Origin of the sequence: Anaerocolumna aminovalerica, assembly GCF_900115365.1 — a bacterium.
GTDB classification, from domain to species: Bacteria; Bacillota; Clostridia; order Lachnospirales; family Lachnospiraceae; genus Anaerocolumna; species Anaerocolumna aminovalerica.
Genome location: NZ_FOWD01000002.1, coordinates 57672 through 115342, shown reverse-complemented (window position 1 = coordinate 115342; position 57671 = coordinate 57672). Strand labels below are relative to the sequence as shown.

General features: G+C 36.2%; 41 protein-coding genes (1 of these 41 only partly in view). 35 read left to right on the top strand and 6 right to left on the bottom strand.

What is annotated here, in order from left to right; translation table 11 throughout:
* The first annotated feature begins 152 nt into the window (after positions 1-152).
* The 6 genes from BM183_RS01585 to BM183_RS01560 all read left to right on the top strand — a co-directional run bounded on the left by BM183_RS01585 (position 153) and on the right by BM183_RS01560 (position 14877).
* Entirely contained in the window at positions 153-710 is a 558-nt protein-coding gene (locus BM183_RS01585) for a TetR/AcrR family transcriptional regulator (RefSeq protein ID WP_091683937.1), read from the top strand.
* A gap of 307 nt (positions 711-1017) precedes the next feature.
* Complete coding sequence (locus tag BM183_RS01580) at positions 1018-1593, top strand: HdeD family acid-resistance protein (RefSeq protein WP_091683935.1); 576 nt, start codon at positions 1018-1020, stop codon at positions 1591-1593.
* A 23-nt stretch (positions 1594-1616) separates the two neighbouring features.
* Positions 1617-3686: an efflux RND transporter permease subunit gene (locus BM183_RS01575; protein ID WP_091683933.1), complete on the top strand. Its 2070-nt coding sequence runs from the start codon at positions 1617-1619 to the stop codon at positions 3684-3686.
* 93 nt (positions 3687-3779) lie between these two features.
* Positions 3780-5873, top strand: coding sequence for a hypothetical protein (locus tag BM183_RS01570; RefSeq protein ID WP_091683931.1), 2094 nt, complete (start codon positions 3780-3782; stop codon positions 5871-5873).
* Between the two features lie 815 nt (positions 5874-6688).
* A complete protein-coding gene (locus tag BM183_RS01565; RefSeq protein ID WP_091683929.1) occupies positions 6689-12571 on the top strand; it encodes a CehA/McbA family metallohydrolase in 5883 nt (1960 codons plus the stop codon).
* 275 nt (positions 12572-12846) lie between these two features.
* The gene (locus BM183_RS01560) at positions 12847-14877 is read left to right on the top strand and encodes a hypothetical protein (protein WP_091683927.1); all 2031 of its coding nucleotides are present in this window, start codon (positions 12847-12849) and stop codon (positions 14875-14877) included.
* A 124-nt stretch (positions 14878-15001) separates the two neighbouring features.
* Here the strand turns inward: BM183_RS01560 and BM183_RS01555 are convergent, their stop codons facing one another.
* The 5 genes from BM183_RS01555 to BM183_RS01535 form a co-directional block, all read right to left on the bottom strand.
* Positions 15002-15433, bottom strand: coding sequence for an Hsp20/alpha crystallin family protein (locus BM183_RS01555; RefSeq protein WP_091683925.1), 432 nt, complete (start codon positions 15431-15433; stop codon positions 15002-15004).
* 287 nt (positions 15434-15720) lie between these two features.
* On the bottom strand, positions 15721-16380 hold the full coding sequence (locus BM183_RS01550) for a potassium channel family protein (RefSeq protein WP_091683923.1): 660 nt from the start codon (positions 16378-16380) through the stop codon (positions 15721-15723).
* Positions 16381-16672: 292 nt separating this feature from the next.
* On the bottom strand, positions 16673-17323 hold the full coding sequence (locus BM183_RS01545; RefSeq protein WP_091683921.1) for a potassium channel family protein: 651 nt from the start codon (positions 17321-17323) through the stop codon (positions 16673-16675).
* A gap of 19 nt (positions 17324-17342) precedes the next feature.
* Positions 17343-20156, bottom strand: a complete 2814-nt coding sequence (locus BM183_RS01540) for a cation-translocating P-type ATPase (RefSeq protein ID WP_207650119.1) — start codon at positions 20154-20156, stop codon at positions 17343-17345.
* A 317-nt stretch (positions 20157-20473) separates the two neighbouring features.
* Positions 20474-20794, bottom strand: a complete 321-nt coding sequence (locus BM183_RS01535) for a hypothetical protein (RefSeq protein ID WP_091683919.1) — start codon at positions 20792-20794, stop codon at positions 20474-20476.
* A gap of 460 nt (positions 20795-21254) precedes the next feature.
* On the opposite strand from BM183_RS01535, the gene BM183_RS01530 reads away from it, so the two are divergent.
* The 21 genes from BM183_RS01530 to BM183_RS01430 all read left to right on the top strand — a co-directional run bounded on the left by BM183_RS01530 (position 21255) and on the right by BM183_RS01430 (position 48213).
* Positions 21255-22217 carry an ABC transporter substrate-binding protein gene (locus BM183_RS01530; protein ID WP_091683917.1) on the top strand — a complete coding sequence of 321 codons (963 nt, stop codon included), beginning with the start codon at positions 21255-21257 and terminating at the stop codon, positions 22215-22217.
* A gap of 221 nt (positions 22218-22438) precedes the next feature.
* The gene (locus tag BM183_RS01525) at positions 22439-23371 is read left to right on the top strand and encodes an ABC transporter permease (protein WP_091683915.1); all 933 of its coding nucleotides are present in this window, start codon (positions 22439-22441) and stop codon (positions 23369-23371) included.
* The gene (locus BM183_RS01520; protein ID WP_091683913.1) at positions 23371-24165 is read left to right on the top strand and encodes an ABC transporter ATP-binding protein; all 795 of its coding nucleotides are present in this window, start codon (positions 23371-23373) and stop codon (positions 24163-24165) included. Before BM183_RS01525 ends, BM183_RS01520 begins: the two co-directional genes overlap by 1 nt.
* A gap of 233 nt (positions 24166-24398) precedes the next feature.
* Positions 24399-25427, top strand: coding sequence for an HD-GYP domain-containing protein (locus BM183_RS01515; RefSeq protein ID WP_091683911.1), 1029 nt, complete (start codon positions 24399-24401; stop codon positions 25425-25427).
* 158 nt (positions 25428-25585) lie between these two features.
* Positions 25586-26917: a type I glutamate--ammonia ligase gene (glnA, locus tag BM183_RS01510; protein WP_091683909.1), complete on the top strand. Its 1332-nt coding sequence runs from the start codon at positions 25586-25588 to the stop codon at positions 26915-26917.
* Positions 26918-26962: 45 nt separating this feature from the next.
* Complete coding sequence (locus BM183_RS01505) at positions 26963-27499, top strand: ANTAR domain-containing response regulator (RefSeq protein WP_091683907.1); 537 nt, start codon at positions 26963-26965, stop codon at positions 27497-27499.
* A gap of 73 nt (positions 27500-27572) precedes the next feature.
* Positions 27573-28406, top strand: a complete 834-nt coding sequence (dapF, locus tag BM183_RS01500) for a diaminopimelate epimerase (protein WP_091683905.1) — start codon at positions 27573-27575, stop codon at positions 28404-28406.
* Positions 28399-29613: an LL-diaminopimelate aminotransferase gene (locus BM183_RS01495; RefSeq protein ID WP_091683903.1), complete on the top strand. Its 1215-nt coding sequence runs from the start codon at positions 28399-28401 to the stop codon at positions 29611-29613. Before dapF ends, BM183_RS01495 begins: the two co-directional genes overlap by 8 nt.
* 391 nt (positions 29614-30004) lie before the next feature.
* The gene (locus tag BM183_RS01490) at positions 30005-31018 is read left to right on the top strand and encodes a S66 family peptidase (RefSeq protein WP_170847854.1); all 1014 of its coding nucleotides are present in this window, start codon (positions 30005-30007) and stop codon (positions 31016-31018) included.
* A 64-nt stretch (positions 31019-31082) separates the two neighbouring features.
* Positions 31083-33383, top strand: coding sequence for an LTA synthase family protein (locus BM183_RS01485; protein WP_091683899.1), 2301 nt, complete (start codon positions 31083-31085; stop codon positions 33381-33383).
* A 713-nt stretch (positions 33384-34096) separates the two neighbouring features.
* Positions 34097-35437, top strand: a complete 1341-nt coding sequence (gene aspS, locus BM183_RS01480) for an aspartate--tRNA(Asn) ligase (protein ID WP_091683897.1) — start codon at positions 34097-34099, stop codon at positions 35435-35437.
* Between the two features lie 129 nt (positions 35438-35566).
* A complete protein-coding gene (gatC, locus tag BM183_RS01475; protein ID WP_091683895.1) occupies positions 35567-35854 on the top strand; it encodes an Asp-tRNA(Asn)/Glu-tRNA(Gln) amidotransferase subunit GatC in 288 nt (95 codons plus the stop codon).
* A gap of 40 nt (positions 35855-35894) precedes the next feature.
* Complete coding sequence (gatA, locus tag BM183_RS01470; protein ID WP_091683893.1) at positions 35895-37331, top strand: Asp-tRNA(Asn)/Glu-tRNA(Gln) amidotransferase subunit GatA; 1437 nt, start codon at positions 35895-35897, stop codon at positions 37329-37331.
* A 91-nt stretch (positions 37332-37422) separates the two neighbouring features.
* On the top strand, positions 37423-38850 hold the full coding sequence (gatB, locus tag BM183_RS01465; RefSeq protein ID WP_091683891.1) for an Asp-tRNA(Asn)/Glu-tRNA(Gln) amidotransferase subunit GatB: 1428 nt from the start codon (positions 37423-37425) through the stop codon (positions 38848-38850).
* A gap of 163 nt (positions 38851-39013) precedes the next feature.
* On the top strand, positions 39014-39355 hold the full coding sequence (locus BM183_RS01460; RefSeq protein WP_091683889.1) for a pilus assembly protein PilZ: 342 nt from the start codon (positions 39014-39016) through the stop codon (positions 39353-39355).
* A gap of 407 nt (positions 39356-39762) precedes the next feature.
* Positions 39763-41145, top strand: coding sequence for an ABC transporter substrate-binding protein (locus BM183_RS01455; protein ID WP_091683887.1), 1383 nt, complete (start codon positions 39763-39765; stop codon positions 41143-41145).
* 106 nt (positions 41146-41251) lie between these two features.
* The gene (locus BM183_RS01450) at positions 41252-42172 is read left to right on the top strand and encodes a carbohydrate ABC transporter permease (RefSeq protein ID WP_330392276.1); all 921 of its coding nucleotides are present in this window, start codon (positions 41252-41254) and stop codon (positions 42170-42172) included.
* A 98-nt stretch (positions 42173-42270) separates the two neighbouring features.
* Positions 42271-43098, top strand: a complete 828-nt coding sequence (locus BM183_RS01445; protein ID WP_091683885.1) for a carbohydrate ABC transporter permease — start codon at positions 42271-42273, stop codon at positions 43096-43098.
* A 76-nt stretch (positions 43099-43174) separates the two neighbouring features.
* Positions 43175-44815: a type 2 periplasmic-binding domain-containing protein gene (locus tag BM183_RS01440; protein WP_091683883.1), complete on the top strand. Its 1641-nt coding sequence runs from the start codon at positions 43175-43177 to the stop codon at positions 44813-44815.
* A gap of 25 nt (positions 44816-44840) precedes the next feature.
* The gene (locus tag BM183_RS01435; RefSeq protein ID WP_091683881.1) at positions 44841-46769 is read left to right on the top strand and encodes a sensor histidine kinase; all 1929 of its coding nucleotides are present in this window, start codon (positions 44841-44843) and stop codon (positions 46767-46769) included.
* Positions 46747-48213 carry a response regulator transcription factor gene (locus BM183_RS01430; protein ID WP_091683879.1) on the top strand — a complete coding sequence of 489 codons (1467 nt, stop codon included), beginning with the start codon at positions 46747-46749 and terminating at the stop codon, positions 48211-48213. Before BM183_RS01435 ends, BM183_RS01430 begins: the two co-directional genes overlap by 23 nt.
* A gap of 89 nt (positions 48214-48302) precedes the next feature.
* On the opposite strand, the gene fliK is transcribed toward BM183_RS01430, so the two are convergent.
* Complete coding sequence (gene fliK / locus BM183_RS01425) at positions 48303-50237, bottom strand: flagellar hook-length control protein FliK (protein WP_091683877.1); 1935 nt, start codon at positions 50235-50237, stop codon at positions 48303-48305.
* 470 nt (positions 50238-50707) lie between these two features.
* Here fliK and BM183_RS01420 point away from each other — a divergent pair, with 470 nt between their 5' ends.
* The 8 genes from BM183_RS01420 to BM183_RS01385 all read left to right on the top strand — a co-directional run.
* On the top strand, positions 50708-51001 hold the full coding sequence (locus tag BM183_RS01420; protein WP_091683875.1) for a Dabb family protein: 294 nt from the start codon (positions 50708-50710) through the stop codon (positions 50999-51001).
* A 67-nt stretch (positions 51002-51068) separates the two neighbouring features.
* Positions 51069-51995, top strand: a complete 927-nt coding sequence (locus BM183_RS01415) for an NTP transferase domain-containing protein (RefSeq protein WP_091683873.1) — start codon at positions 51069-51071, stop codon at positions 51993-51995.
* A gap of 250 nt (positions 51996-52245) precedes the next feature.
* The gene (locus BM183_RS01410; protein WP_207650118.1) at positions 52246-52908 is read left to right on the top strand and encodes a hypothetical protein; all 663 of its coding nucleotides are present in this window, start codon (positions 52246-52248) and stop codon (positions 52906-52908) included.
* A 17-nt stretch (positions 52909-52925) separates the two neighbouring features.
* Positions 52926-54122: a thiolase C-terminal domain-containing protein gene (locus BM183_RS01405; protein WP_091683871.1), complete on the top strand. Its 1197-nt coding sequence runs from the start codon at positions 52926-52928 to the stop codon at positions 54120-54122.
* 87 nt (positions 54123-54209) lie between these two features.
* The gene (locus BM183_RS01400; protein WP_091683869.1) at positions 54210-54581 is read left to right on the top strand and encodes a Zn-ribbon domain-containing OB-fold protein; all 372 of its coding nucleotides are present in this window, start codon (positions 54210-54212) and stop codon (positions 54579-54581) included.
* A gap of 24 nt (positions 54582-54605) precedes the next feature.
* Positions 54606-55496 (top strand): oxamate carbamoyltransferase subunit AllH family protein, encoded by an 891-nt coding sequence (locus BM183_RS01395; protein ID WP_091683867.1) that lies wholly within the window; start codon positions 54606-54608, stop codon positions 55494-55496.
* 69 nt (positions 55497-55565) lie between these two features.
* On the top strand, positions 55566-57125 hold the full coding sequence (fdrA, locus tag BM183_RS01390) for an acyl-CoA synthetase FdrA (RefSeq protein ID WP_242960798.1): 1560 nt from the start codon (positions 55566-55568) through the stop codon (positions 57123-57125).
* Positions 57126-57137: 12 nt separating this feature from the next.
* Positions 57138-57671, top strand: partial view of a YlbE family protein gene (locus tag BM183_RS01385; RefSeq protein ID WP_091683865.1) — the start only. 891 nt of this gene lie beyond the right edge of the window; only the first 534 of its 1425 coding nucleotides appear in the window; the start codon lies at positions 57138-57140; the stop codon falls past the right edge of the window.

The following is a 57671-nucleotide window of genomic DNA, read 5'->3' as shown; positions in this document are numbered from 1 at the left end:
ATTATAATTACACCGAATCCATACTGGGATAATTTATTATGTATAAGTTCTATATGCATAAAGTATACATTTAACAGCAATGTGGAGTAGTGATTTTAATTGCTCCCCTAGGTGACAAAATAAATTAAATGCAGGAAAAGGAGAGAAAGAATATGGCTTCTTTTACAAGAAAAGCTATCATAGAATCATTTCTGAAGTTACTTAATGAACGTCCGTTGAATAAAATTACTATAAAGGATATTGTAGAGGATTGCGGTATCAACCGTAACTCTTTTTATTACCATTTTGAAGATATGTCATCATTGGTAGAAGAAATCATGGTGGAAGAAGCCGACAAAATCATAGAGAAATACGGAGATATCAGTTCTCTTGAAGAATGTCTTTGTGTTGCCATAGATTTTGCCGTAAAGAATAAAAAGGCAGTTATGCATATCTACAGTTCTGCCAGCCGTGAAGCATATGAAAGGTACTTAAACAGGGTATCTGAATATGTTGTAACGAAATATATAGATACCTTTGTAGATATTCCGGCCAAAGAGGAAGATAAAGAAATAATAATCAAATTTTTCAAATGTGAACTAATCGGATATATACTGGACTGGATGTCTGACGGTATGCGGTATGATATAAGAAATCAAGTACGGCGTATATGTGAACTCTTTGAAGATACAACAAGAATTGCTTTTGAAAGAAGTGCTGGAAAGCTATAAATACCAAATCATGAGCAAAAATGTATTAATGATTGTGCTCCGCTGAGAAATCGCAAGTAACCGGATTTCCCAGCGGAGCTTTCTGATATTATAAATTAGACAAACAAGAAGTTTTGTCTGCTTTTTCACCATTGCCTTGTAAATGTCTATATTTTGGTCATTCCACGCCCCGTGCCTAGTTTTAGGGCACGGGGCTTTTCTTGCCTATTTTATTTTTCCAAAAACTTCATTAAAATAGATTTCAGTTTGAAAACAGCTAGTTTGTTTGAACACTAATAAATTACAGTTAAGAAAGGAAGTGAACCTGATGCATTCAACAAAGCCGATCCAGACTGCAAAAACCGGATATATTGTTATGTCTTTGCTGCTTTGCATCCTCGGGATAGTAATCATTATACACCCTGAGGTTTCTGCCAACACACTCTGTATTATGATTGGTGTGCTGCTTATTTGTTATGGAATATTCAAAGTAATTGGGTACCTGTCAAAAGACTTATTCCGTCTTGCATTTCAATTTGATCTGGCCTTTGGTCTGTTGGTTGTAACCGTAGGAATTATTATGATTCTGCGCCCTACTCATATGATTACATTGGTTAACTTTGTTCTTGGTATCATCATTTTGTCTGATGGGCTTTTTAAAGTGCAGATTGCCATAGATTCCAAAAAATTTGGCATTCGTAAATGGTGGTTGATTACAATTCTTGCGGTTATCGCTATTGCTTTCGGTATACTTTTAATGATCGATCCCTTTACCAGCACAAACCTGCTTATGATTATGCTTGGAAGTGCATTGCTGGCTGAAGGATTTCTTAATTTCTGTGTCATGCTATTTACAGTTAAAATCATTAAAAATCAATACCCGGAAGCCAATAATAATCAATAGGAAATGAAGGAGGAAAATAGATTATGAAATTTGGGAAAGTGGTTGTAAAACACCGCATACCAATTCTGATTATTGCTGCCATTCTGATGATTCCCTCTATTTTCGGTATGGCATCTACCAGAATTAATTATGATATGCTTAATTATTTGCCGGAGGACATGGATACGGTCATCGGCCAGAATGAGCTTCTGGATGATTTCGGAAAAGGTGCTTTTTCATTTGTAATATTAGAGGATATGTCAATAAAAGATGTATCCGCATTAAAAGCAAAAATTGAGAAAGTGGAACATGTTGAAACTGTGCTATGGTATGATAGCATGCTAGATATTTCGATTCCTATGGAATTATTGCCGGAGAAGGTTTATGATGCCTTCAATTCGGAGAATTCAACTATGATGGCCATCTTCTTTAATACTTCTACTTCATCTGATGATACCATGGATGCCATCCGGGAAATTCGTTCCATTGCCGGAGAGCAGTGTTTTGTATCCGGCATGTCCGCTTTGGTAACGGATCTTAAGGATTTGTGTGAGAAAGAAGAACCGATTTATGTGGCTATTGCTGTTATTCTTGCCTGTATAGCCATGATGGTATTCATGGATAGCTGGCTGATACCCTTTATTTTCCTGGGGAGCATTGGCATATCCATACTGCTGAATATGGGTTCCAACTATTTCCTTGGAGAAATCTCATACATAACCAAAGCCCTTTCAGCTGTTCTACAGCTTGCGGTTACTATGGATTACTCCATTTTTCTATGGCATAGCTATAACGAACAAAGATCCCGCTATTCAGATCATAAGGAAGCCATGGCAACAGCCATTAATGAAACTCTCATTGCTGTAATTGGAAGTTCTATGACTACCGTAGCAGGATTCATTGCACTATGCTTCATGAGTTTTACTCTTGGAAAGGACCTTGGCATTGTAATGGCTAAAGGTGTTCTTCTAGGGGTGTTAGGCTGCGTTACAATTCTTCCTTCAATAATAATTTTGATGGATGGACCTCTGCAGAAAACAAAACATAAACCGTTGATTCCCAGTATGGATAAACTTGCTCACAAGGTAACCAAGGTGTTTCCGGTATTTCTTGTAATCTTTGCAGTTCTTATTGCGCCTGCTTATTATGGATACAGTAAAACCAATAAAGAAGTTTACTATGATATGGGTGAGAGTTTGCCTGAGGATATGAAGTATGTCATAGCCAACTCAAAACTCAGTGAAGATTTTAATATAGCATCTACCCATATGCTTCTTGTAGATTCCAATCTGCCGGATAAATCCGTCAAGGCCATGATAAAGAACATGGAAGGTGTGGAAGGAGTAAAATATGTACTAGGCTTAAAGTCAGTATTAGGTTCCCGGGTTCCGGAGGAAATTCTCCCAGAGTCCTTAACAAGTGCTTTAAAAAGTAACCAATGGGAATTATACCTTGTTAACTCCGAATATAAGGTAGCCAGTGGTGAGGTAAATGAACAGATTGATAAGATGAACAAGATACTGAAAGAATATGATAAAAACGGTATGTTAATTGGTGAAGCTCCCTGTATGAAGGACATGATTGAAACAACCGACAGAGACTTTAAGGTAGTAAATGCAGTTTCTATCATTGCAATATTTATCATTATTGCATTAGTGGAAAAGAGTTTTACGCTGCCTTTTATACTGGTTGCAGTTATAGAACTGGCTATTTTTATAAACCTGGGCTTGCCCTATTATTTTAACCAGTCTCTGCCCTTCATAGCGCCTATATGTATCAGTACCATTCAGCTTGGAGCAACGGTAGATTATGCAATTCTCATGACTACAAGATATAAAGCGGAACGTCATAACGGCTGTGATAAGCATGATGCTATAACAACTGCCCTTGCGGCATCAATTCCATCTATTATTGTAAGTGCCATGGGTCTGTTTGCAGCCACCTTTGGGGTTGCAGTATATTCTGACATTGACATTATAAGTTCCATGTGTATGCTGATGGCAAGAGGTGCAATTATCAGTATGTTATGTGTAATCTTTATACTACCTTCTGCTTTTATGCTGCTGGATCGGTTTATTTGTGCCACAAGTATGGGTTTTAAACCGGAAAAATAAGAAAAGTATAATCTTGTAGATAAAGGTTTATGTAACTAAGGAGTCATAAATTTCTAATTATAATACTTTAAATATAGATTTGGAGGCTTAAACATGAATAAGAAAAAGAAACATCTGGTGAAGACTTTTTCACTGTTATTAGGATTTTTCGTTTTGTGTGGCGGCATAAGCATTGCAGTATATGCCACCGGTGGAAATAATACAAAAATCGATGAGAAGTTAAATATAAATAAAGAGGCAGTTGCTGATGAGAACGCTGAAATAAGCAAAGATGAAACTGTTTATGTTATTGCCGGTGCCAATGGTACTGCAAAAAAGATTATAGTCAGCGAATGGATTAAAAATGCCATTGCCAGCGAGAAGATTCAGGACGAAACAGAACTTGAAAATGTCATTAACATCAAAGGTGATGAATCCTATACTACAGAGGGGGATAACATTCATGTATGGGACGCACAAGGTAATGATATCTATTACCGGGGCAATATTAAAAAAGAACTGCCTGTAAATATTGATATCAGTTATAAGTTAGATGGCAGTGCTATCTCAGCTGAGGAACTGGAAGGAAAAAGCGGTAAAGTAACAATCCGTTTTGACTATACGAATAATCAATATGAAATGATGAATATAGACGGTAAACAGGAAAAGATGTATGTACCTTTTTCCGTACTTACCGGTATGGTACTTAACAATGATAATTTCAGAAATATTGAAGTTACTAATGGAAGATTGATGAATGATGGTGACCGTACCGTCATTGCAGGAATTGCTTTCCCGGGTCTTTCCGATAATCTGAATTTGAAAAAGGACACTTTTGAGATTCCTGATAATGTGGAAATTACTGCGGATGTTACTGACTTTGAAATGGCTGCAACCATAAGCATAGTTACAAATGAACTGTTCCATAACGTGGATTTGGATAATGTAGACAGCCTGGATGACTTATCCGGCTCTTTGGATGAATTAACGGATGCCATGAATCAGCTTATTGATGGATCTTTCGAACTTTATGATGGATTGTCTACTTTGCTTGATAAATCCGGTGAAATGGTTGATGGAATCAACCAGCTTACTACAGGAGCAAAGAAGCTGTCTGAAGGAACCGGAGAGCTTGGGGATGGTGCCGCAAAATTACAGGATGGTGCCGCAAAACTAGCTAGTGGACTTGACACTTTGTCTTCCAATAACACCACTCTGAATGCCGGAGCAAAGCAGGTATTTGAATCTTTACTTTCCATGGCAGATTCACAGTTGGCCGATGCAGGGCTTACTGTAAAAAAACTTACTATAGATAACTATAGCACGGTTTTGAATGGCGTTATGTCTTCATTGGATGGAAAAACCGTCTATAATATGGCATACAACAAGGCATACAGTCAGGTAGAGTCAGCCGTACGTGCACAGGAAGCTGCCATAAGTTCTAAAGTAGAAGCAGCAGTTCGGGAAAAAGTTTTGGAAGGTGTACTTAAAGCCATAGGTCAACCAATGACTGCAAAAGAATATGAAGCAGCAGTCAAAGGGGGAAAGCTTTCTGGTGAGACACAAGCAAAAATCACAGGAGCAGTGGAAAAGCAAATGTCTTCTTCAGAAATTAAGGATGAGATTGCTAAAAATACAAAATTACAGATTAAGAATTTAACAGATGAAAAAATGAAATCCAATGAAGTAAAATCACAGATTACTAAGGCGGTAGAAAGTGCCAAGTCAGGAGCATCCGGAATTGCTGCACTTAAAACACAGCTGGACAGCTACAATCAGTTCTACCAGGGTCTGCTGGCTTATACAGACGGTGTGGCAGAAGCAAGCTCCGGTGCGAAAGAACTAAAGAACGGGACAGAATCTCTGAAAAAAGGTACAGACGGACTGAAAGACGGAGCGAAAGAACTATATGCCGGCCTTAATACGTTAAAAGAGGGCAGCAATGCACTGGTAGACGGTGTGACACAGCTAAAGGACGGAGCTAAGAAGCTTTCCGACGGACTGAAAGAGTTTAATGAGCAGGGCGTGGAGAAACTGATAGATGCTGTTGACGGAGATTTGAACGGCCTGATTAACAGGTTACGTGCCACTGGGGAAATCTCCAGAGACTATAAGTCATTTGCAGGTATCAGCCAGGACATGGATGGCAGTGTAAGATTTATTTACAAAACCGATGCCATTGAAACATCTCATAACGAGACCAAATAAACGGATAATATAAATGAGTGGAGTTTTTAAGAAAAATATCCGGGAAGAATAGAATATAGATTATTAAATTGAAAGCGCTTGGCATATGTCAGGCGCTTTCGAATTTATAATTGAATAAGTCAGGTCCTTCATAAAGTATTACTCAGTAGAAAAAAATAGCTAGATTGTGAATATACGAATAAATTCTCATTTTATAGGTTTTGTATATTGAATTATAATTTTATAATTATCAATTAAAACCCCATAGATATTTAAGTTTTATTCTGCTCAGTTATTGGTATCAAGTAGAATATAAACTAAAGTATGAATAAAAACATAATATTGTTAGTTAATATACATAAGAAATGTGATAATACAATCATATTTACTAAAAATGTTAAAAAAACAACAAATTGATTTTAAAAATGTTTTGAGAATAACAAAAATCTATTGATTTTTATGGACGAATATGGTAATATGAATAAAACAAATTAATTTTACATCCCCCTTTTATCAATAAGATTTTTATACAAAAGAGAGATAGGAATAAAACGAAAACTATAATTTTTTAATTATAGTTCTTTTTTACTTGATTCATTTGTATAAGAAGTATTAGGTAGTATTGATAGAATACTATCATGATAAAAGGGGTCATTCCCATAGAGGGCGTGACTTATTCAGTTACGCTCTTTTTTTATTTAAATTAATCTAAACAGTTTCATCTTAAGTACTAACATTAGGAGGCAAAATGAATTGCAAGATGTGTTGGGGGATGCGTCAAAGCATTTCGAGCCGCTTCCTGATGTTTTACTATATAATGTAAGGAGGATAAGCAAATGAAAAGCATGAACAAAGTGAAACGTAAGTGGATTGCGCAAATTCTTGCTGTAGTAATGGTATTATCTACATTATTTACAGCTGCAACTCCACAAAATGTTTTAGCAGAAGGTTCCCCGGTAACATTGGAGACGGAAACTTCTGCTGCCGTAACAGACAGCAAGATTACCGCTAATGTATCAGATGGAAGCGAAATAACAATTTCTACTCCCATAGAATTAGATACTACGGCAACTGTTACAGGTGCTGCAATTAGTTTTAAAGTAAATGATGGACCTGAAAAAGAATATGATAAACCATTTACTTTAGAAGAGAACGGTGTAAGCAGCGAAGATGACAGTGCAACTGTTACGGCATACACTTATTCCACAGAAGATGAAAGTATTAGAAGTTCCAATACTATATTTACATACACTATTAAAGAAGAATCAGCCAATAAACAGTTAGTGGGAGCAGCGGAAGATTTATTCTTCTCAGAGTATATCGAGGGCAGCAGTAATAATAAGGCAATAGAGATATACAATGGAACAGGCGCGGATGTAAATTTATCCGGCTATTCTGTTATCCTTTATGCTAATGGCGCAACAGCACCAACTAATACAGCTAATCTAAATGGTATACTGGGAAATGGTAAAACTTATGTAATATATAATTCCAGTTCAGTTCAGGCAATAAAGAATGTAGGACATTTGGCTTCTGCAGTTGCTAATTATAACGGTGATGATGCATTGGAATTACGTAAAAACAATGTTCTGATAGATATTATCGGTGAGGTTGGAGTCCGCCTTAACGATTATGCAGATAAAACCCTGGTTCGTAAATCAAACATTATAAAAGGAAGCACTATTTTTTCCTTTAGTGAATGGGATACATATCCAATAGATACATTTACTTATCTAGGTTCCCATACCATGGATGGCGGTACAGGCAGCAATGACGTCGCAGCGGTAATAGGTCATCCAGCCAGTGGAAGTATGATATCAGAAACACAGGAAATAACCCTTTCCTGTCAAACTGAAGGAGCTTCCATTTTCTATCGATTTAGTGAAACGGATCCTTGGGTAACTTATTCTGATAAGATTACCTTAAATACCACGGATAAACAGATTACTATCTATGTAAAAGCAGAAGCAGATGGTAAAAACACTTATAATGGTACACTTACCTATACGATACAAAGTGAAAACGATATAGTTACAATAGCTACAGCCAGAGCAGGGAGTGAAGGAACAAATTATCTGGTTAAAGGTGTTGTTACTTTTGTAGACAGAAAGAGTGTATATATTCAAGATGCTACAGCTGGTATTGTTGCAAGGTTTGCAGCAGATCAGACATTCAAACAAGGTGATGAAATCGTTGTTTATGGTTCATTATCTACATATAACGGTCTTCTTCAATTAAATAATGCGGTATTGAATGGAAGTCCGGCAGCATCTGTATTACCGGAACCACAAGTAATAACCCTTGCAGAAGCAGTGGCTAATTCAGAAGAATATGAAACTGAATTAATCAGAATCAACAATGTTGTTCTTGGAGAAATCAATTCAGGCGGTAATACTGAGATTTCAGATGGCATTAATACAATGAATATTTATTTGATACCTGTACCAACTGTTGCTAAAAAGGGTGATACAGTTGATATAATTGCCATAATGTCACAGTTTACTACAACTGGAACCGGTGGTTATCAGCTTAGAGTGGTTAACCCATCTGACATCATATGGGTTAGCAGCCCTGCGGTAGCAGAAGTTACAGCAGCACCAAGCAGCGGTGAAGTAACAAGTGGGACAAAAATTACACTAGCATGTATAACAGAAGGGGCAACTATTTGGTATAAATTAAATGGGGGAACCCTTACAGAATATAAAGGGCCATTTGCAATTACCGAAAGAACCACTATTGAAGCTTATGCTAAGAAAGACGGAATACAAGGTATAACGAATACATTTACCTATACAATAGGCGATGGCAAAACCAGTATTGCAGAAGCAAGAGCTATCTTTGCCGATCCTAAGGTTCCGGATAAAAAAGTAACAGTAACCGGTGTTGTTACATTTATTGACGGTAACAATGTATTTATGCAGGATAATACTGCCGGAATAGATGCTTATTTCAGTGGAGGAATATCAAAGCCATCCGGTGTTGCAATTGGTAAAGAGCTGACGGTTACTGGTGAATTAATAGAATACAACGGCTTATTGGAAGTTACGAAAATGTCAGCAGCTAAAGTAGGAGAAACCAAGCCTCTTCCGGAACCCAAACTGGCAGATTTAAATAAGTTAGACGGGGCAGGTTTTGAAGCTTTAGAATCCCAGAGAGTACGTTTTGAGGGAGTCACCATTGGAACTATTAATACAAGTGGTGATACTCCAATTACATCTACTGAAGGTAAAACATTGAATATATATAAGATACCGGCAGTAGAGGGTATTGTTGCAGGGGATATTATTAATGTTATTGGAATTATTGGACAATTTAATAATTATCAATTAAGAGTAGCTGACAAAGCTCATGTCACGAAAGCTGCTGATAAATTTGGTCCTGTAATAAATACGGATAATTTGAAAGATGTTCAAAAGGGAAAAGACTATCGTGTAGTTGTAGTTGTTACTGACAGTACCGGTGTAAAAGAAGTTAAATTATCTTACATAGCGGATGGAGTAACAGCAAAAGAGGTAATCTTAACAGAAAAAGCAGCCGGACAATATGAATATACCATTCCGGCAGCGGAACTAACGGGCACGAAACTAATTCTTAACTTTACAGCAACCGATACGGTGGTACCGGCTAATGTAAGTAAGGTAAGCGTGGAAAAACCGATTGTTGATTTACCTCGGATACTCAGTGTATTACCTGCTGATGGTTCCAGTACAGGTGAAGACTTTAAACCTTCCATCATTGTTACTTTTGATAATGCAGGGGAAGCACCGGTTGTAGTTATGAAATTAGATTCCACTGTTATTAGCCCTGAGCTAACCAAATCAGAAGATGTATATACAGCAACTTATAATCCTCCTGCAAATCTTACAGAGGGAACCCACAAAGTTGAAATAAACATTACACGTAAAGATACAAAATCACTTACTTATACTTGGAGTTTCTATATAGGTAAACAGGAATATAACATTTACTTCGGACAGCTTCATGCCCATACGAATTTATCCGACGGTGCCGGTGAAGTGGAAGAGGCCTTTGAATATGCAGCAAAGAAAGCTAAAAACATAGACTTTTTAGCAATTACAGACCACTCTAACTGGCTTGAGGATGTTGCAGGTACCAATAATATTTCTGATGCCAGAAAGAGTACTAAATGGAATAGAGGAAAGAAAGCAGCGGCAGACATTACTAAAGAAGTAGATGATTTCGTAGGTATTTATGGATACGAAATGACTTGGTCGGGTGGAAGTATTGGACATATGAATACTTTTAATACACCTGGCTTTGAAAACCGTAATAATGCTCCATTTAAGACCACAACGGCTTTAAAGACATATTTTGAAGCATTAAAGACCCAACCTCAGTCAATGTCCATGTTTAATCATCCGGGAAAAACTTTTGGTGACTTTGGTGATTTCTCCTATTGGGATCCCGGCGTTGATAATCTGGTTAATTTAATTGAAGTTGGTAATGGAGAAGGCCCTGTTCGCGGAAGCGGATATTTCCCATCCTATGAGTACTATGTACGTGCTTTGGATAAGGGATGGCATATAGCTCCTGCTAACAACCAGGATAACCATAAAGGCAAATGGGGAGATGCCAATACGGCAAGAACCGTTGTATTAGCTTCAGAATTAACAGAAGAAGCAATTTATGATGCCGTACGGAACAAAAGAGTATATTCATCAGAAGATAACAACTTAAATATTGTCTATACCTTAAATAATAGTATTATGGGAAGTATCGTTAGTGACACGGAGGGACCGGTTAACATATCTGTGGATATTAGCGATCCGGATAAAGAAGCCATCGGTAAGGTAGAGGTAGTTGTAAACGGTGGAATGGTTGTAGATAGCAAAAATGTAACAACATATGATGAAACTGTAGAATTCACCATACCTTCCAACTATTCTTATTATTTTATTAGAATTATCCAACCGGATAAGGATATAGCAGTAACTGCTCCTGTATGGGTTGGCAATGTAGAAAAATGCGGTATTTCCAAATCTGAAGTTAATAAAGAACTATGTATGAAAGGTGAAGAAATTGAAATAACCACATCCTATTATAACAATGAGTCCCTGCCTTTAATAATTAATAAATTAGAGTATTCTATTGATGGAAAAGTGATTCAAACAGTAACTGGTTTAGAAGCTGTTCCATCCTTAGGTCAGGGAAAAGCTACCATTAAATATACCAGTCCTGTTGCAGGCAGTGTAAATATTGATGTGAAGTTATATGCAATTTTGGACGGAGTAGAAAAAGTATTTACAGATGTTGTGAAAATAGACTTCCAAGATCCTAGTATCGTAACAAAGGTTATTGTAGATGGTACCCATTTCAATGATTATGTATATGGATATTATTCAAATAACATGGGTAATTTAGTAAAAATTGCAGCGGAAGAAATGATTCAGGTACAAGTGGTTACAGATAAGATAACACCTGAAATGCTTACGGATGCAGGTATGTTGATTATATCAGTGCCGGCAAGATGGTCAGGGCATTATAACTATGAAAATAAACCTGTAGTAGTTTCACCATTTAGCGATGAATTTATTGCCATGGTTAAAGATTATGCAGATAAGGGCGGAAATGTAGTAATCTGCGGTATATCTGACAGAGAAGACAGATCCAGCGAAGTAGGAACACAAGCTTCTACCCAGATAAACAAATTATTAGCTGGTATCGGATCTACCACCAGAATTAACAGTGATGAAGGAACAGACTTTACAACCAATAGCGGTCAGGAATACAGATTACACTTTACAAACTTTAATATGAAATCTGAATTCTTAAATGGAGTGGTAGAAGGTCAAAAATACAGTATGTATAAAGGCTGCTCCGTAATCCTTGATCCTGCAGCAGTAGCATCAGGAAAAGTGCAATGGTTAGTAAAAGGCCACTCAACAACGGAAACCAAGAATATTACAAATTATGACGGAAATTATGTTCCCCAAACCAAAGGTAATGTGGTAGTATTAGCCAGTGAGCAATTAAATGGCGGAGGCTTCCTGCTTGTTGGCGGTTCCGTATTCATGTCTAATTTTGAGGTGCAGGCTGAATTAGATAACTTTGGTGATTTACAAAATTCAAACTATAATATTATGCTAAATGCATTACAGAAATCTAAAAAAGAAATCACCATTACACCAATAGCAGAAGCCCGCAAAGGAAAATTAGGTGAAGTATTTACTATAGAAGGCTATGTAACAGCAGGTACAGAAACCGGCAATGCATTCTTTGATACTATTTATATTCAGGATGCAACAGGCGGTATGGATATCTTCCCTATTAATGAACAGGGTATTAAATTAGGCCAAAAAGTCAGAGTTACAGGTACCTTAGCTGAATATGAAAACGACCTGGAATTAATGGTTATAAATGCTTCTGTAATAGATACTAATATTAATCTGATCGAACCGGAATTGGTAACTACAGCAGATGCTGCCAATTATGAAAAGACAGGCGGCAAATTAATTAAAGTTCATGGCAAAGTAACCAAAGTAGAAAGGGTAGAGGGTACAGTATCTTACTTTATAGTAGAAGATGAAAGCGGAGTTCCGATCCGAGTATTCATTAATGGATATATCTTAAGCTCAACTGGTGTGGATCCTACAACCAAACTTAATGAAGGTGATACCGTTACAGCAATCGGTTTATCTTCCATGGATACGGAAGGTGCTGTTGTCTTAAGATTCCACCTGTTATTATCACCCATATAGCGGAAGTACGTAAAGGTAAAGTTGATGAAGTATATACAATAGAAGGTTATATAACAGCAGGAACAAAAGCTGGTAATGCTTTTGCTGATACCATTTATGTTCAGGATGCAACTGGCGGTATTAGTGTAAATATCCTTCTTCTTGATAAGCTGGAAATCAAGCTTGGTCAAAAGGTAAGAATTACAGGCAAATTAAATATACATGAGAATGACCTGGTATTAACCGCTTCTAAAGAAGAAATAATCGATTCCGGTATTAACCTGAAAGAAGCGGAATTGGTAACTACAGCAGATGCTGCCAATTATGAAAAGACAGGCGGCAAATTAATCAAAGTTCATGGCAAAGTAACCAAAGTAGAAAGGGTAGAGGGTACAGTATCTCACTTTATGGTAGAAGATGAAAGCGGAGTTCCGATCCGAGTATTCATTAATGGATATATCTTAAGCTCAACTGGAGCGGACCCTACAACCAAACTTAATGAAGGTGATACCGTTACAGCAATCGGTTTATCTTCCATGGATACGGAAGGTGTTAGAATTCGTGTACGTGACCGTGCTGAAATTGTATTAGAGGATATTCCACCTGTTGTTATCACCCATATAGCGGAAGTACGTAAAGGTAAAGTTGATGAATTATATACCGTTGAAGGTTATATAACAGCAGGAACAAAAGCTGGTAATGCTTTTGCTGATATCATTTATGTTCAGGATGCAACTGGTGGTATTAGTGTAAATATCCTTCTTCTTGATAAGCTGGAAATCAAACTTGGTCAAAAGGTAAGAATTACAGGCAAATTAAATATATATGAGAATGACCTGGTATTAACCGCTTCTAAAAAAGAAATAATCGATTCCGGTATTAACCTGAAAGAAGCGGAATTGGTAACTACAGCAGATGCTGCCAATTATGTAAAGACAGGCGGCAAATTAATCAAAGTTCAAGGTAAAGTTACCAAAGTAGAAAAAGTAAAAGATGTTGTATCGTACTTTATAGTAAAGGATGACAGCGGTGTTTCTGTCAGAGTATTTATTGATGGATATATTTTAAGTTCCACCGGTAAGGATCAAACAACAAACCTTAAAGTAGGTGATATGGTTAAAGTAGTTGGTTTAGCTTCTATGGATAGGGAAGGTGCTAGAATCCGTGTACGTGACCGTGCTGAAATTACTATAACCAAACCAACGGACCCAACGGATCCGGGAGTTCCGCCTGTTAATCCATCAAGTGGAACAGGATCTGAAAGTAATGTTTCTGTAAAGCAAAACATTAGTGAAGATGGAACCAAACTTGAAATTATAACCACAAAAACATCCATAGACAGTAAAGGCAATCAAATACAAGACATTACGAAAGTAATTATGGATCGAAAGACCAACAAAATATTAGAGACCGTTAAAGAGACTAGAATAACAGACAGTAAAACCAGTTCTGTATTAAGAATGGTTGTTACAAAAGGTGAAAAGAAAGATGATATTAAGAGAGATATATTTATTGAAGCAGGTATCTCTGCATCTTCCATAAAAGACAATAAAGCCATGGTTACATTAAACATTCTTCCTGAATATATAATAGAACAGTTTAAGGCATTAGGCGGAAAAGTAAAAGTTAACGTATCTGTTGGAATGAATACTTCCAAATTAACTGCATTATTAAAAGAAAAGAACGTGAATGAAGTAATCATAACAATTCCAATTCCAGAAGAAATCACTTCCCAGGAAAAGATTATATTTAATGAAATTATCTTAGGAAAAGATGTAATCAATGAAGCCAGAAAGCAAAATAAAACAATCCGTGTTGTAATAACGGATGATAAGAAACAAGAAATCTATTCCATAACTTTTGATGGTAAAGCATTAGGTAAATCAAAAGAAGTATTAAAGGATGTAAATGTATTACTACAAATTCTGCAACCTAATAAACGAAATAAGATATTTAACTTAATTAACTCCACAATTCCTGATAATGCAAAACACAGAGGTCTGGTTCTGGAATTGAAAGAAAAAGGTGTTCTGCCTGTTACAGCAAAAGTTAGAGTATATGTTGGAAACCAAAAAGGATTTGAAGCTGGAGATAAAGAGTATATATACCTGTTTAATGAAAAGTCTCCAGTTGGTAAGAATAGTTATGACTTCCGATTGGAGGAAACAACTACTTCATCTGTAGTAATTGGTAAAGGCGGATTTATTGAAATTAATATTTCAAAGGGCGGTAGTTATGTGCTAATGCCGAAGAAAGCAAAACAATCTATCCTGGCTGTTAACACAAATAAAGCTGCTGATATTAAAAAAGACGCTAAGACAAAATAGTCTGTTGATTATAAAGGTCTACAGACAAACAAGTAATCCTTTCAGGGATTATATAAGTGTAAAAAGAAGAGGCTGCTGCAAGTTTGCAACAGCCCCTTCTTTAAGTGGTTTTTAAAGGTTTTCATTATTCAATAGGGATATATTTTTGCTCTTCTATATTATTCTGGCCTTTTTCTTTTGGAAATACAACGGATAAAATACCGTCTTTAAAGGAAGCTTTAAAATCTTCTTCTTTTAAGCTTTCACCTACATAAAAACTTCTTTGGCATTTACCGCTATAGCTTTCTTTGCGGATGTATTTACCATTTTCATCTTTTACTTCGGTAGCAGACTGTCTATCCGCAGATATTGTTAAATAACCGCTGTTTAATTGTGCCTGTATGTCTTCTTTCTTATAACCCGGCAGTTCAATTTCAAGTTGATAATCGTTTCCCAGGTCTTTTACATTAGTACTCATCCATCTGGAAGAAGATACGTTGAAAGCTGATGGGAAAGAAAACATATCATCGAAAATATTGTCTACAAATTTGTCATTAAAAAGTCTTGGTAATAACATATACATTCCTCCTTGAAAAATTTATTTATGAAGCTTATGTAATTATAAGCTTTATTATATTTGTTCTATATGTAATATAACACCTCTAATTAGCACTGTCAAGAGTTGAGTGCTAATTTCACAAAAAGTTCACAATTAATAGGAAAGGCTGCCCCAAACTATCATTTTGAGGGTAAATTCAGTATAACTGTATTTGCATTCTTAATGATAGTTTACGGCAACCTTTTAAAATTATGCATTCGAAATTATATTACAACCTCTGAAATACTTCGGTCAGGTATTATTCATTACCCGAATATTTCTTTTAATGCATCACGGCTTTTTTCATCAGTAAGTAGTAATATGTCATCATCCACTAATATCTGTGTATCTCCTTTGGGGATAATAACGGATTCATTACGTGTTACTGCTATAATAACGGTTTCCTTTGGAATGGATAGATCTTTTACGAATTCATTAGCTGCTTTTGCATGCTGGCCAACTTTAATTTGGATTATGGAATAATCTCCACGGCTAAGCTTCAACAATGTGAACATATTCTTTAAGTCCATTTCCTCTACAACAAGATGTGACATTATTTCTGCTTGATTTACATAGACGTCTACACCCATTCCATCATTGTATAACCAGGTATTCCTAGGATTATTTACTCTGGCAACTACTCGTGGTACTCCAAATTCCATTTTAGCCAGAGTGGAAACTACTAAATTAATTTCATCAGCACCGGAAACGGCTGCAACTACATCTGCATTTTCTATGCCAGCTTGCTTTAAGATTTCAGGATCAGAGCCACTGCCAAATATAATTGATTCTTTTGGTAATTCGTTTTCCAGTTTATAAACGATGTCTTCACGGTTATCAATAACTTTTATCTCATGACCATTTGATATTAATAAGGAAGCAAGGTAGGATCCCACTTGTCCTCCACCTATTATTATGACTTTCATCTTAACCTCGATTCTGGCGCTTTAGCGCCTTTTTAATACAATAGCAATTTGTGTTCCCAACGCACATTGCTTTTTTTATTAATTTGTTTTTCATCTTAACCTCGATTCTGGCGCTTTAGCGCCTTTTTAATACAATAGCAATTTGTGTTCCCAACGCAAATTGCCTGGTTGAAAAACTTGTTTTTCAACCTAACCTCGATTTTGGCGCTTTAGCGCCTTTTTAATACAATAGCAATTTGTGTTCCCAATACAAATTGTCTGGTTGAAAAACTTGTTTTTCAACCTTCTTCTTTTATACTATGTCCAACATGGATTTCAATTTACTTATAGCAGAGGAAATAAGGGAAATATAAAGAACATCATCAGCTTCCAAAATGGTTCCGGAAGTAGGGATGAATGTTTTATTAATTCTACTAATGGAAACTACATGGATTTCACCAAGGGAGGTTATTTCATTTACCCTATGGCCGACTAAAAGGGCTGGAACTTCAATACGCACTAAGTTTACATTGCCATTTCCCATTTCAAACACACTGTCTAAGCGATTAAAAGTTATAATTTCGGTTGCTCTTTCGATTCCCCAGGTAGTTGTTGAAATAGTCTGTATACCTAAACGACGGTAGATATCTGCTTTACTTGAATCATAGAGCCTTGCAATGACTCGGGGGACACGGTAAATATTTTTAGCGATTCTTGCAACAACAGCATTTACTTCATCACTTTGAGTACAGGATACAACAGCGTCCACCTGATTAATTTTGGCTTTACTTAATATATCACGGTCAAATCCAAAGCCTAAAATTTTTGAACCTTTAAAATCGGGACCTAAATCATCCAAAGTTTCCTGCTTATAGTCAATTGCAGTAACCTGATGCCCTTTTTTCACTAGATTAAGGGCTAAACCTTTACCCATTCTACCTAAACCTACAATAATTACTTTCATGATAATTCACCTCTCTATTTTAATAGTCCTTACCACTTTTTTTACGAAGCATTGCTTTTCTTGCCTCTTCAATAAATAAAATTAACGGAGGCCAAACACATAATAACAGCCAGTCTGTTATATTAAGGGGGGCAGTATGGAATATAGTTTGAAATGGTGGAAAATATACTAAGGCTGCTATTAAGATTATTTCAAATATAATTCCGAAGTTTACTTGTTTATTACTGAATAAACCCACTTTAAATACAGATTGTATTTCTGTTCGGCAGTTGAATACAGCACCAATTTGGCCAAATACTATTGCAGCAAGTGCCATGGTAGTGGCTCTTACATATACAGGATCAATTCCTCCTGCAAGAGGAACATTTGGCCATCCATTTTGCATATTTACAAAGAAATAGGAAATGGTAGAAACAATAGATCCTAGTAAGCCATACCATAAGAAGGCCTTAATAATTAATTTTTTATTTAAAAGAGGTTCTTTCTGATTACGTGGGGGCTGCTCCATAATGCCTTTTTCCGCTTTTTCTGTACCTAGACCTAATGCCGGCAGCATATCAGTACCTAAGTCAATGGTTAATATTTGCATTACTGTTAAGGGAAGAGGAATAGTGCCTCTTGAAAACAGGTATAAAGCGGATGGAACAGCTTCTGCCATATTGGAGTTTAAAATGTACAGTAAAAACTTACGTATATTGCTGTAAACTGCACGGCCTTCTTCTATAGCATGAACAATAGAAGCAAAGTTGTCATCTGTTAGTATCATATCCGCAGCTTCTTTTGCTACGTCAGTTCCTGCAATACCCATGGCCACACCAATATCGGCCTTTTTAAGGGCTGGTGAGTCATTTACACCATCACCTGTAACTGCTACGATCTCACCCATTTCCTGAAGGTTAGATACCACTCTTAGTTTTTGCTCCGGTGCAACCCGGGCAAATATAATTTCATCTTTTAAGTATTCTTTTAGCTGCTCATCAGATAGTTCTTCCAACTCCATACCGGATATCACACGTGGATGAGTACCTTTTACAATACCAATGCGTTTTGCAATACTTTCGGCAGTTAATCCATAGTCACCTGTAATCATTATGATACGGATTCCCGCACGGCGGCATTCCTCTACGGCAGCAGCCACTTCAGGACGGGGAGGATCAGCCATAACCACTAAGCCAACAAATATTAAGTCCTGTTCAATAATTTCAGGTGTATATTCACTTAGCGCAACAGGAATCTTATCATCTTTGTGAAGTAAACGGTAGGCAACAGCTAAAACACGCAAGCCATCCCGTGCATAAGTATCATTTGCATCCATAATTTCTTTTCGCATCTGTTCCGTAAGTGGTTCAACTTTTCCGTCTATACGAATGTTATTACTTAATTTTATAATTTCTTTTGGAGCACCTTTTACATAAGCAATACGTTTTGTTCCTTCTATAGGCTGTTTCAGCTGATGTATGGTGGTCATCCTTTTACGGCGCGATTCAAAAGGCAATTCACGTAAACGAGGTGTTTCTTCCATTTGTCTGTGTACATCAATACCTGCTTTTTCTGCCGCCACACCTAAACAGGCTTCTGTGGGATCGCCTAATACAGTAAACCGTGGAGACTCTTCACTAGGTGGTAATAATCTTGCATTGCTGCATAGGGCTGCACCTGTGAGCAGCAGGTTCAGATCTTCATTATCATCTGCAGTCACTTTTTTACCACCATGTAGGATATTCCCTTCCGGTCCATACCCTACACCGGATACTTCATATTGTGTACCTGCTAACCACAAATGGTTAACGGTCATTTCGTTTTGTGTCAATGTACCTGTTTTGTCAGTACAGATAACCGTAGTACTTCCTAAGGCTTCAACAGAAGAGAGTTTTTTTACTAAAGCATTGCGTTTTGACATCCTTTGTACCGCCATAGCAAGTGACAAGGTAACCGTTGGCAATAAACCTTCCGGGATAAATGCCACAATCATGCCTAAAGCAAATATAAATGCTGAAGCAACCGGTTCCTTAACTAAAAATAAGGCAGCTATAAAAAAGAATACGCCAAAACCGATTGCAATCACGGATATTTGTTTTGTTAACCGGTCTAACTCTTTTTGCAGAGGGCTTTCAACTTTCTCCATGTTCTGAGTTAAGCCTGCAATTTTACCAAACTCTGTTCTCATGCCAATTTCCATAACGATAGCTTTACCATTACCTTCTGACACACTGGTACCAGCAAAGATTAAGTTGGGAATTTCTGCTTTTGTCAGGTCATCTTTTAACACAGCATCTCTTGTTTTACGGACAGGATTAGATTCTCCGGTAAGGGTTGATTGATTCACCTGTAAATCACTGGTTTCAATCAAGCGGGCATCCGCAGAAATTTTATCACCTTCTTCTAAAAGAATTATATCACCAATTACCAAATCCTGTGCTAAAATCTTTTGCTCTTCTCCATCACGAATAACACGGGAATAAGAAGGCAGCATATTTCTTAAGGCATCTGTTGCTTTACCTGCCCGATGTTCCTGCCAAAAGCTAAAAACACCATTAATGATATTTACCATAAATATAGCAATACCTAACTGAGGCATATCTGCAAAAATAGCTACGGCACCGCCAATCCATAATAAAATCGCCATTAAGTGGGTAAAGTTACCAAGGAAGATAAGCAACGAAGATTTTTTCTTCTTTTCTTCAATTAAATTTTTACCTTGTTCTTTCTGCTTTTCTTCCACTTCCGTTTGTGCAAGTCCCCCCGGCCTGGTTCCAAGTGCTTCATAGACTTCACTAACAGGAAGTTTAAAAATAGATTCTTTTGCATTTGAAACAATGTCTTTATTACTCAATTTTCACCAATCCTTCTTTCTATAATGTAAAAAAATATGCTAAACTTTTGAAAGCAAATGTGGATTATACTACTTTAATTTGGGGATTACAATTGATATTAAGAAACCTTAACACAATCTTTATACCCTTTAAAAACCGTGCATAATACTACGATTTCACATGGTATAGTTATCTTTGGCTTAAAAGAATTTTTTCATTCATGTGGAAGTAGTTAGAAAGTAAAGAATTTATAGATAAAAAGAATCTGGAACTGTGAAATAAAAAAGATATCTCCTATAAAGCCAGGAGATATCCATATTTTTTATGATTGAATCAACTATTCTTTTTCTTCTTTAATTTTAATATAGATATTTGTAAATGTTTCATACATTTTTTCATATTCATCACTGCTTATTATTTGATGTTTTATGGAATATTCACATAGAAAACTGGAATATGCCACAAATTTAATAAATTGGGCAAGTAAGTTATATCGTTCTGCTTCATAATATTTTCTTATAATATCGTAATTATACAGGGTTATTTCCATAATAGTACTATCTGCTATTTTATCAAGAACTTCTTGCATTCTATCAAATTTGGAATCTACGAATAATTCTTTTAGATCTGTATTCAGATTATTAATTTCTTCTGTCAAGTTATACCTTCTTTCTATTTATATGTATATATAGGGAATAGTAATTTGCCTATTTATTATATCATGAACGTAAAGCTTGTTCATGGATCTTGGGACTCCACTCAGAAAATTCAAGCAAGCTTGCATTTTTCTCATTCCGTTTTTATTATATCATATCAGCCTTCTATTTCAAAGAAAAATAAATCAGAATTATATACAATGGGCTGGTGGTGAAAAGTAATAAAACTACAGGAAAGTTGCTGAAAAGTAATTGACAAAAATAAATTTTTATAGTAGACTTTATTAAGTGAAAGCACTAAAGCTTTAAAGCGACTATGTGCTAAAGACAGGGGTAATTAAGGCGCGCTAAAGCGCCAAATCTAGGTCAGGTTGAAAAACAAGTTTTCAACCGGCAATTTGTCCATAACACAGATTGCTATCATTATTTAAAAGGCGCTAAAGCGCCGGAATTGAGGTTATTATGAAAAAAAGGAATAAAACATTGGTAATTTTATCAATTTTAGGACTAATTAGTACTGCACTTACTGGCTGCGGTAAGAAAGATGGGGTATTCACAATAGGAGTAAGTCAGTATGTAGAACATGCCGCATTAGATGCATCTTATAAAGGATTTGTAGATGCATTGGCAGAAGCAGGGTATGTTGACGGTGAAAAGATAAAGATAGATTATCAAAATGCCCAGGGGGATCAATCCAATACCAATACCATTGCAACTAAATTAGTAAATGATAACAATGATTTAATATTAGCAATTGCAACACCTTCCGCTCAAGCAGTTGCGAATGCTACAAAGGATATACCCGTATTAGTAACAGCTGTTACGGATCCCTATGATGCAGGTTTGGTAGAATCCAATGAAGCACCAGGGGGAAATATATCCGGAACTTCCGATTTAACACCGGTTCGAAAACAATTTGAGTTATTAACACAGTTAATTCCTGATGCTAAAAAGGTTGCCATTCTATATACATCAAGTGAAACTAATTCTAAAATTCAAGCACAGATAGCAAGAGAAGCAGCAGAAGAATTTGGATTGGAAACTGTAGATGCTACCGTATCCAATACCAACGAAATTCAACAGGTAGTGGAATCCCTAATTGGAAAAGTGGATGCTATCTATGCTCCTACGGATAATCTGATTGCAAAGGCTATGCCAACGGTAGCTATGGTTGCAAATTCCAGTGAACTACCGATTATTTGCGGTGAAAAAGGAATGGTAGAATCAGGTGGATTGGCTACATACGGAATTGATTACTATGAACTTGGTAAGTTAACCGGTCAGCAGGCTGTTCAAATTATTGAGGGAAAAGCAAAAACGGAAGATATGCCAATTGGCTATCTGGCTGAGGAAGATTGTGAATTAACTATTAATGAAGATGTTGCAAAACAGCTAGGTATTGAAATTCCTGGAGATTTAAAATAAATAGAAATTTAATGTAAGAAGAATCAAATAGTAAAATTAGTTCAATAAATATAATTGGATTGAAAAAAGATTTTGCATTGCAAAGTCTTTTTTCGCTGTCTTATAGAAAAGAGAAAACAAGGTCCTATAGAAAAGAAGAATAAGGCATTATAAAAAAGTAAAAATAAGGCAGATTCAAATGAACGTAAGGGCAGTATTATAGCTGCAGAAAAGAGGTAAATATGAATTTATTACTGGCAATACTGGGTGCCATGTCCCAGGGATTATTTTGGGCCATTTTAGCATTTGGAATATATATTACATTTCGAATATTAAATTTTGCGGATATGACTTGTGAAGGAAGTTTTGCAACGGGAGGAAGTGTATGTGCATTATTAGTGGCAGGATTTAACTGGAATCCATTTTTAAGCCTGATTGTGGCAACTCTGGCCGGAATGGCGGCAGGTGCTATAACCGGTCTACTACATACAAAATTAAAGATACCTTCCATTTTAGCAGGTATTTTAACCATGATTTCCTTATATTCAATAAACTTAAGAATTATGGGTCAATCCAATACACCCTTTTTACGTGATAAAAGCACAATTATTACTTTGATAAAAGATTTATTACCACCGGCAAAAGAATTAGGCATGAAAGATTCCACACTACAGATTTTGGTTGTCATAGTATTAGGAGTTTTATTCTCTGCTCTAATGATCGGATTTTTATATTGGTTCTTTGGAACAGAGATGGGCTGTGCCATAAGGGCTACCGGTAATAACGAAGCAATGGTAAGAGCACAAGGAGGAAACACCAATAAATACATTATCATAGGGTTGGTTGTCAGTAATGGGCTTATCGCATTATCTGGAGCTTTGGTTGCACAAAGCCAGGGATATGCGGATGTAACTATGGGTGTTGGTGCTATCGTAATCGGCCTGGCCTCCATTATTATAGGTGAAGTAATATTTCACAAAAAGATTTCATTTGCTCATAAATTAATAGCCATTATAGTAGGCTCCATCATATACCGTATTATAATTGCCTTAGTGTTGCATATAGGATTAGACACCAGTGATTTAAAACTTTTAACTGCAGTTGTTGTTGCCATAGCCCTTTCTATTCCGGTACTTAGAAAGAAAAAAGTTGTAGTTATACAGGAGGAAGAATAATGCTTAGAATAGAAAAGGTATATAAAACATTCAATCCCGGAACTATTAATGAAAAAAGAGTTTTAAAGGGATTAAGCTTACATCTGAATCCTTCTGATTTCGTAACTGTTATAGGAGGTAATGGTGCCGGTAAATCAACTACACTAAATATGATTGCCGGCGTACATGTACCTGATGCAGGTAACATTATATTAGATGGAGTAGATATAACAGGAATGCCCGAATACGAAAGAGCAAAATATTTGGGAAGAGTTTTTCAGGATCCTATGATGGGAACTGCTGCGAATATGGAGATTCAGGAAAATCTTGCTTTGGCTTTCCGCAGAGGAGAAAAGCGAGGACTGAGATGGGGAATCTCCAAAGAAGAGAAAATAAAATATACAGAGGCCTTAAAGATTCTGGATTTAGGATTAGAAACAAGATTAACATCCAAGGTAGGACTTCTATCCGGTGGACAAAGGCAGGCACTAACCTTACTTATGGCAACTTTACAAAGACCAAAGCTGTTACTATTAGATGAACATACCGCAGCACTGGATCCTAAAACTGCTAATAAAGTACTGGAAATAACAGAGCATATTGTGGAAAGCAATAAACTTACTGCATTAATGGTAACCCATAATATGAAAAATGCAATTCAGTATGGAAACCGTTTAATCATGATGCATGAAGGAAAAATTATATACGATGTCTCAGGAGAAGAAAAGAAAAATCTAAAAGTAGCCGATTTATTAGCCAAATTCGAAAGTGCAAGCGGCGGTGAATTTGCAAATGATAGAATGATTCTTTCATAAGAATAAAAAGTTACAAACTCGTTACAATACATACAGAGGCTGTCGCAAAATAATACACTTTGCGACAGCTTTTGTATTATGTGAACCATTTTTGGTTGTTTATAATATTTTTTGTATATAAATAAAAAAAATATGTACCATTATTTGACTTCATGTGATATAATGTAACAGTATATGACAAAAAAGGTATTTTAAGGTGGAGAACATAAGCGAAATCTGGAGGATATATTGTAATGAGATTTCTTTCAATAGATAAGGTAATGTCCGGTACTAAATTAGCTAAACCTATTTATGGAGCACATGGATTAGTTTTAGTTCGAGAAAATTTTGAGTTAACAGAAGGAATCATATGCCGGTTAAAGGGACTTGGTTATCAAGGTGTTTACATTGAAGATGAGATATCGGAAGATATTGTTATTAATAATATAGTTGATGATGAAATCAGACTGGAAGCAGCATTCCGATTGGAAGAGATGTTAAGAAATAAAGGAAATTTAGATACATTAAAACCCTTAATATCTGAAATAGTAGAAAGTGTCATTGAGAGCAAGGATGTAGTGATTAATTTAAACCGCCTGTGCGGACATCATCAATATACTTTTATGCATAGTGTGAATGTTGGAATATTATCTACCTGTATTGGCGCTAAAATGAAGTATAGCCGAAAAGAACTGATTGAGCTGGGGACTTCCGGTATGCTTCATGATGTTGGAAAGAAATACGTACCTTTGGATATACTTGATAAAAAGGGGAAATTAACTAAGGAAGAATTTGATGTAATATTGAAACATCCGGAAAAAGGATACGATATGTTGTCAAGCTCTTATAACCTTAATTCAGCAACAAAAGTGGGTGTTTTACAGCATCATGAAAGATTTGACGGAACCGGATACCCCAGAGGTCTAAAAGGTGAGGAAATATCACCCTTTGGTAGAATTCTTGCTGTAGCAGACACTTATGATGCCATGACTTCCGACCGTTCTTACCGAAAAGCATTTGAAGCTTCGGAAGTTCTGGAATACTTGCTTGGAGCAGGAAATACAGGATATGATTATAATATTGTAGATCATTTTACAAAATGTATTGCAGTATACCCTATAGGAACCTGTGTTGCATTAAGTGATGGTACCCAAGGTATTGTTATGCATAATTATTCTGATTGTATTTTAAGGCCGATTGTCCGCAATATTCATAATAAGCAAATCATTGATCTGAAAAATGATCCCAACTACTTGGATGTTTGTATTAATGGCGTTATGTAGCGAAATAAATAAATGAAAACTGATTGACAAAAAATAGTTAGATTGTTATCATAAATACAGCATGGCAAAGGTGTTCTGTAATAGAATAGGAAAACCTTTGCTTTTTTCGTTTACGTATATCAGTACAATAATAATATGAATGAAGGAGCGAAAACAATATGAGGCACTATACAAAACAAGATATTTATAGATTGGTAGAAGAAGAGGATGTGGAGTTCATCCGCTTACAATTTACCGATATATTCGGTAACCTGAAAAATGTTGCTGTAACTACAAGTCAATTGGGAAAAGTGCTGGATAATGAATGTATGTTTGACGGTTCTTCCATTGAAGGCTACGCCCGTATTGAAGAGTCGGATATGTATCTTTACCCGGAACTTGATACTTTTGAAATTTTTCCATGGAGGCCTCAGCAAGGAAAGGTAGCCAGATTTCTATGTGATGTATATAAGCCGGATGGAACACCATTTGAAGGAGATCCAAGAAATATATTGAAAAAGGTTGTAAAAGAAGCGGAACAGTTAGGATATACCTTTGATGTGGGACCGGAATGCGAATTCTTTTTATTTGACCTGAAAGAAAATGGGGAACCTACCAATAGCTCAAAGGAACGAGGAGGATATTTTGATGTAGGCCCATTGGATTCCGGTGAAAATGCAAGGCGTGAAATGGTACTTACATTAGAAGATATGGGTTTTGAAATAGAATCTTCCCATCACGAAGTTGCGCCGGCACAGCACGAGATTGATTTTAAATATGATGATGCTGTTAAAACCGCAGATAATATAATGACTTTTCGAATGGCAGTAAGAACCATAGCAAAGAGACATGGACTCCATGCTACCTTTATGCCAAAACCAAAGTATGGAATTAATGGTTCAGGAATGCATATTAATATGTCTATTAAGAAAGACGGGAAAAATATATTTGATAACCCTGAAGGTAAGCTGGGCTTAAGTGAAGATGCTTATCATTTTATAGCCGGATTGATGAAACATATGGAGGGAATCACTGCCATTACCAACCCAATCGTGAACTCTTATAAGAGACTGGTTCCAGGTTATGAAGCGCCGGTCTATATTGCATGGTCCGCCACCAGCAGAAGTCCTTTGATTCGTATTCCTTCATCCAGAGGGATTAATACCAGAGTGGAATTGAGAAGTCCGGATCCGGCTGCAAACCCATATTTGGCATTGGCAGTGTGCTTAGCTGCCGGTTTAGATGGTATTAAGAATAAACTTACCCCTCCGGAAAGTGTGGATAAGAATATTGTGGCTATGACAAAAGAAGAGATGGAGCAGTGCGGAATTAAGTACCTTCCTGCTAATTTAAAAGAAGCAACGATAGCTCTGGAACAAAATGAATTTATTAAAAATGTACTTGGAAATTATATATTTACCAAATATGTTCAAGCAAAGAAAGAAGAATGGAATCAATATATTATTCAAGTGTCTCAGTGGGAAATTGATCAATACTTACATCGTATTTAATAAGAGAAAGCAAATCAGCATAATAAGCGATGGAGGTGATCGGATGTGCTGAGTATTATAGTTGCATTTCCAAAGATAGATGATGCGAAAAGTATTAAAAATACTCTTATTAAAAACGGATTTGAAGTGAATTCTACTTGCACTACAGGTGCTCAGGTAATTAGTATTACAGATCAATTGGATGGAGGAATTGTAATTTCCGGGTATCGGCTTTCCGACATGTATTATAATGAACTGAATAACTATCTTCCAAAAGGTTTTGAAATGCTTTTGATTGCTTCGCCAACAAAATTAGCAGAAAGTAAGGAAAGTAATATTGTTTGCCTTAAAATGCCTCTAAAAATCAATGATTTGCTTAATACGCTGCAAATGATGACCTATAACTATACAAGGCGTAAGAGGAAAGAAAAGCAAAAGGGCAGAACAGAAGAAGAAAAAGCTGCTATCAATAAAGCCAAGCAAGTGCTTATGGTTAGAAATAATATGACAGAAGAAGAAGCACATCGATATATACAAAAAAACAGTATGGACAGTGGAATTAATATGGTTGAAATGGCTGAAATGATTTTGAATTTACTTTAAAAGAATGAGGTTACACATTCCAGCTATTTGTTAATATTTATAAATTGCAGATATTCCAATATAGGAGGCACACATGAAATTTACAAAGATGCAAGGCTGCGGCAATGATTATGTATATGTAAATTGTTTTAAGGAATCTGTGGAGGATGGATCCAAAGCAGCAATTAAGGTTAGCAACAGACACTTTGGAATTGGTTCGGATGGGCTTATATTAATTAAACCTTCTGATAAAGCAGATTTTATGATGGATATGTACAATGCAGACGGTTCCCGGTCACAAATGTGCGGTAATGGCATACGCTGCGTTGCAAAATATGTTTATGATTATGGTTTGACAGATAGAAAAAATATATCAATTGAAACCGGTGCAGGTATAAAATATCTGGATTTAAAAGTAGAAGAGGGCCGTGTAACAGAAGTTACGGTAGATATGGGAACACCTATTATAGTTCCTGAATTAATTCCTGTGGTTTCGGACAGGGAAAGGATTGTTGCTATGCCTATAACAGTGGGCGGGATTTCATACGAAATGACCTGTGTTTCTATGGGTAATCCCCATGCAATTGTATTTGTAGACAATACAAAATCCATTGATATTGAAAAAATAGGTCCTTTGTTTGAACACCATGCTATGTTTCCGGAGAGAACAAACACGGAATTTATTCATGTAATTGATAGGCATACAATTGATATGCGGGTTTGGGAGAGGGGTTCCGGTGAAACCTTAGCATGTGGAACAGGAGCCTGTGCCAGTGTATATGCCTGTATTCTAAATGGATTAACAGAGGATGAAGTAAGGGTAAGATTATTAGGCGGTGAACTTAAGGTAAAATATGACAGGGAAAAGAACACTATATTTATGACAGGGCCTGCGGTAACTGTATTTGAAGGAGAAATTTATGTTTAAAATAAATGAAAATTATTTAAAATTACCTGGAAGTTACTTGTTCTCTGATATTGGTAAAAAGGTAAAAGAATTTACAGAAGCAAACCCTGATAAAAAGATCATCCGCCTTGGTATTGGAGATGTTACCCTACCACTGGTGCCGGCAGTAATTGAAGCACTGCATAAAGCTACGGATGATATGGCAGTTAAAGAAACCTTTAAAGGCTATGCACCTGATCTTGGCTATGAATTCTTAAGAAGTGCCATAGGGGAAAATGATTTCAAAAAAAGAGGGGTTGACATAGCTGTTGATGAAATTTTTATCAGCGATGGTGCAAAAAGTGATTCCGGTAATATAGGAGACATCTTTGATGCAGACAATAAAATTGCGGTTTGCGATCCGGTTTATCCGGTTTATGTAGATACCAATGCTATGGAAGGAAGAGCCGGTAATTATCTGCCGGAGCAGGGCAAATGGAGTAATGTTATTTATATGCCTTGTACCAAGGAAACTAATTTTGCACCGGAACTGCCTAAAGAGGAACCGGATATTATATATTTGTGTTTTCCAAATAACCCCACAGGAGCAGCCATTAATAAAACAGAACTGCAAAAATGGGTTGATTACGCCAACAAAACAGGGGCTGTAATCATATATGATGGGGCTTATGAGGCTTACATTTCTGAAGAGGATGTGCCCCACTCTATTTATGAATGTGACGGTGCTAAGACCTGTGCCATTGAAATCAGAAGTTTTTCTAAGAATGCTGGCTTTACCGGAACAAGACTTGGTTTTACCGTAATTCCAAAAGAATTAAAATGTGGCGGTGTAATGTTGAACAGTTTGTGGGCAAGACGGCACGGTACTAAATTTAACGGTGCTCCTTATATAATTCAGGCGGCAGGTGCTGCTGTTTATACAGAAGAAGGTAAGAGACAGACCAAGGAACAAATTGCTTATTATATGAAGAATGCAAAAGTAATCCGTGAAGGTTTAACCGCAGCAGGTTACAATGTATCCGGTGGTGTTAATGCTCCCTATATCTGGCTTGAAACACCAAAGGATATGACATCATGGCAATTCTTTGATTATTTATTAAAAGAGGCTAATGTAGTGGGAACTCCGGGCTCCGGTTTTGGCCCAGGGGGAGAAGGATATTTTCGTCTAACTGCATTTGGTACTTATGAGAACACCCTTGAAGCAATAGAAAGAATTAAGAAGCTATAATGTTATAAATCAAATTATATTATATTTGGAAAAGGGAGTAATCACTATGAGAGTACTAGTGAATAACTCCCTATTTCTGATGATTACAACTTCCTATATACCTTGGGGAATAATTATATGGCGATTGGTTTGGAATATTTGTATAAAAATTAAATTATTATGGGTAAATATTTAGATAATTTTTGGTTTTATAATGGAAAATCTTATGTGATTCATGTATAATGTATTGGTACGGAATATTGGATTTGTCCTTAGAATACATTTAAAATATAATGTTCTGTAATAAATAGGTTTATTTTAATAGTATCTTTAAAAACATTTACAATGCCACATATTTAATAATTTGATTAAAACATAGAAAATAATATATCTGAAAGGAATGAAATACATTATGATATATCCGGAATACGTGAAGAAAGGTAATGTAATTGGAATCACTGCACCCTCAGAGGGTAATAAAAAAGAGACAGATTTTACAAGGCTTAATAATGGTAAGGAACAATTAAGGAAAAGAGGGTATGAGGTCATAGAAACAGCACATGTCCGAACCAGTAACAAAGGAAGAAGTACCGATGCAGGGACAAGAACAAAAGAATTGGCTGAACTAATAAATAATGATAATGTAAAATGGATAATATCTGCAAAAGGCGGCGACTTTCTGCTGGAAATGCTTCCTTTAATGGATTTTAATCATATAAAGGCTAACCCTAAGTGGATACAGGGATATTCTGATAATACAGGTTTAACTTATACCATAACTACCCATTGTGATATAGCTACTCTTTATGGCTGTAATTTTAATGATTTTGGAATGGAAGTGTGGCATAAAGCCATGGAAGATAACCTTCAATTAGTGGAGGGAGATATAAATACAGTGCATAGTTTTGATCAATATGAAGACGGTTTTTATGACAGGATTACCGGATTAGAAGGCTATCAACTTGAAAAACCTGTCTGTTGGAGAAATTTACAGGGGGAAGATGAAATCAGCATGACAGGCAGATTATTAGGGGGCTGCCTGGATGTGTTACTTCATATGGTAGGTACAAGATTTGATAGAACGAAGGAATTTATTGAGAAGTATAAAGAAAACGGAATTCTTTGGTATTTAGAAAGTTTTGCACTGGATAGTGAAGCTATAACTTTAGGATTGTGGCAATTAAAAGAAGCCGGATGGTTTCAATATACAAAAGGTTTTATTTTCGGAAGACCTGCTTTTTTTAATCCGAATTATGATATTTCCTATGATGAAGCGGTTCTGTCTGTATTAGAGGAATTCCATGTTCCTATTATATTAGATGCAGATATTGGACATAAATTACCTCAGATGACTATAGTTAACGGAGCTATGGCCAAGATACACAGTAAAGATGGAAAAGGTACTGTGAGTTATGATTTTATTTAGGAAATAAGAAAGAAATAGAATTTTCTTTTAGAAATGAATCAATGGTGATTGGGGGGCGCAATTCATGAGCAATAACAAAGAGATAGATTCAAAGAAAGGGAAGGAATCTATCTCCGGTGATAATCCAAAAAAGAATGGATTGACACAAAAGAAAATTCGAATTGAGATCAGCCCAAAAGATAAACTGCTTTCTATAGTTCATAAAATTAAGAATGGAAATTTTATAAAAGAAGTAGAAAATAACATTTTTAATCAGGAGAAAAAGGAAAGTAATGGGGATGAACAGGTTTTACATGTGGCTATTTTAAAAAGCATACATAACCTATGGAATGGTAAAGGCCATTTGTTCCAAATAACTTGTTTTTACCAGCTAATTATAATTTATCTGGAAGTGGTTTTCCATCTTCTAACCTTTCAAAGCTTGGATGGCAAAATACTATTACCCATAGTATTTGCCATACCGGTGGGGGCTGTACTTGGATTTATCAGCGGAATATTTGGCAAACAGCTAAACCAAGTGCTTATATGGATTTTTACCACTGCTTTATGTTTAATATTCAGCACCCAGCTTGTTTATAACTATGTCTTTAAAACCTTTCTTTCTATCTATTCCGTTGGAGTGGTTGGGAAAGACGTGTTAGAATTCTTTGATCAGATTTTAGCGGCCATTGGAAATAATCTGATTGGAATCTTCTTATTATGTACACCTCTGATTATCTTAAAAATACTCATGAAAAAGAAACAAATTGATATGAATAGCAAACCTATAGGTTCTCAAGTTACGGCGTTAACTTGCTTTATTGTTGTGCAATTTTTTGGAGTGCTTATCCTTCCTATCTTTGGTAAGGAAACCTATTCTCCCTATGATATATATCATAGAACCTGGGTTCCGGAAATGAGTGTAGAACAATTAGGAGTGTTAACAAGTACCAGATTTGATGTGAAACGGTTGATTGTCAAAGAAGCCGGTACTACCCTGAACACGGGGCTGCTATTAGATAATAGTCCCAAAACAATAGCAGCAGGTATTAAGGAAAATAAGAAAGACACAGTTAACAATAAAAACAGCAAAGAAAAAGATGTGGTAAAAAAGGCAATACCAACGCCAACTCCCATTGATACATCACCTAATATATTGGCCATTGATTTTGAGGCTTTAGCAAAAGAAGAAACCAAGGAAACCGTAAAAATGATGCATCAATATTTCGCTTCAACAGAACCTACCAGGAAAAATAAATATACAGGGATGTTTAAAGGCTATAACCTAATTATGTTGACAGCGGAGGGATTTTCTCCATGGGCTGTGGATAAAGAAATCACGCCTACGTTGTATAAACTTATTCATGAAGGATTTGTTTTTGAGAATTTTTATACTCCTTTATGGTGGGCAAGTACCATAGATGGAGAGTATGTAGCTTGTACAAGTTTAATACCTAAGTCCGGAGTTATCAGTTTTTATGAAAGTGGAAGCAATATTATGCCCTTTGCCTTAGGAAACCAGTTTAATAAAATAGGTTACAGCACCCGTGCTTATCATAATCACACTTACACTTATTATAAGCGTCAAATATCTCATCCTAATATGGGATATGATTATAAAGGAGTGGGAAATGGTCTTGAAATAACAGAAAGCTGGCCGGAATCCGACTTGGAAATGATAGAAGTTACCATGCCGGAATATATAGATGACCAGCCTTTTCATACTTATTATATGACAGTAAGCGGACATATGAACTACACATTTCATGGGAATCAAATGTCTACTAAAAATAAAGAGGCAGTAGATCATTTACCCTATTCTATGGAAGGGAAAGCCTATATAGCCTGCAATATAGAATTGGACAGAGCTTTGGAAAGGCTGATTGGGGAATTAGAAAGGAAAGGAATTGCAGATAAAACCGTGATTGCCCTCAGTGCAGACCATTATCCCTATGGGCTGGAAAAGGATAAAATTGATGAACTGGCAGGACACAAAGTAGAGGAAAACTTTGAACTTTATAAAAATCAATTTATCCTATGGTCCGGAAGTATAAAGAAACCAATTTTCATAGATAAACCATGCTCCAGCCTGGATATTATGCCTACCTTGTCTAATCTCTTCGGGCTGTCTTATGATTCCAGATTATTTATGGGTAAGGATATTCTTTCGGACTCTCCTCCGCTAGTTATATTTTCTAATCGAAGCTTTATTACGGATAAGGTTATGTATAACAGTAAAACAAAAGAAATAATAAAATTGTCTGAAGAAGAACTCCCTGAAGATTATATCAGTACTATGAACAAAATAGTAAACAATAAGTTCCTTATATCAGAAAGTATATTGGATGAAGATTATTATAGTTATATATTATCTATAATTAAATAAATATTGTTAATAATATTAACACAACTCATTAAAAATAAATTGTAAAAATAACAATGTGTAAAAATTGCTCTTGAAATATATAATGTTATATGTTAATATAAGTCAACAGCAAAGGCGTTGAATACACAAACAGACAATACCTTTGCCTTTTTGTATATTTTTAAAATCAAATATAAAATAAGCTGTGAAAGAGACTGACCTATGTGGATTGCATTTATAGACAGGAATGGTGTGTCACCGACTGAGAGCATACCTTTGATGATAGACGTAGGAAGGAACACTCTGGAGCTCACGAATTGAATGGGAAGTTAAGACTGACTGTAGTAGGTTCGTGCGTGACACGCGTTAAGTGAAAAGAGAGGAGAATTTCGATTCTCAAAGCGGGTGGTACCGCGGGAAATAAATCTAAAAGAGTATCCCGTCCCGAGTATATATGTTGCAGATTAAACACTGTATCCTATATACTCGGGACTTTTTTATTTGTTTCGGGTATATATCCTAAATTATTTTTGAATTGAAATCAAGGACAGATTTATAAAAGAAACTTATTATGTTATGAAAAATCAATTTGTCGGATGGTAATGTAGGATAAGGATCACAGAAACAGGTGAAAGGAGAAGATTGAAAAATAATGTTTTTCAATGGCAATTTGTGCTGGAGCACAAAGCTGCTGTCATTATTAAAGGCGCTAAAACGCCAGAATCGAGGATACTATGGATTATATAAAAGGTTTAGAAGAAAAAAGAATATTTGAGATCAGTGACGTTTTATCCGGTGATTGGATAGGAAAGGAAATTACTATAAAAGGAGCTGTTCATACCATTCGTGATATGAGCCAATTTTCTTTTATTATTCTTAGAAATTATCAAGGATTGGTTCAATGTGTATTGGAAGAAGGTAAAGTACAGGATTTCCAATTAAAAAATATAAGAGAAGGTGCAACGGTGGAAGCAAAAGGAATCCTATCAGCAGAAGACCGTGCACCAAACGGATTTGAAGTAAGATTAACAGATATCCGCATATTATCAGTACCAGCAGAGGACGCTATAATGCCTCTTCCTATTAGTAAATGGAAATTAAATACCTCCTTGGAAGCAAAATTATCTTTAAGACCGATTTCCCTAAGGAACATTCGGGAGAGAGCTATATTTAAAATTCAGGAAGGTATTGTGAGGGCCTTTCGTGATTTCCTGTTTAAACAACATTTTACAGAAATACGGACACCGAAAATTGTTGCCGGAAATGCAGAAGGTGGAGCCAATGTATTTAAATTAGAATATTTCGGTAAAAAAGCCTTTTTGGCTCAAAGCCCTCAATTTTATAAGCAAACAATGGTAGGTGTTTATGATAGAGTATTTGAAGCAGCACCGGTATTTCGTGCAGAAAAGCACAACACTGCAAGACATTTGAACGAATATACCAGTCTGGATTTTGAGATGGGATATATTGATGGATTTGAAGATATCATGAATATGGAAGGGGCTATGCTAAAATATATCTTTGCGTTCCTGAAAAAAGAATACCCGAAAGAAATTAAAATATTAGGTATTAACATTCCGGAGGCTTCTCATATTCCGGCAGTACGTTTTGATGAAGCAAAAGTTCTCATATCTGAAAAATATGATAGAAAAATAAAAGATCCTTATGATTTAGAACCGGAAGAAGAAACTTTAATCGGAAAATATTTTAAAGAAGAATATAACAGTGACTTTGTATTTGTAACACATTATCCCTCCAAGAAAAGACCTTTTTATGCTATGGATGATCCAACTGATCCAAAGTTCACATTAAGTTTTGACTTATTATTTAAGGGGATGGAAATTACAACTGGCGGACAAAGAATACATTCTTATGAAGCACAAGTGGATAAAATGATAAAAAGGGGTATGGACCCGGAGGAATTTAGTAACTATCTAATGATATTCAAACACGGAATGCCCCCTCATGGCGGATTGGGGATAGGATTGGAACGTCTTACTATGAAACTCCTTGATGAACAAAATGTAAGGGAAACAACTTTATTCCCCAGAGATGTATCCAGATTGGAACCTTAGAAGCAGTAATGGGCAGATACTATAATGTTACAAAAAAATGTTATAAATGAGATAATGTAATTAAACTATAAACACTTAAGCTTATATAAATGAATCATAATAGTCATAAGCGCGGAAAGGAAGAAATTTATGAATATTACAGATGAAACCATTGAATATGTGGCAGCTCTGGCAAAATTAGAATTAAACAGGGAAGAAAAAGAAAAGGCTAAAAAAGATTTAGGAAGTATCTTAGAATATATGGATACCATGAATGAGTTGAATACTGATAATATTGAGCCTATGTCACATGTATTTCCGGTCAAGAATGTATTTCGAGAAGATATAGTGACCAACGGACCAAACAGAGACATCCTGCTAAGCAATGCACCTAAACAAAAGGATGGCTGTTTCATGGTTCCTAAAACTGTTGAATGATTGTAGTTAAAAGCGCTAAAGCGCTGGAATTGAGGTAAATATGGACTTAACAAGTTTATCTGCTCTGGAACTGGGCAGGAAAATTAAGAATAAAGAAATAACAGTGGAAGAAGCAGTTAGAGCTCAATTGGAACAAATTAAAGCTAAGGATAAAGAATATAACTGCTATATTACTGTTATGGAGGAAGATGCACTTGCCCGTGGAAAAGAAGTGCAGCAGCTAATTGATAAAGGAAAAATTGATTCACCCCTTGCCGGTGTTCCTATGGTTATAAAAGATAATATTTGTACAAAAGGGACGAAAACCACTTGTGGATCAAAAATCCTTTATAACTTTATCCCGCCCTATAATGCAACGGTGGTAGAAAAATTATTAAATGCTGGTGCAGTGGTTATAGGTAAGGCAAATATGGATGAGTTTGCTATGGGAAGCACCACAGAAACTTCTTATTTTGGTGAAACGAAGAATCCTCATAATACGGAATACGTACCTGGTGGTTCCAGCGGCGGTTCTGCAGCCGCAGTAGCAGCAGAAGAAGCCTTCTATGCTCTGGGTTCTGATACCGGAGGCTCTATTCGCCAGCCCAGCAGCTTTTGCGGAGTAACTGGAATAAAACCAACTTACGGTACAGTTTCCAGATACGGTTTAATTGCTTATGCATCCTCTTTGGATCAAATCGGACCAATGGCCAGAAATGTATCCGACTGTACGGCAGTACTTGATATTATATCCGGCTATGATAGCAAGGATTCAACCTCCCTGGAGGGAGAGAATTATAACTACACAGAAGCTTTGGTTGATGATGTAAAAAATATGAAAATAGGTATTCCAAAGGGATACCTTGGAAAAGGCTTAGATGAAGAAGTACGGGCAGGTATTCTTTCAGCAGCTAATGTGCTAAGAGAAAAAGGCGCTATTGTAGAGGAATTTGAACTTGATGTGGTAGACTATGCCATTCCGGCCTATTATGTAATAGCATCTGCTGAGGCAAGTTCTAATTTATCCAGATATGATGGTGTAAAATACGGATACCGCACAGAGGACTTTGAAGGACTTCAGGAATTATATAAGAAAACAAGAAGTGAAGGCTTTGGAAATGAGGCAAAACGCAGAATGATGATTGGTGCCTTTGTATTAAGTTCCGGTTACTATGAAGCGTATTATAAGAAGGCATTAAAAGTAAAAGCGCGTATTAAAGAAGGCTTTGATAAAGCCTTTGAAAAATATGATATTATTCTTGGTCCTACCGCTCCTTCTACTGCACCGAAACTGGGTGAGAGTTTATCAGATCCTTTAAAAATGTATCTTGGAGATATTTACACAGTATCCGTTAATCTGGCCGGACTACCTGCTATCAGTCTTCCTTGCGGAACAGACAGCAAAGGGCTTCCCATAGGCTTACAGTTGATTGGAAAACATTTTGGAGAAAAGGATATTATTCGTGCAGCCTATAGTTATGAGCAAAGTAAGGGCTGATATTATTATGAGCAAAATAAATGCTAATGCCATTCTTGGCCTGTAGGTATGAATAAGATAAGCATTGTAAGTTGGAAAGGAAGATTCGCGTATGAAGTCATATGAAACGGTTATTGGTTTGGAAGTTCATGTGGAATTGGCAACGGAAACCAAAATATTTTGTGGATGTACCACACGATTTGGCGGAGACACCAATACCCATTGCTGCCCGGTGTGTACTGGAATGCCGGGAACACTTCCGGTTTTAAATAAAAAAGTTGTAGAATATGCAATGGCAGCAGGTCTTGCATTGAATTGTAAAATAAATCAACAGTGTAAATTTGACCGTAAAAATTATTTTTATCCGGATTTACCAAAAGCATATCAGGTATCCCAGTTATATTTGCCTATTTGCCACAATGGGGGAATAGAAATTGAAGTGGATGGGGTAAAAAAGGTTATTGGTATTCATGAAATCCATATGGAGGAGGATGCAGGTAAGTTAACCCATGATCCCTGGGAAGATTGTACTCTGGTGGATTACAATAGATGCGGTGTACCTTTAATAGAAATTGTAAGTGAGCCGGATATGAGGTCTGCTGAGGAAGTAATAGCCTATTTAGATAAATTAAAATTGATATTACAATATCTTGGAGTATCCGATTGTAAGATGCAGGAAGGCTCCCTTCGTGCAGATATTAACCTTTCTGTTCGGGAAACAGGGGCAAAGGAATTTGGTACAAGAACAGAAATGAAAAATATGAACTCCTTTAAAGCCATAACCAGAGCCATTGAAGGAGAAAGAAAACGTCAAATTGAACTATTGGAAGAAGGAAAAGCTGTGGTTCAGGAAACAAGACGCTGGGATGACAATAAAGATACCAGTTTTGCCATGCGTTCCAAAGAAGATGCCCAGGATTATCGTTATTTCCCGGAGCCTGACTTAGTACCAATGGAAATCAGTGATGAATGGATAGATGAAATCAGAAACCGCCAGCCAGAGCTTCGTGATGAAAAAATGCTTAGATATGAAAAGGAATATGATATTCCGGCTTATGACGCAGGAATTATTACCGGTTCCAAAAGACTGGCAGATATTTTTGAGGAAACCGTCGCCATATGTAAGAAACCAAAGGAAGTATCCAACTGGATTATGGTAGAAACTATGAGATTATTAAAAGAAACGGAAATGGAGCCGGAGGATATTCATTTTACTCCTGATAATCTGGCAAAATTAATTGCACTGATCCATGATGGTAAAATCAACCGGACCGTTGCCAAAGAAGTATTTGAGAGTGTTTTTAAAGATAATACAGATCCGGAAGCTTATGTAAAAGAACATGGATTAATGATGGTAAATGATGAAGGTGAATTGCGCAGTGTGGTTGAAAAGGTTCTTGCTGTTAATCCCACATCAGTTGCAGATTATCGCGGCGGCAAAGAGAAGGCCCTTGGCTTTTTGGTTGGACAGACTATGAAAGAAATGAAAGGTAAAGCAGATCCGGGAATGATAAATAAAATATTGAAGGAATTATTATAAATAAAATAATAATCATAATAAGTTTATTCTAATTAAAGACGTTCCCAAATTTTCAACATTTTGCATTAACAGGAAAGGATTTCTTGCCTAATAATTTATTCAGCGATATAATATATATAAGTTACTAAAGTATAAAACTAATAAAAAAGTAGAGGTATCTGGTATGGAAGAAAAAAGGCATAATAAACGCTTTCCTGTTAAATTGGAACTGGAAATATCATCTTTATTTAAGCAGGATAATGTAAAAGTAGATAATATTCATGCACCAATTGAAGTTACTAATATATCCAGGAATGGAATCGGATTTCGTTCCGGAAGTATATTACCTTTAAATTATTATTTTAATGCTAAGATCCAATTGGGAAATTCCGATTCTTCTCTTTATACAGTAGTTAAGATTATAAGACAACAATTAATAGAAGAGAACCTGTATTTCTATGGATGCGAATTAGTGGGTATGCCGTCTGTACTAGATTATATTTTTGATGAATTTGAGGAAAGATGAATAGTGATTTGTAAGATATTTTCAATATCAGATTTATACTAATTAATCTTAATATGGAAACTAATATTAGAGAGATATTAAAGACAATGGAATAAAAGTAAATTGATTAAAAAGTAAATAATAAATTAAACATTGTATGGAAATAAATGGTATGTTGAGTTAATTCTGATTTTTCAGAGCTAATTTAACATACCATTTTTATTTGTCAAATTGCAGGGGAAGTGACACTAAAATGACGGGAGTCAAAATGCCGGGTTCAGTTAGCAGGGCAGTCAATGAACTTACAGCAGGTAGGCAGAAATCAAATCTAAAAAAATGACACCATTTCAAAAAAAGGACAATTAAACTTAAAAATAATAAAAGTTACAATAAGTATGTAAAGAATATATTTAGATGGAGGAAAAGGTATGAAATTGAAAAAAGTTATTGCTTTGTTTCTTACGGGAGTAATGGTCCTATCATTAGCTGCATGCGGCAAGACCGGCAAAAAAGCAGATGCTCCTGCTGGTACGAAAGGAGAAACAGACACGAAGAATAATGATTCGGGGGAACCAAAAAAATTAGAGGGTAAACTTGTAATATGGACTCTTGCAGAAGATTTGAAAACTTTTGCAGACAAGTTTATGGAAGAAAACTCAGGCGTAAAAATTGAAACAGTTGTAATTGCTCCGGCAGATTATCCTACTAAACTTACAGCAGCTTTAAGAGGTAAAGCAAAAGAACCGGATATTATTGTTGGAGAACCTCAGATGCTTCCTGATTCCTTTGATGCAGGCTTCTTTGAAGACTTATCACAGGAACCTTATAGTGCGGAACAATATAAAGATTCAATCGTTGATTATATATATGATGCAGGTAAAGATTCTTCAGGCACTGTTAGAGCATTAAGCTACCAGGTAACTCCCGGTGGAGTATATTACCGCAGGGATATTGCACAAAAAATATGGGGAAATGATGATCCTGCCTTCATTTCAGAAAAATTCAAAGACTATAATACAATTACTGTTACAGCAAAGGAAATTAAAGATGCAGGATACCGTATCTTTGGTGATACCGGCAATTTAAGATGGTTTGCTAATGGCGGCGGAGCTTGGGTTCAAGATAATAAACTGGTGTTATCACAATCCAGACTTGATTATATGGATGCTGCGGTTAAATTATATCAGGATAAATTAGTTGCATTTTCACCGGAATGGTCAGCTGCATGGTATGCTTCCATGTCAGGCACAATTCCTACAAATGCTGAGTGGGCTGCTGCGGAAGATTTAGAAGGCCTTGGGGGAGATAAGACAGAGGTATTTGCTTATGCACTTCCATCTTGGGGTTCTTTAATCATTCGCGATAATGCAGGAGATAATGCAGGCAGCTTTGGTGTTGCCTCCGGACCTTGTTCTTTCTTTGGCGGCGGAACATTTGTTGGTATTAGCTCTTACAGTCAGAGAAAAGATCTGGCATGGGAATTTGTTAAATTCACTACCTTAAACGAAGAAACCTCCAAGTGGTGGACCGACATTTCAAAGGGTGACATTGTATCCATGAAATCTGTTCTTGAATCGGTAAAAGATGTTGAGAATGAAACATATGGCAATCAAAAGACATATGAATATTTCCTGAATGAAGCACAGAATATTAACTATTCTTTAATAACAAGATTTGATACTCAAATCGAAAATTACTGGGGAGCTGCCATTACAGCTGTTCAGACGGGTGAAAAGACGAAGGAGCAAGCAATAGATGAATTCTATACCAATGTTCAATCTATTTATCCTGAACTGGAAATAACGAGATAGTTAGGTTCTGCTCGTTGCTTTCTCGAAAATAATTTCTCTGGGGCGGAGTTCATTTGATTGAATTGTCCGCCCCATTTCTTTTAAATAGACAAGAGAGGTGAAAAGAATGGTTATGCCCAGTAATGATATTATTAGGACAAGAAAAAGAAATATAAATAATATAGCGTATTTATACGTACTTCCATTTGTATTTGTATTTATTATGTTCAGTATCTATCCGGTCTTTAAAACGCTATATTTGAGTTTTACTCAATATAAGGGGTATGGTGAACCAATACCGGTGGGAATTTCCAACTATAAAAGAGTTATATCGGATGCTATGTTTTGGCGTGCATTAATAAATACCATAAAAATCTGGAGTGTTAATATTGTTTTGCAGTTAGGTTTGGCATTCCTTCTTACTATTATATTTAATGATTTAAAATACCGTATAAAAGGTATTGGACTATTCAGAGCATTATTTTATCTGCCTAACCTGATTGCACCTGCTTCTGTTGCTTTCCTTTTTGCTGCTTTATTAGACTGGCAATTTGGAACATTAAATCAACTACTGATAGATGCAAAGTTAGTAAAAGTCGGTATTAACTGGTTTGGGCAGCCGGGAACAGCACAACTTGCGGTTTCTGTTATTGGAGCATGGATGTGGTTTGGCAATTCCTTTATCATGTTAATGGCCGGTGTTCAAGGTATCTCTAAAGACTATTTTGAAGCAGCGGCTATAGACGGAGCCGGAAGATGGCATATATTCGGTAAGATTACACTGCCATTATTAAAGCCCATTTTATTGTATGTTGCCATTACTTCTTTAATCGGCGGCCTTCAAATCTTTGATATTCCATTCTTAATAACAGATGGAATCGGAGCACCACATGGGTCTCTTAATACCGTTGTAATGTATTTATATAATACTGCATTCCGATACAATAATGTAGGATACGCCGGAGCAATAGCATATTTCTTATTCCTGGTTATTGCCGTGGCAGCAGGCATCCAATATAAGATTATGTATCATAAGAGGGAGGAGTAGTGTGAATTATTGAAATGCATAATTCACACCCTGATTTGTGGCAATGCAATGGGAGCACCCATTATTAAAAGGCGCTAAGCGCCGGAATTGAGGTTAATATGTCTACTAAAATAAAAAGAACCATCTTATACATAGCAATCATTATTCTTAGTATCTTATGTCTTTGTCCCTTCCTGCTTATGATGGTAAATGCAACTAGAAGCGGAAGGGAGATAATGACCTCTTTCACCCTGATTCCCGGCAATAATTTAAAAAACAACTGGAATACTATGTCAGGCTATTTTAACATTTTCAGAGGGTTGGCAAATAGTTTATTTATTGCAGTGTGCTGTACTGTGTTAACGGCCTATTTTTCAGCTTTAACAGCATATGCTTTAGCTATATATAGATTTAAAGGGATGAAAATTATTTTTGTAAGTATCCTTATTTTTATGATGATACCTGCCCAATTGGGATTACTGGGATTTTATGATCTGGTAAATGCCATGGGCTTAACGGATAATTACATACCCTTGATTATACCTGCCATTGCAAGTCCTGCTACAGTATTTTTTTTAAGACAGTATACTTTAGCTATTTTACCGAAAGCCCTTCTTGAAGCTGCAAGAATTGACGGAGCAGGTGAAACAAGAATTTTTCATAAGATTGTACTGCCAATAATAGCACCGGGAATTGCAACTATGTCAATCGGAACCTTTATCGGTTCCTGGAATAATTATTTAACTCCTTTAATTTTGCTATACAGCCCTCAGAAATTTACTTTACCGGTTATGATGGGTTCTATGAGAGCATCCCAGGATATTACAAGTAACCAGGGAGCTATCTATTTAACAGTTGCAATATCCGTATTACCAATTATGATAGCATTTGCTTTCTGTTCCAAATACATCATTAGCGGTATTTCTGCAGGAGGAATTAAGGAATAACCATGTTGGAAAAACTATCTATTTACATAATTATTTGTTATAATTTAACTAAATTATAATAAAAGAGGGGTTAATAATGAATGGTAAAAAGATATATGGTTTTAAGTATATTCTTATCTTCTGCATTATTATTTTCATAACAGGATGTGAAAAGAAAGAAACTGTAACAGATAAGTCCAAGGACAGGGTACATTCTGAGGAAAGTGTGAATGAGCCGGGTTGGAAGAAGAATGCCGGCAATAAAGTCACATTGGACTGGTATATTAACTTCTCTTGGTATACCACCACATGGGGTAAAAATTTAGTTTCTAAAGAGATAACGAAAGACACAGGAGTAGAGGTTAATTTTATTGTACCAACTGGAAATGAAATGGAGAAGTTGAACTCTATGATAGCCTCTGATACATTACCGGATTTAGTAACTCTGGGCTGGTGGGATATGCAGACACAAGAGCTAACGGATAAAGATTTAGTATATGCATTAAATGAATTGGCAGATGAATACGATTCTTATTTTTATAAGGTAGCAGATGGGCAGATAATCAATTGGTATAAGAATGCAGATGGTAATCTCTATTGTTATCCTAGCTCTTCCATTAGTCCCAATGACTATGAAAATAACAAGAATATTGGGTCAAACCAGAATTTCTTAGTAAGAAAAGATATTTATGAAGCAATCGGAAGTCCGGATATGACCACACCGGAAGGCTTTATAACTGCTTGTAAAAAAGCGGTGGCTTATATGCCGAAAGTGGATAATAAGCCACTTATTCCGGTTGGTTCTGATGAATTTACCATTCACGGATGCAATTCCTTTGATAAGTATTTACAGAACTTTTTGTCCATACCTTTTGAAATAAATGGGGAGTATTATGACCGCTATACTGATCCCGAATATATCAGATGGCTGAAAACCTTTCGCAAGCTTAATGAAATGGGATACCTGTCAAATGAGATATTTATAGATAAAAGAATGCAGCTGGAGGAGAAGATGGCAGAGGGCAGATATTTTTGCCTTCTCTATCAGGGAAGTGATATTCAAACACCACAGAAAGCCTTATATGAAAAAGATCCTGATAAAATCTATATAGCAGTTGATGGGCCTAAGAACTCAAAAGGAGATGATCCAACACTTCCCAGTACCGGTTTAAATGGTTGGACGGTTACTTTTATCTCAAAAAATTGTGAAAATCCTGACAGAGCAATTAACTTTTTAAGCTACCTAATCAGCGAACAAGGTCAAAAGATGACATATCTGGGGGTGGAAGGTGTTACTTATGATAATATAAATGGAAAACCTGTAATAAGACCTGAAGTTCTTAAACTTTTAAACACAAACCGAAAGAAATTTGATGATATTTATGGTGCTGATAACGCATATTGGATGCTTCAGGATAACGTAATGCAAGCCAAATGGGGAATAAATGCAGGGGAACCAATGGCCCAATTAAAAGAGTGGACTTATCCCTATGCAGCTTATACAGCACAATATGATGTAATATTTGAGAATGGAACGGATATTTCCAATGCATATTTTCATATTCAAAAAGAATGGGGAAAAGTATTACCCCAATTACTTCTGGCATCTTCAGAAAAAGAATTCGACAGGATATTGGAAAAATTCATAAATAGAAGAACTGACTTAGGATATGAAAAAATAATGGAAGAATCCACGAAGCAGATGAACCAGTCAAAGAAAAAGCTGGGTTTGGAATGATTCGGTTTAATTGCAGGAGTAATCTATGAAAGAACATAAATTTTGGTTTTTAAAACAAAAACTGAATAATAAATTTACATTTACTATTGGTATTATTGTTGTGATTCCTGTCAGCATAATATTTTTAATATTATTTCAGAACATGAAGGATAATATCATACAGCAGGCTTTAAACAATTTAAAATATAACATGAATCAGAATCACTCAGTAATTCAAAAAACCGTTGATTTGTGCAATATGTCAACCCAGGTTTTTCTTAATTATCAAAACCTGAATGAGTTTCTTATAGAGTTGGAAGATGGTACAGATATTGAAACTTCTGAACTTGTTAATTTTTATAAAGAAGATATTGGAATGTTGGAACGGTTGGTTAACAGCAATCCATATCTTTATCAGATAAGAGTTTATGCAAATAATAATTCATTTTCTGAGATGATGCCCATTTTATATCGCAAGGAACGAATGGAACAGCTAAAATGGGCGAAGGAATTTTCCACAGGAGAATGGCAGTTTGATTATAAGGATGAATTATTTGCACAGACCGTTAATTCTTCAGAACATACCATGGCTCTTATTACATCCATTGAGGATTATGAAAGAGGGAAAATTGGTGTTATTGAGGTAGCCGTCCGTATGGATACCATATTTCCGGAAATTTTTCAGACCAATAATGATGAGTGGGCTTGTTTTATTGATAAGAACGGAAAGATTTACTCTCAAGGTAGAAATTCCATAGATGGGAACAATCAAAATCTAAATTTTCAGGATGTGAATTCACAAGATGCCAATTCTCAAAATAAGAGTTCCCAAAATATGAATTACCATTCTGGAAACAGGAATAATAAATGGGAGAAGATGAAAGAGGAAATCGTAAATCAATTAGAGTATACGAAACAGGAAGAAACTTACATAAGTGCTAAGATAGCCGGAGAGAGAGTTGCCATAGGGATTATGCCTGTAAAAGAACTGTCAGGATATGTAATTCGTCTTGTCAGTATGGAAAAAACATTAAATAATTTAAGCAAGGAGAGAAATTTGTATTTTTTAGGGCTTACCATAGCTTTTATAGTTTTGGGGTTTTTTATTAATATAATTGTAAAAGCCTTGTTACATAGATTCTATAAGACTCTCAGTACTATACGCAAGATTCAGGAAGGTGACCTGGAAGCCAGAGTGGATCAGCCGGGAACAGATGAAATGGGGGAATTAGGTACCAATATTAATGTAATGTTAGATACCATACAAAAACTAATGGAAGAAAACATTAATAGGGAATTATTAATGAAGAATTCGGAAATCAGGGCCCTTCAAAATCAGATTAATGCTCATTTTATATACAATGTTTTAGAGTCTATTAAAATGATGGCGGAGATTGATGAAAAATACGAAATCTCTGATGCAGTAACCTCTTTAGGAAAATTATTAAGATACGGGATGAAATGGAATACGAAGAATGTAACAGTTGGTCAGGAAATTGATTATATCAAAAACTACCTGGATCTTATTAATTTACGTTTTGATTACCGTATCAATCTGGCATTGACCATTCCGGATATGATTTATGTGCAGCAAATTCCCAAAATGTCATTACAACCAATTATTGAAAATGCAATTTATCATGGAATTGAAGAATTGGCAGAGGACTCCAGTATCTATATTAAAGCAGTTATGGAAGACAGTGATTATGTAATTGAAATTACTGATTCCGGAAGAGGTATGACAGAAGAAAAAGTGAGGGAAATACAAAAGAAAATATGTGGAGAAATTGATGTAGGCGGAGGTTCTGGTAATGGTATTGGACTTAAAAATGTACAAGACCGTATACAAATGGCTTTTGGTATGAAATATGGAATCAGTGTTGTATCAAAATTACATTGCTATACGAAAGTTATTATTAAGCTTCCAATAACTTATAGAGAGGTGCTAAAAGGTGAAGAGACTGCTGATTGTTGAAGATGAGAAATTAATTCGTCAAGGAATAAATGTAATGGTTAAGCGTTCTGATGTCAATATTGAGGAAATCCTTGAATGTAAAAATGGTGAAGAGGCTTACAAAATATTAAATGATGTAAAAGTTGATGTAATGATTACAGATGTCCGAATGCCTAAAATGGATGGAATAGAATTAGTTAAGAAAATTCAGAATTTAGAGGATAAACCTCAAATCATTGTAGTAAGCGGATATGATGAATTTAATTATGCAGTGGAAGCTCTAAGACAAGGAGTGCGGGAATACATATTAAAACCAATCGAACGTGAAAAAATAAACGCTATTCTTGTTAAGATTAATGAGGAGCTGGAAGATAAAAAAGCCAAGAGCTCTGTAATAAAACAAATTGAAAACCAACAGTTAAAGTACCTAATACTTAATGAAAAAATAACTGAGGAAGAGATACATGCCATTGAGAAACAATTTAGTACCTTGTTTTTTAAGGAAAGATACCTGGTTTGTCAATGTAATTCTTCCATGGATCTAAACATTCATAATGAAAAGGTTATTGTACTAAAAGATGCAGATGATTATTTTGTTATAATTGCAGATGAAGAAGAATTGTCTTCTCTACTTAAAAATGAATTGAAAAACTATTCTGTAGGGATCAGTAAAGTACATGAAGGAATTCGTGAATTAAGAGAAGGTTATTTAGAATCCATACATGCCAGAAAAGAAGCATTCGTAAAATGCGTGCCGGTTTGTTATTATCAGGATAAGGATTATAAATATGAAACGGTACCGGATAATTTTGCAGACCATTTTGTACAATTATTCGGAACTGCCAAAATAGATGGCAGCTTATCAAAATTATCAAGAATACAATATAATGCAAAGAATAATAAAATTTCTCCGGAAAAATTGTTGGAAGTAACAGAGCAAATCTTAATAAGACTAATTGAAACCTACCAACGAATCATTGAATTTGATATGATGGAATTTAATAAATTAAAGGATCCTTTACATTATAAAGATTCCGATGAATATTTCTCTTTATTCTTTCAGTGGATTCGTCGAATGCAGCAGGTTATCATAGATGAATTCAATGATTATAGGAATAAAGAAAAGATTAATACTGCCGTCAGATATATTCATGAAAATTATTCCAAGAACCTGAACATGGCTGTAGTTTCTAATTATATTTCCATGAATTATTCTTTATTTTCATTAAATTTTAAAGAATATACGGGAATGAATTTTGTGAATTATTTAAAGAAAATCCGAATAGATGAAGCAAAGAAACTACTTCAGGATACAGAAGAAAAAGTGCTGGATATCAGCCAGGCGGTGGGTTATGATAATGAAAAAAGTTTTATGAAGGTGTTTAAAAGTGTATGTGGTGTATCACCAACAGAGTATAGGAAAAATATACATATGGGAAAGAAAGAACGGTTAAGGGCTAAATAGAACAATAGGGATACCTATCTACTGGTAATATAGTAATGATAGGTATCCCCATTTGGTATCCTAAGACAAAGCTATGTTTTCTGGCTGCTCTAAGCTCTTATATCAAAATTATAACGAGGTACAAAAGATGTATTTTCTTCCTGCTTCGTGAATTCTTCAACAATATTCATATCTTTTTCTCTTATTAGGACCTCAGCATTCAGGGAATAACCTTTCCTTTCTAAAGCTGCCTCCAAAAGGGGCATATTGGATGATATAAGGTTTGAGGTATCATTATCATTTATATAGAACCTGCTTACAAGATTTTTGTTATGAAGATCAACATGTATATCCAAGGGACCAAGATGTTCCATATCCAGATGAAGGAGTACGCTGATCCCCTCTTCGGCAGTACGCCTTTCTTTTTTTCTTGTATAAACAAATAGTTTACTGTTGGCAACTTGTTCTTTTAGCTTTATTGGCAGTTGAAAATATGTAAAAAACTCATTTATTTGATTCATAAAACTAATATTGTCCTGTAGATGACCAGCTTGTCCCTGTAGATTTTCCTGACTGCCCTGAAAGGAAGAAGATATAAATCCTTTAATATCTGTAAGTTGCTTTGCCAGATTTTCATAATAATCATCTACGATTCCCTCTTTAGTTAATGAATTAGGAGTTAATGTCCATTTGGATATTAATTCTTCCTTCATAAGAGTTTTATATTCTTTGGATGAAAATAATCTGCGGATAGAGGATTCAGGAGTTGTACTCAATTTATTTTGAATCCATTTCAACAGTTCATTGGTGGAAATATTTCCTGACTGAATCTGGTCATTTACTTCCTCTGGCAGTGAGAAACCATCCAAGTTTTGTAATAAATGAATTCTGTCAGCATCAGTGAGATATTCATTAATAAGGTTTACCGGATCATTATTTTGTAATGCTTCAAAGGCGGATAGAACATGCTGTATGGAGGATTGAATCTTATCCCTCATCAAATTATTGTTATCTTGGAAAGAACCGGAAGGGAATGCCTCCTTTAATAATTCTGCAACTTCCTTCATATTAGCAGTACCATCTATAATTCCTTCCAACAACTTTTCTGAAAATAAGGATTTAGCTGATGGATCAGCTTCTAAAAACCTGGTAAGTTCTAATCGCTCATTTGAAGAAAGAATAGTATTATTTAAATAAACAGAATCCAGAGAAAGTGGGGGCAGATCCCGATTTACGGATGATACTCCTGATGCAGAAAATGTATCAAAGGAGGTCAATGTTATTTCTTTATTTTCCATAAAATCATTTAATGAAGAATTCTGTAAGATTATATTTAATAATTCGTTACCTTTTGTTATTATTTCTCCATAAGATCTGTTGCTAAGTTCTTCAAGCAAATTAGGAATCTCATTGGTTAATTCTGCAATGTGGTTTAATATATTCTGTTCGGAATTACTCAAAGACTTTAAGGAGTCAATATTTTCTTTGGTAACGGGAATGTGGTATTTATTCATAAAAACCAAAGTGTCTATAGGGGTGTCCTTAAAAGCTATGGATTGCTTGATCAGTAATCCTATTGTGTTTTTATCAATAGGCATCTGTTGATTTAATAAGGACTTAACAATACCACGATTTTTATTATTCTTACTAAACCCTGCTGCTTCTAATGCCTTATCTATGGTAGTATCTTTGAGAACTGCCTGACTTTCACTTAATATTTTAAGTGAAAGACTTTTTAAAGAGACTTCTTCAACTTGGAAAGTAACGTTTTCTCCAATTGCAAGATGATTCCCATCTTCTAACTTGCCGGTTAAAATCCGTCCGTCTTCTAATTTTACGCTGACTTCATTGCTGCGAAGGTCCACCACTTCCCCCTGAATTATCTGGCCTTTCTCTAATCCTATCGTGTTGTTCAATGGATAAGAAGATTTGGATACCGGTGATGGGGGAACTGAGGAAGAAAGCTTAGACTGGCTATTGATAGGCTGGCTGTCTGCAGCCTTTCCCATATTTATATTGGATTGTGAAACATTGTTATTAATCATATAAAACCTCCAAGGTGTTACCAATCAATATATTCAATAATTATATCGGTTAATAAGATATAAGAATTAATCTTTATTTGGGGATCATTCATTGGAAATATAGAACTTCCCATTAGGAAACAGGAATGAAAATAATAAACAATTCATCAGAAGACAAAATATACAGTTTGCATAGATTACTATTGTTGTAATTGACATAATGCTGATGATTTTATATAATATTTGGTAGTGATAAAAAAATAATTATACATAATGAACATATATTAAAGCCGATTTAAACACCTGTAGTACAAAAGATAAATATTACTGGGAATTTTGAACTTTAATAGAATAGTATTGTATTTAGCATTGATTACTTATGAAAAGGCTGCCCGGGCTTCGAAAGTGGCTATATTAAGAATAACCTTACTGATAACTTAAAAGTACTTATAATAGTGATAAAGAAAAATATTTTATTCAGGAGGAGAATAATGCTTAAGTATATTGTTTTGTTTAAATTTCGTGATCCAGAAGAGTGCCTTACAACAGTTATTGAAAAAATCCATAGCATGGAAGGGGTCATACCGGAGATTTTATCAATGGAAACAGGGAAAGATATCTGGCATAATGAGCAGAGAAGTTATGATCTTGCCCTAATTTGTACCTTTAAAGACATGGAGGCATTTGAAGTGTATGATAAACATCCTTATCATGAGAAGATGAGGGAATATATTTATGCTCACAGGCTGGACGGAAAAACTGTTATTTATGAGGTAGAAGGTTGAAATCCTTTCAACCTGAGTTTGTGCTACCCACAATTCTTCCAGACTTTGAAAGGAGCATAATATATTAATGAAAATAAACAATGTTGGAGGAATCATAGTTGCTGCCAGTATAAAGAGGGCAAGACCAATGCTTCAATTAGGCTCTATTCCAATCGTGAAGAGGGTGGTTCTTGCATTTCAGCAGGCAGGGATATTTCCCATTGTCATAATTACCGGAACCCAGGAAGATGAGGTAAGACATGAGTTGTCTGAATATGGTGTTATTTTTTTGAAAAATGAAGATTGCCAAGAAGCCACCATGTTTGATTCTCTAAAAATAGGTCTTAGCTATTTACAGGATAAATGCAGCCATATTGCAATTACACCTGTTAATTCGCCTATGTTTTCCCCAGAAACTCTGAAAATTCTGCTTGATACAAAGGGTGATGTTACATACCCGGTTTATAAAGAGGAAGAAGGTTATCCTGTACTCATATCATCATCAGTTATTCCTGACATATTGCACTATAATGGAGAAGAAGAATTTAAGGGTGCCATTCATTTATTAAAGGAATATCATGTAAAAGTTGAGGTTGAGGATGAAGGGGTGGTTCAGGATGTACATAGTTATGAACAATTGCAGAAATTACTTGAACAGCATAATCGAGCCCTAATGCAGGCAGCGGTAGGGCTTAGTATTGAGAAAGAATCTGTATTTTTTAATAATAGGACAAAGCTGCTTTTATACCTGATAACCGAAACCAAGTCAGTTAATAAAGCATGTGAACTGATGTCTATGTCTTATACTAAGGCATGGAAGGTTTTAAATAAACTGGAATTTGAACTTGGTTATACCATTGTTCAAAGACGGCAGGGAGGAAGCCGGTATGGAAGAACCCTTCTGACAGAAAAAGGGGTGGAATTTCTATCAGCGTATTTTGAATATGAAGATAGGGTAATTCGATTTGCACAGTCGGAATTTGACAGAATATTTAAGGAAAAGCAGTTAATTTGACAGAACAAATTACATTTAGAAACAAGTTGAAAGAAAACTAGCTCCCGTTTATAATTTAATTATAAGCGGGAGCTATTATATTTTATGCCGCATGAAAGTAAGGATATTGCAGCTAATCTCAACATACCTGCATCTGATATAAGAATTCAGAAAGAATGTTTTTGCCATAATTATAATACTACTGGGTGTTAAGGTTCTCCCTTTCATAAGGGTAACTATAAAAAACTATATAATTAGGAGGTAAATTAGTATGGGTATCATTATTGATGAGATGGAAGGCAAATTAAGGCCCCCATCAATAGGAATGAAACCTTATGAAGCAAAGGTTATTCCACTAATTACAGGTGAGGATATGTTGGTTCGTGAAGTAACTTATGATGAGATTCCTTTATTGATGGAAACAATCGAGCCCTTAATGAAACAGCCTAAAGATTTCTATGACATAGTTGCTTCGCGTATCTATGCAGAACTTCTTGGAATGTACCGTTACAGAGTAAGGGATGAATACTGCTTTGTAGGTGCTATTGATGGTGAAATCGCAGGTATTGTTAACGGACGTCTCGTAAATGAGAAACTTGGTATGTCATACCATACAATAACACTTAGGCGTGGTGTCCGTGTTGGTGCTCAGCTTTTTGCTGCAAAGATGGAATATCATTTTGACTTTATGGATCAGGATGAGGTTTTGATCGTAGCTGAGAGCCCTAACGGATTCAAACGTTGGATGATAGAATATGAATTAGAGCCTCGCTTTGAATGCCAGCATGAATTAGGGGGTGTTCCTACATATGTGCTTACACGTGAGTTATGGGAGAAGCATAAAGCAAATAAGAACGTTGGTATTCGCCCTGCATTTGAGGATGTTGTAGAAGCAAATAAGGTGTTACATAAACCTGCTGAAATTAAAGTGTGATCTGAAAGGAGAACGTTATGCGTAGTGTAGGTATTGTAGGAATTGGGCACACCAAATTTGGTAAGTCTGAAGTTCCGTTTATGGATATGGTCTGTGACGCTGCCCTCCAGGCAATGGATGATGCAGGGGCAAAAACAGGTAGAAATAACGTTATTGACCAGGTATTTGTCGGTACAATGGGTGCAGGTATGGTAAACCGAATCAGCGGTACTGCATCTGCAGTTGTTGACACCTTGAATATACGTCCTGCTATGGCAGAGACAGTTGAGAATGGTCCTGCCTCCGGTGCTTCCGCCATTAAGCTAGGATTTATGGCTATTGCATCCGGTATGTGTGACTGTGTGCTGATAATTGGTGCAGAAGGTATGCGTGCAGTAACCGGCTGGGAAGGTACGGACTTTGTTGCTACGATGCTTCATCCTGAAAGCGAGTACAAATATGGTGCTACGCTACCTGCATTCGCAGGTATGTTTACAAGACTTTGTATGGATAAATACGGTCTTGAAAGCAAAGATTTATCGATTGTTTCCGTAAAGAACCATGCAAATGCATGCAAGAATCCCTGTGCACATATCCATAGCCGCGTTGTATTAGAGCGTATTACCAATCCGGCATACATAAATGCTACGAATCCTATCGTTGCAGACCCTCTTCGTCAATTTGATATGTGCCCGGTATCCGATGGTGCGGCAGCAGTTCTTTTAGTTGCGGAGGATAAGAAAGATGCTCTTGGCTTCGGAGATAAGAAATTCGTTAAGATTGCAGGTATGGGCTCAGCTACAGATACCCATGTAGTTGCTAACCGTGAAGTTCCTTCCGACTTATTGGCGGTAAGGCTAAGTGCTAAGATGGCATATGAGATGGCAGGGGTTGGCCCTGAAGATATAGATGTTGCAGAATTACACGATGCATTCCAAATCCTTGAAATTGCAGAATCAGAGGAGGTTGGTTTCTTTAAACGGGGTGAAGGTCATCTTGCAGCCCGTAACGGTGAAACAGCACTTACTGGAAAGAAACCGGTTAATACATCAGGGGGATTAAAAGCGAAGGGTCACCCTCTTGGGGCAACCGGGGTTTCACAGGTTGTTGAACTTGTTCGTCAGCTTCGTGGTGAAGCAGGAGAGAGACAAGTGGAAGGTGCAAAAACAGGTTTGGCAGTTAACTTTGGCGGTTTTGGCAACAATGTCGTATCAACCGTTTTGACAACTAAGTAAGGAGATAAGTGTGAGATGCCCCAAAGCGGCATTCTGTCGGGGAGGTTGAAAGTATTGTATTCTTCGACCTGTGAAAGGAGTATGGATATGGAAATGGAACAAATGTATACTTATAAATGCACTAAATGCGGAAAGCTACATCATCCCCGTTACATCGTTTGTCAGAATCCTGACTGCGATGGCCGGGAGTTTGAGAAGATTCCGCTGGAAGGAAAGTGCAGGCTTTTAACATGGACCAGAGTTTATAATCTTCCGGAAGGTTATATGTGTCCCTGGTTAAACTTTGGTATTGTGGAATTTGAAAACGGTGTTCGTGCCACAGGACAGATAGGGTTTGATGAGGGAATTGAGTCAGGCATGGAACTGATTGCCACAGTGGGGATTGTGAAAGAAAAAACAATATTATATAAAGAAACAGTTGTAGCTCCTCAGCATGGTTTCATATTCCAAAAGGCTTAGTGCCTTTTGGAATTTCAGAAATGTATGAAAGAGCTAAAGGCAGTTGATATTTGCGGGAAGCTTCGGAATGTACTTTTGATTAATGATAAAGTTTTCAAAATACATTCAGTTTTTGATACCGCAGCTAATTTAATCTGTAATGATATATTTTTTACCCTGCTTTCAGACATGCGGTGCTTATACCCAATGTCTGGCAGGGTTTTGGATAACTTATCATTTACTAAGTCAGGTATAAGGGAAGGGATGGATGTTATTACATCCGGTAACAGACTTACTATTCCAAATGCAGATATGATTGTAAATTTGGAAGATGCTTTGGAATGTGACCTGTCCTTTAGGAAACATACAGGCTTGTTTGTTCCAAAAGATTTGAGTGTAAAAGTAGAACTACTAAAAAAACTTATTGAGGTAAAAGGCTGTGAATTTGATTTAAGTACTTTGGTTACGGGAAAGTATCAGAATCCATATTCCCAGTTCATAATGAAAAAATTACCGGGGTTAAATGAAGCTATTAAGAAAAAAGACATACAGGCAGGAGAACATGCGGAAGGACTGGCAGGCTGCGGAATCGGACTTACCCCTTCATCAGATGATATGCTGTTGGGATATATATCAGCCTTTCTTGCTGATACAAAAGCAAAAGGTAACGACTGTGAAGAAATTTATAAAATTACATATGCCATGGGTAACAAAGCAGCTAAACGAACCAATACAATCAGCGGTGCATTTTTAAAACAGTGCGGTATGGGACTTCTATCACAGGACATGACAGGATTTCTGTGTACAATATATTCCGATGCAGAGACAGAGATATTGGAAAAAAGTGCAGAGCGTATATTGAACTTTGGTTCTACCTCCGGTACGGATATCCTTACGGGAGTTGTCTTGGCAATTGTAAATTTAAACGGATTGTAAAGCTTTTTGCAGATTAGGAAGTTAAATTTTGTGCTTTGGAAAATCCGCTTTAACAGGAAGGAGAATATTTTGGTTAAGCTTGAGATTAGAAAAAACGCTTATTATGATTCAGTAACATTGATGCTTATCAGCAAAGACATAAAGAAAGTGAATGGAATTAGTGAAGGGCTGGTGGGTATGGGAACTGACCTTAATCGTGAGATAGCGGTTAATATAGGGCTTGCAACACCTGAATTAGAGAAAGTTACCCCAAATGATTTCTTTGTAGCAGTACATTGTGATGATGAAACCGCATTTGAAGCTGCTAAGAAGAAGGTAGATCAACTTCTTAATAAGAAATCGGAATCAAAAGAGGCTGATTATCATCCGCCTACTTTGGAGGGTGCTATAAAAATTGACTCAGATATCAATCTTGCGGTTATTTCTGTTCCCGGAAAACATGCGGCTGATGTAGCACAGAGCTGCCTTGATAGAGATATTAATGTAATGCTTTTTTCAGATAATGTTACCATAGAAGAAGAACGTGCATTGAAAGAATGTGCATATAAGAAGGAGCTATTGGTTATGGGGCCTGATTGCGGAACCGCGATCATTAATCATGTACCCCTTGCTTTTGCCAATGTGGTAAGGGCAGGGGACATAGGAATTGTAGCTGCATCCGGAACAGGTACACAGGAAGTATCCTCCATTATTGATCAGTTAGGAGGAGGTATTTCTCAGGTAATAGGTACAGGGGGGCGTGACTTAAAAAAAGAAATCGGGGGCATTATGATGAAATTTGGACTTGATGCACTGATTAATGATCCTCAAACCAATGTTATTACCTTAATCAGTAAGCCTCCGGCTAAAGAGATTGCTTCAGAAATCCTTACTTTAGCATCAAAGGCAGGAAAACCCGTTGTTGTTTGCTTTATAGGCGGGGACAGGGATGAGATCGAGGCTTTTGGCCTTACGGCGGCTATATCTTTGGAAGATGCCGCACATAAGGCAGTGGCACTTTCAAAGGGAGAGGCTGTAAAAGATTATGTTGCCTTTACTATGGGGGAGGCAGAAGCAGAAGCTTTGGCGAAAGAACATGCTTCTAAGATGGCAAAGAGTCAGAAATATGTACGGGGCTTCTATACAGGAGGTACCCTTTGTGATGAAGCCATGAAACTTATGCTTTCGAAACTTGGACACATATACAGCAATATTCCTTTACAGCCGGAGGATAAGCTGAATGATGCAAGAAACGGCAAGAGCCGTGAACATACTTTTCTTGATTTTGGTGATGATGAATTCACGGTAGGAAGACCTCATCCCATGATTGATCCATCCTTACGTGCAGAACGGGTGATAACAGACGGTAAGGACTCGGAATGTGCAATCATAATGGTGGACTGTGTAATTGGATATGGTTCACATGAGAATCCGGCAGGGGATTTAGCTGAGGCTGTTAAGACAGCGAAGGCAGAGGCAGAGGCGGAAGGCAGACATCTTCTTGTGGTTGCAGCCGTTTGTGGTACAGAAGGAGATCCCCAGTGTCTTAGCAAAACACAGAAACAGTTGGCAGATGCAGGTGCTGTAGTACTTCCATCAAATGCTCAGGCAACCCGTTTTGTAGAGCGTGTGCTGGCCAATATGGAGTAAGGAGGTGGTGGAATGAGTAAATTAAATACATTATTTCAGAAGGACCTGCATGTTGTTAATTTTGGGATTGAATCTTTTTATAATGATTTAAAGATTCAGTATAAACCTGCAATACATATAGATTGGAAACCTGTAGCAGGCGGTGATAAGGAGGCAGCTGCAAACTTACGAAAGCTTAAGAATCCGGAACTTTATTCAAAAATCCAGGAAGCAAATAAAGAGGCACTTAGAAGAATTCTTGCAGCGCAACCGGTTATAATAGGGCTTGGAATTGCAGGTAAAGTAATTCCGGGAATGACAAAGGAAACCATACTTCATGCCGGCCCGCCTATTACATGGGAGCGCATGTGCGGACCTCAAAAAGGTGCTGTTTTGGGAGGCCTTGTATATGAAGGACTTGCTGCTGATATTGAAGAAGCCGGGCAGCTTGCAGCTTCCGGTAAAATTACATTTGCTCCCTGCAATATGCACAATGGGGTAGGTCCTATGGCTGGTGTTGTAACATATTCCATGCCTGTATGGATATTGGAAAACAAAACTTTTGGT

Coding starts and splice junctions, on each gene's coding strand:
- glnA (WP_091683909.1), top strand. CDS start 25,586: ATGAGGCACTATACAAAACAAGATATTTATAGATTGGTAGAAGAAGAG.
- BM183_RS01450 (WP_330392276.1), top strand. CDS start 41,252: ATGGTTATGCCCAGTAATGATATTATTAGGACAAGAAAAAGAAATATA.
- fliK (WP_091683877.1), bottom strand. CDS start 50,237: ATGATTAATAACAATGTTTCACAATCCAATATAAATATGGGAAAGGCT.
- BM183_RS01575 (WP_091683933.1), top strand. CDS start 1,617: ATGAAATTTGGGAAAGTGGTTGTAAAACACCGCATACCAATTCTGATT.
- BM183_RS01585 (WP_091683937.1), top strand. CDS start 153: ATGGCTTCTTTTACAAGAAAAGCTATCATAGAATCATTTCTGAAGTTA.
- BM183_RS01525 (WP_091683915.1), top strand. CDS start 22,439: ATGAATTTATTACTGGCAATACTGGGTGCCATGTCCCAGGGATTATTT.
- BM183_RS01550 (WP_091683923.1), bottom strand. CDS start 16,380: ATGAAAGTCATAATAATAGGTGGAGGACAAGTGGGATCCTACCTTGCT.
- aspS (WP_091683897.1), top strand. CDS start 34,097: ATGGATTATATAAAAGGTTTAGAAGAAAAAAGAATATTTGAGATCAGT.
- BM183_RS01545 (WP_091683921.1), bottom strand. CDS start 17,323: ATGAAAGTAATTATTGTAGGTTTAGGTAGAATGGGTAAAGGTTTAGCC.
- gatB (WP_091683891.1), top strand. CDS start 37,423: ATGAAGTCATATGAAACGGTTATTGGTTTGGAAGTTCATGTGGAATTG.
- BM183_RS01405 (WP_091683871.1), top strand. CDS start 52,926: ATGCGTAGTGTAGGTATTGTAGGAATTGGGCACACCAAATTTGGTAAG.
- BM183_RS01565 (WP_091683929.1), top strand. CDS start 6,689: ATGAAAAGCATGAACAAAGTGAAACGTAAGTGGATTGCGCAAATTCTT.
- BM183_RS01445 (WP_091683885.1), top strand. CDS start 42,271: ATGTCTACTAAAATAAAAAGAACCATCTTATACATAGCAATCATTATT.
- BM183_RS01520 (WP_091683913.1), top strand. CDS start 23,371: ATGCTTAGAATAGAAAAGGTATATAAAACATTCAATCCCGGAACTATT.
- BM183_RS01420 (WP_091683875.1), top strand. CDS start 50,708: ATGCTTAAGTATATTGTTTTGTTTAAATTTCGTGATCCAGAAGAGTGC.
- BM183_RS01395 (WP_091683867.1), top strand. CDS start 54,606: ATGAAAGAGCTAAAGGCAGTTGATATTTGCGGGAAGCTTCGGAATGTA.
- BM183_RS01455 (WP_091683887.1), top strand. CDS start 39,763: ATGAAATTGAAAAAAGTTATTGCTTTGTTTCTTACGGGAGTAATGGTC.
- BM183_RS01410 (WP_207650118.1), top strand. CDS start 52,246: ATGGGTATCATTATTGATGAGATGGAAGGCAAATTAAGGCCCCCATCA.
- BM183_RS01580 (WP_091683935.1), top strand. CDS start 1,018: ATGCATTCAACAAAGCCGATCCAGACTGCAAAAACCGGATATATTGTT.
- BM183_RS01490 (WP_170847854.1), top strand. CDS start 30,005: ATGATATATCCGGAATACGTGAAGAAAGGTAATGTAATTGGAATCACT.
- BM183_RS01435 (WP_091683881.1), top strand. CDS start 44,841: ATGAAAGAACATAAATTTTGGTTTTTAAAACAAAAACTGAATAATAAA.
- BM183_RS01485 (WP_091683899.1), top strand. CDS start 31,083: ATGAGCAATAACAAAGAGATAGATTCAAAGAAAGGGAAGGAATCTATC.
- BM183_RS01515 (WP_091683911.1), top strand. CDS start 24,399: ATGAGATTTCTTTCAATAGATAAGGTAATGTCCGGTACTAAATTAGCT.
- BM183_RS01555 (WP_091683925.1), bottom strand. CDS start 15,433: ATGTTATTACCAAGACTTTTTAATGACAAATTTGTAGACAATATTTTC.
- BM183_RS01415 (WP_091683873.1), top strand. CDS start 51,069: ATGAAAATAAACAATGTTGGAGGAATCATAGTTGCTGCCAGTATAAAG.
- gatC (WP_091683895.1), top strand. CDS start 35,567: ATGAATATTACAGATGAAACCATTGAATATGTGGCAGCTCTGGCAAAA.
- gatA (WP_091683893.1), top strand. CDS start 35,895: ATGGACTTAACAAGTTTATCTGCTCTGGAACTGGGCAGGAAAATTAAG.
- BM183_RS01495 (WP_091683903.1), top strand. CDS start 28,399: ATGTTTAAAATAAATGAAAATTATTTAAAATTACCTGGAAGTTACTTG.
- BM183_RS01570 (WP_091683931.1), top strand. CDS start 3,780: ATGAATAAGAAAAAGAAACATCTGGTGAAGACTTTTTCACTGTTATTA.
- BM183_RS01530 (WP_091683917.1), top strand. CDS start 21,255: ATGAAAAAAAGGAATAAAACATTGGTAATTTTATCAATTTTAGGACTA.
- BM183_RS01460 (WP_091683889.1), top strand. CDS start 39,014: ATGGAAGAAAAAAGGCATAATAAACGCTTTCCTGTTAAATTGGAACTG.
- BM183_RS01440 (WP_091683883.1), top strand. CDS start 43,175: ATGAATGGTAAAAAGATATATGGTTTTAAGTATATTCTTATCTTCTGC.
- dapF (WP_091683905.1), top strand. CDS start 27,573: ATGAAATTTACAAAGATGCAAGGCTGCGGCAATGATTATGTATATGTA.
- BM183_RS01400 (WP_091683869.1), top strand. CDS start 54,210: ATGGAAATGGAACAAATGTATACTTATAAATGCACTAAATGCGGAAAG.